Raw genomic sequence first — 54,336 nt, forward strand, 5'->3', positions numbered from 1 at the left:
GCCGTGCTCGAACGCCAGCTCCGCACGGCCATGGCGGTCGCGTTCGCACCGCCGGTCACGCGGCTCGACCTGGAGGCCCGGATCACCTCCGGCCTGTCGGCCCACCTCGCGCAGACGCGCGACGACCCAGCGACCGCACTCGCCGTCGTCGAGCTGGTCACCTACTCGCGACGCGACCCCGACCTGCAGGACCTCGCCGCCTGGGAGCAGCACGCGTACCTCGATGCGGTCCGCGAGCAGGTCGACGAGTGGACCGCGGAGGACGGCATCCGCTGGGCAGTGCCGGTCGAGCACGTCGTCCGGCTGCTCATCGCGACGGCCGACGGCATCAGCTCGACGTGGCTCGCCGACCGGGACGACAGAGCCGCACAGGCCACCGTCCGGGTCGCGGCACGGGCGATCGCGGCCCTGGCGGACGGGACCGGCGCATGAGGTGGCTGTTCCTCGGGACCGCGATCGTCGCCGAGGTCACCGGAGCGCTCTCGATGCAGGCCGCTGTGGACCAGCCCGGGTGGTACGCGCTCGTCGTCGTGGGCTACGTCGCCGCGTTCGCGATGCTGATCCTGGTGCTCCGCGCGGGGATGGCGGTCGGGGTCGCCTACGGCATCTGGGGAGCCTCCGGTGTCGCCCTGACCGCGGTGCTCGCGGCCGTGCTGTTCGGGCAGGCACTCACGCTCACCATGGTCGTCGGCATCGTGCTGATCGCTGCCGGCGTGCTGCTGGTCGAGATCGGCTCGCAGCGAGCCCTCGCCGCACGGAAGCGGGGGGCATTCTGATGGCGTGGGTCCTGCTCGCCGTCGCGATCGTCTCCGAGGTCGGTGCCACGATCAGCCTCAAGCTCGCCACCGACGGCAAGAAGCTGTTCTTCGTGCCCGTCGTCCTGGGGTACCTCGTCGCCTTCAGCCTGCTCGCCGTGGCCCTGACGCTCGGCCTGCCGATCGGTGTCGCCTACGGGATCTGGGCCGCGACCGGTGTCGCACTGACGGCGATCCTGGGCCGGGTGCTCTTCCGCGAACCCTTGACGGCGCTCATGCTCGGCGGGATCGCACTGATCATCGCCGGGGTGTTCCTGGTCGAGCTCGGACACTGACCGGGGGCTGCGTCGAAACCGAACCTGCGCCAGAATCGCACCATGACCGACAACCGTGACGACCAGCCGCGTGTGATCGCCGTGAGCCGGGACGACGTCCATCGGTTCAGCAAGCCCGTGGTCGACGAGGTCACCTTGGTCGAGGGCTGGGGCATCGAGGGCGACGCCCACGCCGGGACGACCGTCCAGCACCGGTCTCGAGTCGCGCGTGACCCGTCCCAGCCGAACCTGCGGCAGGTGCACCTGCTCCACGCCGAGGTGTTCGACGAGGTCGCCGACGCCGGGTACCACCTCGAGCCGGGCCAGATGGGCGAGAACGTCACGACCCGCGGTGTCGACCTGCTCGGCTTGCCGACCGGCACCGTGCTGCACCTCGGCGACGAGGCGTGCGTCCGTGTGACGGGCCTGCGGAACCCGTGCCAGCAGATCAACGGGTTCGAACCGGGTCTGTTGCGCGAGGTGCTCGGGCGGGACGAGGACGGTGTGGTGGTGCGGAAGGGCGGCGTGATGAGCGTCGTCGTGACGGGTGGTGTCGTCCGGACGGGTGACCGCATCCGGGTCGAGCTCCCCGCCGGCGAGCAGCAGGCGCTCCAGCCGGTCTGACGAGCCCCTACTCCCCCGCTGCCGCGGCCTGTTGGTACAGACTCGTCGCCAGGTCGTTGAGCACCTCGTGCAGCTCGCCGCCGTGTGCGCCGTCGACCGCCCGGAGCATGGCGGCGTAGCGCTGCCGGTAGTCCGCGACGACGTCGTCGCCACTCGGCAGCAGCCGCAGCAACGACCCACGACGGTCGTTCGGGTTCGGCGCGCGCTCGAGGAGTCCGGCGGTGCTCATCCGGTCGATCATGTTCGTCACCGCGCCCGAGGTCAGGCCGAGGTACCCGGCGACCTCCGTCGGCGTGGAGTACCCGGTGTCGCTGATGAGCACGAGTGCTCGCAGGGCGTTCTCGTGCACCCCGGCTCGGGAACTGAGCTGGTTCACCAGGCTCGCGTTCGCGCGCACGACAGCGGTGAACGCGGCCATCAGGTCGGCGGCGTCGTCATCGGGTGCGGCGGGGGTCACGGGGGGAATCCTTCCATGTCGGGAACCCGGGGGACGGGAGCGTCCCCCGCACTGGGGTAGGTGTGCGAGTGGCTAACTTGGTCAAGCGATGACTATCTTAATGATTGAAGCAAATCCGCCCGAGTGACTTGCCTCCCCCAACCACTGCGAACCACCGAACCGATGAGGTACACCGTGTCCACCAAGCTCCGCACCTCCGCGCTGAAGCGGATCCGTTTCGCCCCCGTGGCGCTCCTCGCCGGCATCTTCGCCGCCGTGCTCCTCTCCCTCTCGCTCACCGGCACCCTGTCCGGGTTCGCGGCGAGCATCACGAACAGCAGCAACACCGCCGCCAGCGGCACGCTGATCATGCAGGAGCAGAACGCCGGCGCGACCGTCACCTGCCTCAGCACCGACGGCGGCTCGGTCTCGACGAACTCCGCGACCTGCTCGACGATCAACAAGTTCGGCGGCAGCACGACGATGACGCCGGGCAACACGGTCAACACGGCGATCTCGATCAAGAACACCGGCACCGCTGCCGCGAGCACCTTCACCCTGACGCCGGGCAGCACGTGCACCCAGTCGAACAACGGCTCCTCGAACGGAACCGCGACCGACCTCTGCGCCAAGATGAACCTCGTCATCACCTCGGGCTCGACCACGGTCTTCAGCGGCACGCTCGCCAGCTTCAAGGGCGCCGCAGCGTCGGCCTTCACGATGCCCGCTGCTCCGGCCGCCGGCGCCTCGACGCCGTTCAACTTCGCGGTGACCCTCGACTCCTCGGCGGGCAACACCTACCAGGGCCTCGCAGCCTCGGTCCCCATGACCTGGACGTTCACGGCCTGATCCCGCTCCGGGCCGGCTCCCCCCAGCCGTCCCGGGACGTCCCGTGACCCCAGACCGGCGACGCTCGACCGACCCCCCTCCGGCCGAGCGTCGCCACCCCCGTTCCACCACGCGCAGTAGCCGCACCCCACCGAGCCGCAGGAGCACGACATGAGCCAGACCGCAGCGATCCCGCTCAGCGGCACGCTCGACCGTCCGGTCCTCCGCGGTCGCGCGGTCACCCGGTCCGAGACCGTCCTCGCCTGGTTGCTCGCCCTGGTCGCCGCACTGCTGCTCACCGCCGCGGTGCTGTTCCTGTCCGCCGGTGGCCGCTGGTTCGTCGTTGAGACGCCCTCGATGGGTGAAGCAGCCCCGGTGGGGACCCTCGTGCTCGACCTGCCGGTCGACGTCACGACCCTGCGCGTCGGCGACGTCGTCTCGTTCGAGACCTCCGCCAACCCCGACGTCGTCTACACGCACCGCATCATCGCGATCGACGCCGACGGCGGCCTGCACACCCGCGGCGACGTGAACGGCGCGGTCGACCCGTGGACGCTGTCGCAGGCCGACGTGATCGGCACCCCGGCGCTCCTGGTCCCGCACCTCGGCTGGCTGTTCCGCGCCGCCCCGATCCTGCTCATCGGCACGCTCCTGATCCTGACCCTGACCAGTGCCTTCACGGACCGGGTGACCCGCACCTGCCTCCGGATCGCCGGCTCCGCCCTGACGGTCTCGTACGCCGCGTTCGTGCTCAAGCCGTTCGTCAACGTGACGACCATCACGAACACCTCGAGCCCCACGGGCGTCGAGGCCACCGTCATCTCGTCGGGCATCTTCCCGGTGCGCGTCGACGCCCACGGCGGCAACACCGTGCACCTGGTCGACGGTGAGGTCGGCCGCGTGGTCATCCACGAACTCACGAAGAACGGGCACTACCAGCTGACCTCGAACATCGACCTCGACCCGCTCGGGTGGGTGGCGCTGATCGCCATGTGCCTGGTGCCGCTCGTGGCCTGCCTGGCCGTCGGCCGCGTCGAGGCGGTGCGTCCCTCGTGATCCTCCGTCGCCTGCGTGACGGCCGCGTCGTCGCCCTCCTGCTCGTGGTCGCCCTGGCTGTCGTCGTCCTGCTGAACCAGTTCGCGCCGACGCGCTCCGCCTACAGCGCCACCGTCCGGAACGACACGAACACCGCCGCGACCGCCCCGTACTTCACCTGCACGGGCGCCGTCGGAGCCGACACCGCGAACGCCCTGTTCGCGTACCGGCTCACCGAGTCGACGAACGCGAAGACCGCCACGGACTGGTCGGGCCGCGGCGTGAACGGCACCTACCAGGGCGCGATGACGGCGGTCACGCCCGACCCGAACGCCTGCCCGCGCGACACCGGCAGTGCCTACGTGCTGAACGGCTCCACGAGCTACGTCTCCACCTCGCGCTCGTACGCCAACCCGACCACCTTCAGCGAGGAGGTCTGGTTCAAGACGACGGTCGCCGGTGGACAGCTCATCGGCTTCGGCAGCAGCCAGACCGGCGGGTCCGGGCAGCACGACCGGAAGCTCTACCTGAACACGAGCGGACAGCTCGTGTTCGGCGCCTACAGCGGCACGACCCAGGTCGTCACGTCTCCGAAGGCCTACACCGACGGCACGTGGCACCACGCCGTGACGACGATGTCGCCGACGAACGGCATGCGCCTGTACGTCGACGGCACGCTGGTCGCGTCGAACGCGGCGTACAAGAACCCGGAGAGCTACACCGGCTGGTTCCGGATCGGCTACGACACCGTCAGCGGATGGCCGGGCTCCCCGGCCAACCCCTACTTCACCGGTTCGATGCGGTACGCGGCCGTCTACGGGACGGAACTCTCCGCCACCCAGGTCGCCGCCCACGCAGCAGCCGGTCGCTGACGCGCCGCAGACCGGACGGGAGGCCCGTTGCGGGCCTGCCACGGGCCTCCCGTCCGCCCGCGGTCGCGCCCACCCCGCCGCGTGAGGTTCCGAGATCTCGGAACCTCACCGGCGCGCAGCGCCCCGATCGGAACCTCGGCGGCACGCGGGCGGGGTGTCGTGGAACCTCGCGCAGCCCGACACCGCCGCGAGCCTTCCGTCAGGAACCGGGGCGGGTGCACCAACCCCCGGATTCGGCCTGCCGAATCCCTCTGATCAGGCCTTTTCGTCCTCGGAACCGTGCCAGGATCGACAGGTCCTGAGACGTCGGCGTCTCCGTCCGACCGTCTCGAAAGGCGCCGCCCCCATGTCGTTCTGGGCCCTCTTCCTCATCGCGCTCGGCGTCTCCGCAGACGCCTTCGCCGTCGCCCTCGGCAAGGGCCTGCACATGAAGCGCTTCGACGTGCGGCACGCGCTCGTCATCGCGCTGACGTTCGGTGCGTTCCAGGCGCTCATGCCCCTGATCGGCTGGCTGCTCGGTTCGGCGTTCGCGCAGTACATCGCCGCCTTCGACCACTGGATCGCGTTCGGGCTGCTCGCGCTGATCGGCGGCAAGATGCTGTGGGAGGCGTTCTCGAAGCACGAGGACACCGAGCAGGACACCGACCGCCTGCCGATCCGTGAGCTCCTGGTCCTGGCGATCGCGACGAGCATCGACGCCCTGGCCGTCGGCGTCACGTTGGCGTTCCTGCCGGTGTCGATCGGCGGCGCGGTGCTGCTCATCGGTGTGACGACGGCGGTGCTGTCCTTCGCCGGCGTGGTCGTCGGGCGCCGTGTCGGAGCCCGGTTCGGCAAGCCGGCCGAGATCGCCGGCGGCGTGGTGCTCATCCTGATCGGCGTGAACATCGTGCTCGAGCACACGGGCGTCATCGGCTGAGGCTGCGGTGTCGCGCCGCACACGCCCCCGCCACCCGGCGCATCATGAACGCATGTCCCGCATCCTCGTCACCGGCTCGACCGACGGCCTCGGGCGGGCGACCGCCGACACCCTGCTCCGCGACGGGCACGAGGTCGTCGTGCACGCCCGGAGCACGGCACGAGCGGACGCGGTCGCCGACCTGCTCGACCGTGGTGCCACGCTCGTCGTCGCCGACCTGTCCGACCGCGACGCCGTGATCGCCGCCGCGCGCGACCTCGACGCCGGCGACCCGATCGACGCGGTCGTGCACAACGCCGGCGTGATCTCCGGCCGTGCGCTGATCCCGGTCAACGTCGTCGCGCCGTACCTGTTCACCGCACTGCTCCACGCGCCGACCCGGCACGTGTACCTGAGCAGTGGGATGCACCGCGGCGGCCGCCCCCGACTGGACGGCGTCGACTGGGACGGCATCGCGGCGACCAACACGTACTCGGACACCAAGCTCTTCGTGACCGCGCTCGCCGCCGAGGTCGCCGAGCGCCGGCCCGGGGTCCTGAGCAACGCCGTCGACCCGGGTTGGGTCCCGACCAAGATGGGCGGCGCGGGGGCGTCGGACGACCTCGAGCTCGGGCACCGCACCCAAGAGGCCCTCGTGACCGACCCCGACGCAACCCTCAGCGGCGGTTACTGGTTCCACGGACAGCGGCAGGAGCCGCACCAGGCGGTCGTTGACCCGCAGTTCCGCCGCCAACTCATCGACGCCCTCGCGACGGCGACGGGCATCACCCTCTGAAGCAGGACAGGAGCACCATGTCGACGGTCAGGGTCCACAACTTCGCGATCTCGCTCGACGGGTACGGCGCCGGAGCCGACCAGTCGGTCGACCGTCCGTTCGGGCACGCCGACGGTCGACTCATGGGGTGGTTCGCCGCCACGGCCACCTTCCGTGCGATGCAGGGTGCGTCCGGCGGGACCACCGATGTCGACGACGAGTTCGCTCGCGCCTGGGGACCGGAGATCGGTGTCGAGATCATGGGGCGGAACAAGTTCGGACCCCAGCGCGGACCGTGGCCCGACGACGGCTGGACCGGGTGGTGGGGCGACGAACCGCCGTTCCACACGCCCGTGTTCGTGCTCACCCACCACCCGCGCGAGCCCCTCGAGATGGCGGGCGGGACGACCTTCCACTTCGTCGACGCGACCCCGGCGGAAGCGCTCGAGCTCGCCCGCCAGGCCGCACCGGGCCGGGACGTCCGGATCGGCGGCGGGGTCGAGACCGTCCGCGAGTTCCTGCAGGCCGACCTCGTCGACCACCTGCACCTGGTCGAGGTGCCGATCGTGCTCGGCCGCGGCGAGCGGCTCTGGGACGGACTCGAGGGGATCGAGGAGCGCTTCGACGTCGAGACGGTCGCGTCGCCGTCGGGGGTCGTGCACCGCACGTTCACGCGCGTGGCGCACTGATCGCACAGACCGGCGGACGAACCTGAGCCGTTGTGTCGGCCGGGGACTACCGTCGACCGCAGGTGACCCAGGCCCCCGGCTGCCGGCACGATCTCTTCGTCCGATGCCGACCGGAAACGCCATGTCCTCCTCGCAGACCGATCTCCCACACCAGCACGACCCGACGAGCTGGACCGCGCTCGAGGTCGGCCGGTGGGAAGCCCGCTCCGGCCGGTCCCACATCGGAACCGTCGTCTTCACGAACCGGTACGAGGTCCGTGGGTGGTCGGGCGAGGTCTTCGGCGACCACACGAGCCTGGAGAGCGCGAAGGCACAGGTCGAGGCGATGGCGCGGTGGAGCCTCGGTGAGCGACCGTGGTCACCCGACGGAGTCGACTGATCAGTCCATCGCGTCGTCGTAGATCCCGATCAGACGGTCCAGGAACGCCTGCACCGTGGCGCGCTCGCTGACGTCCATGTCGGCGACGACGTCCTCGATCCCCTCGATCAGCGGCAGCACCAGGTCGTACGCACGATCGGACGACCGCTCGGCTGCGGTGACCACGAGCTTCCGGCCGTCGCTGGGGTGCCGCTCCCGCGTGACGTGGCCGGCGGACTCGAGTCGGTTGAGCACGAGGGTCATGGCGGCGGTGGAGATCTCCAGTCGCCGCGCGAGCTCGGTCGGGGTGGACCGTCCGTGGGTGATGAGGTGGTCCATCGCCTCGAGTCCGGCCGCGTCGACGTCGAGCGCCCGGGCGAGGTGTCGCTCGAAGCGCTGCTGGCGGACCCCGACCTGTTGGACCCGGGCGCGGATGTCGTCGTCGGGCAGCGGTCTTCCGTCGCGACGGGCGGCTTCGCGGTCGCGTCGATCTTCGCGGTCGCTCCGGGCGTCGTGGTCTCGTCGTCCGTCGGCGGGCGCTGTCGGTTCGTCGTGCGGCACGAGGTCGATGGTAGTCGTGTAGATTGCCAATCTCATTGGTAATCAAGATTCGAGGCAACATGTCGACCGACCGCAAGCGCGTCCTCATCTCCGGTGCGAGCATCGCCGGGCCTGCCCTGGCCTACTGGCTGCACCGGTACGGCTACGACACGACGATCGTCGAGCGCGCGCCGGAACTCCGGACCGGTGGCCAGAACGTCGACGTGCGGGGCGCCGGGCGCGAGGTCTCGCGGCGGATGGGGATCGAGGACGACATCCGTGCCGCCACCACCGGTGAGGTCGGCACGCGGTTCATCGGCCGCTCCGGTTCGGTCATCGCGGAGTTCCCGGCCGGAACCACGGACTCGGGCGGCGCCACCGCGGAGCTCGAGATCCTGCGCGGTGGCCTCGCGCAGCTGCTGGTCGGCCGGACCACCGACACCACCGAGTACCGGTTCGGCGACCGCATCACCGGCATCGCGGACGACGACGGCGGCGCCGGCGACGGTGTGACCGTGCAGTTCGAGCACGCCGCCGACGAGCGGTTCGACCTGGTGGTGGCGGCGGACGGCATCGGGTCGAGCACCCGGCGACTGGTCTTCGGCGACGAGCCCGAGATCCGGTCCCTCGGCCTCGAGACCTCCTACGCGACGATCCCCCGCACCGATGCCGACGACGACTGGTGGCGCTGGTACAACGCACCGGGTGGTCGGTCGGTCACCCTCCGTCCGGACCCACACGGCACGATCCGGGCGACGTTGTCGTTCGTGACCGATCGGACCCGGGAGCGCGCCGGCTCCGAGCGACGGTCGATCGAGGAACAGCGTCGCCGACTGCACGAGGTCTTCGCCGACGCCGGCTGGGAAGCGCGTCGTGTGCTCGCGGGCATCGACAGCGCCGACGACCTGTACTCCGAGTCGATCGGGCAGGTCCGTGCGCCGCGGTGGTCCGAGGGTCGGGTCGCGCTCGTCGGCGACGCCGCGTACTGCGCCTCGCCGGTCAGCGGCATGGGCACGAGCCTGTCGCTCACCGGGGCGTACGTGCTGGCCGGTGAACTCGCCGCACACGTCGACCACCGCGATGCATTCCGCGGTTACGAGCGCATCATGCGGCCGTACGTCGCCCAGGCGCAGCAGCTGCCGCCGGGCGTGCCGCGGGTCGCGAACCCGAAGAGCCGGCTCGGCATCGCCGCGTTCGGTGCTGCGGTCCGGGTCGCCTCCACCCCGTTCATCGGTCGGCTCGGCGACCGGTTCTTCACGCCACCGGCCGACGCGATCGACCTGCCGGACTACTCGCACCTCGGGTAGGCCGCGTTCATCGGATACGGTCTGGTCATGACGACGACGCGCGTGATGCTCGTGTACCGCCTGGCCTTCGCAGTGCTCGTGCTCGTTGCGCAGATCGCACAGTTCGGGGTGTCGATCCGGCTCGACCTCGGGGTCGTGAACTTCTTCTCGTACTTCACGAACCTCGGCAACCTCATCGCGGTGGTGGTGTTCATCGTCGGCGCCGTCCGACTCGCCCGCGGGGTGCCGGACAGCCGGACGTGGGCGCTGGTGCGGTTCTGCTCCGTGGTGAACATGGTGTTCGTCGGGCTGGTGTTCAACACGCTGCTCGCCGGGTTCGACCTCGGCCCGCTCTACCCGTGGGTGAACGTCGTCCTGCACATGCTGATGCCGGTGGCGGTGCTGGTGGACTGGCTGGTGCTCGCTCCCCGGGTGCGCCTGGGCTGGCGAGACGCGTGGATCGCGCTGGTGTTCCCGGTGGTCTACAGCGTCTACTCGTTGATCCGAGGCGCGATCGTCGACTGGTACCCGTACCCGTTCTACGACGCCGACAAGGTCGGTGGCGTGGGCGGGCTGGTCCTGTACCTGCTCGCCCTGATCGTGGCGCTCGCCGTGCTCGCGCTGGTGCTGCTGGGCATCGGGCGCGCCCTGCGGCGCGGATCGGACCGCCAGCCGGCCTGACCAGGCGGGTCGCGGTGGTGCGACGGTCGGCGTGGCGGACGGGAGGCCCGTGGCCAGGCCGCCACGGGCCTCCCGTCCGGGCCGCACCACGCTGGTGCGGTAGGTTCCTGCCCAACGCATTCCGGACGCGAGAGAGGGGACGCGGATGGCCCAGGGACACCGCTCGCCCCCCACGATGAGCGACGTCGCAGCCGTCGCGGGCGTCTCGAAGAAGACCGTCTCGAACGTCCTGTCGGGCTACGAGCACGTCTCGGCCCGCACCCACGACCGGGTGATGGCCGCGGTGGACGAACTCGGCTACGAGCTCAACGTCTCGGCCCGGAACTTCCGCGCCGGCCGGTCGAAGGTCATCGGCCTGGCGGTACCGGAGCTACGGCAGGCGTACTTCGCCGAGCTCGCCGACGCCGTCATCCGCGCCGCCGGTGCCGTGGGCTACACGGTGCTCATCGAGCAGACCGCGAGCGGCGTGCGCGAGGCGGACGCGATCACCCGGATGCGCGAACACTCGATCGACGGCATCATCTACAGCCCGCTGACGGTGCGGTCGAGCGATGCTCCTGCGCTCGAGGTGAAGTTCCCCCTCGTGGTGCTCGGCGAGCCGATCCCGGACAGCCCGGTCACGTTCATCACGATGTCGAACGCGGACGCGCTGCACGACGCGACGGCGCACCTGCTCGACGCGGGCCGTCGTTCGATCGCCTTCATCGGTTCCGAACCGTCGGGGCCGGTACGGACGGCGCAGGAGCGGCTCCGCGGGTACCGCGAGGCGCTCGCCGAGCAGGGCGTGGCGTTCCGACCCGAACTCGTCGTCCCCACGGCGCTCTGGCACCGGGCCGAGGGGGCAGCGGCGGCGCGGGCGCTGCTCGACTCCGGCGTCGAGGTCGACGGGATCGTGTGCTGCAACGACGCCCTGGCGCTCGGGGCGATGAGCGCGTTGCAGCTCGCCGGTCGGACCGTGCCGGACGACGTCGCGGTCGTCGGCTTCGACGACATCGAGGAGTCGGCGTACGCGACGCCCGCGCTGACCACGGTGTCGGCCGACCTGGACCGGGTCGCGGCGACGGCGGTCGGGGTCCTCGTCGAGCAGCTCGAGGAGGACGCGGCCGTCGGTCCGGGCGTGCTGCGCTCGCCGCATGCCCTGGTCGTGCGGGCGTCGTCGGCGCCCGTCGCCGCGGAACGCACGGTCTCCGCCTGAGGTCTTGACCTGCCCGTCGAGCACGGACTACTGTCCAGATTTACACCGGTGTAAATCCGGCATGGACGAGGTCCCGCACACCGAAGTGCGGGACGGATGGCAGGTTTTCGATGAAGAAGCACATCGCGGTCGTCGCGCTCGCAACAGCGGCGGCGATCTCCCTGGCCGGATGCGCCGGCTCCCCCGGATCGTCCGCGAACGCCCACGTCGACCTGACGTTCTGGCACGGGTACACCGAGGCCGACGGCAAGGTCCTGGACGGCATCGTCAAGGACTTCAACGAGTCGCAGGACAAGGTCACGATCACGACCCAGACGAAGACGTGGGCGGTCATCGACGACACGATGCTCCCCGCGCTGACGGCGAAGAAGGGCCCGGACATCGTCGCGATGACCTCGGACCGACTGCCCGTCTACGCCGAGAAGAAGGCCCTCGTCGACCTGAGCGACTTCTACGACGACGACAGCAGCAACACCGGCGAGCTCAAGGAGCAGGCCGTCGCGATGGAGCAGGTCGACGGCAAGGAGTACGGCGTCCCGAGTGGCTTCGTGCCCCTGTCCGTGATCTACAACAAGAAGCTCTTCGCCGAGGCCGGCATCGACGCGTTCCCGACGACGTGGGACGAGTGGGTCGCCGACGCGAAGAAGCTGACGAAGGACGAGAACGGCGACGGCACCCCGGAGCAGTACGGGCTCGTGCTGCCGGACCACCAGACGGTCGGCAACGGCATCTGGCCGAGCCTGTTCGCCGGCAACGGCGGCTCGATCACGAACGACGCCGGCACGAAGTCGACGATCGACTCCGCTGCGAACGTCGAGACGCTCGAGTACTGGGCGAAGGCGATCCGGCAGGACAAGATCTCGCCGACCGGTGTCGACGGCATCGCGGCCGACAAGCTCTTCACCGCCGGCAAGAGCGCCATGGAGATCGGCGGCCCGTGGATGGCCGGCGTCGCGAAGGCATCCGACATCGACTACGGGATCGCCGCGATCCCGGCCGGGCCGAAGGCGCAGGTGGCCTCCGCCATCGGCATCTCGCTCGGCGTGACCGCACAGACCGACGACCCGAAGCAGGCCGCTGCCGAGGACTTCCTGCGGTACTTCAACGAGAAGAACGTTGCGACCAAGTGGGCGCTCGGGTCGGGTTGGCCGTCCCTGCGCACCGACGTGACCGCCGCCGACGTCGACGCGAACCCCACCGTCGCGGCGCTGACCGGTCTGCCCGGCACGACGATCCCGCTCCTCCCGGGCGTCGTGAACAGCGGTGACGTGCTCACCGCCCTCGACACCGCGACGCAGAAGTCGATCGCGGGCGGCGACCCGGAGTCGCTCCTCGGCATCGCCGACACCGACGTGCAGTCAGCCCTGAAGTAGAGGACCACGATGACCACGCAGCAACTCGGCCGACGCCGTCGGTACCGACCCCCGGGACAGCTCGGCGGCCGGACGCCCCTGAACGGGACCTTCCGCCGCCGTGCGACCGTCGTCGGATTCCTCGCACCCGCGATCGTCATCCTCGGGGCGTTCGTCCTGTGGCCGATGCTCTCGGCACTGCGGCTGTCCTTCACGGACGCCAGCGGCTTCGGTGACCCGAGCTGGGTCGGCTTCGCGAACTACGTCCGGGTCTTCACCGACCCGGACGTGGTCCGCTCGATCGGCAACACGGCGCTGTACTCGGTGCTGTTCACCCCGGTCGCGATCGCCGTGGCGCTGGTGCTGGCCCTGGCGCTCAACCACCCGGCGTTGCCGTTCCGCGGCTTCTTCCGCTCGGCGCTGTTCCTGCCGTTCATCGTGTCCCTGGCGGTCGCCGCGTTCGCGTGGTCGTACCTGCTCGACCCGCAGATCGGCCTGCTGAACCACTGGCTCCAGGTGGGCGGCATCCGGCTCGGCAACCTCCTGCAGGACCCGGCCCTGGCGATGCCGACCGTGGTGCTCGTCGCGGTCTGGAAGAACTTCGGCTTCTACATGGTCATCTTCCTGGCGGGGCTGCAGGAGATCCCGACCAGCCTGTACGAGGCGGCGCAGCTGGACGGCGCGAACGGCCGCCAGCGGTTCGTGAACGTGACGTTCCCGATGCTCAGCAACACCATGGCGTTCGTCGTCATCGTCGCGCTCATCGCCGCACTGCAGGCGTTCGACCAGATCTACGTCCTGACCGGCGGCGGGCCGTACCGGTCCACCGAGACGATCGTCATGCAGATCTACCAGTCCGGGTTCAAGGACCTCGACCTCGGCTTCGCGTCCGCGCTGGCGTACGTGCTGCTCATCGCGACCCTGCTGCTGAGCCTCGTGCAGTTCCTGTTCTTCGGCAAGCGCGGAGAGGACACCGCATCATGACCGCACTCCCCCGTCCGGCCACCGCGGTCCGGCGCAGGACCGTGGCCCGTCGCCCACCCTCGATGCGCTGGCTCGGCTTCGCCGCGGTGCTCATCGTCACCCTCGCGGTGCTGCTCCCCGTGCTCGTCATCGTGTTCACGGCGTTCAAGCCGGCGAGCGAGGTGAACGCCTACCCGCCGACGCTGTTCCCGCACACGTGGACGCTCGACAACTTCCGGGCGATCTTCACGCAGCTGCCGTTCGGCCGGCTCATCCTGAACAGCTTCGCCTTCGCCGGCGGGGTGACGGTGTTCGCGCTGGCGTTCGACGCGCTCGCCGCCTACGCGCTGGCCCGGCTCGACTTCCGGGGCAGCAAGGTCCTGCTCATCGTGATCATCGCCAGCCTGATGATCCCGTTCCAGGCCACCCTGATCCCGATCTACCAGCTCGTGTCCGACCTCGGGTGGGTGAACACCTTCGCCGGCCTCATCGCGCCGCGGGCGGCGGACGCTTTCGGCATCTTCTTCCTCCGGCAGTTCTTCGTGTCGCTCCCCCGCGACCTCGACAACGCGGCGCGCATCGACGGTGCGTCCGAGTGGCGGATCTTCCGGAGCGTCATCCTGCCGAACGCCGTACCGGCACTGCTCACCCTCGGCATCTTCACCTTCGTCAACAACTGGAACGACCTGCTCTGGCCGCTGGTGTTCACCACCGACCAGGACATGGGGACCATCACCTCGGGGCTGACCCTGCTGACCGGACCCGGCGGCATCATCCCGCAGGGCGTGATGATGGCCGGCGCCCTGATCGCCGTGCTGCCCCTCGCCGTCATGTTCCTGCTCGTGCAACGCCGCTTCATCGAGAGCGTCGCCAGCACCGGGCTCAAGTGACGACGACCCCGCGCGGTCCCCTCGGGGACGCGCCCACCACGAAACGAGACACCATGCACTGGTCCGACGACGGACGGCTGCACTTCGCTCTGGGCATCGAGGACACCTTCGTCCCGCAGGCCCGTCCGGGCGAGCGCCCCATCGACGAGTACGAACTCACCGACCACTACCGGCAGTACGCCGCCGATCTCGGCCTGGCGGTCGACGTCGGCGCCGAGCTGCTCCGCTGGGGCGTGCCCTGGTACCGGGTCGCCCCGGAGCCCGGTGTGTGGGACTGGTCGTGGGTCGACGATGTCATGCAGCGCTTCCGTGAGACCGGCCTGCGGCCCGTCATCGACCTGCTGCACTACGGCACACCGCTCTGGCTCGACGGTCAGTTCGCGAACCCCGACTACCCGGCGCACGTCACGGAGTACGCCGCCCGGTTCGCCGCCCGGTACGGCGACGTCGCGACCGACTACACGCCCGTCAACGAGCCCGTCATCCACGCCCTGTTCTCGGGAGAGTACGGGTACTGGCCCCCGTACCTGACCGGTGCCGAGGGCTCTGCCCGGATCGCATCGGCGCTGGCGAAGGGGTTCGTCTCCACCCAGCACGCGATCGCCCGTGAACTCGGTGACGCCGCCACCTTCGTGCACGTCGATGCCGGCATCCGGTACGTCGGCGACGTCGATGCCCCCGAGCACCGCGACACCGTGGCGCGGCTCCGAGCCCAGACGTTCCTGGTCGAGGACCTCGTGACCGGCGGCGTCGACGACCACCATCCGCTCGTCGGACGGCTGCGCTCCGGCGGGGTCACCGACGCTGACCTGGACTGGTTCCGCCAGCACGCGGTCCGGCCGGACGTGATGGGCGTCAACTACTACCCCCTGCACTCCACCGAGGTCTTCGAGGCCGGCGTCCACCACGGCGGCGGCTTCGCCGACCCGCGTCCGTACCGGGACACGGGGGCCGAGGGGCTCCGCGACGTGCTGACGACGTACGCCGAGCGGTACGGCGCCCCGGTCATGCTGACCGAGACGTGCGTCACCGGGTCCGTCGACGAACGCATCGGCTGGCTCGACGCCTCCGTGGCCGCCGTGCACGAGCTCCGTGCCGAGGGCGTCCCAGTGGTCGGGTACACCTGGTGGCCGCTGTTCGACATGTACGAGTGGACCTGGCGGCACACGGACGCACCCCGCCAGGAGCACCTGCTCACGATGGGCCTCTTCAACCTCGTCGAAGACGGCGACGGCGGGCTCGACCGCCGTCGCAACCCGGTCGCCGACGCCTTCGCCGCGCATGCGCGGCAGGAACGAGCCGTGGCAGCGGCCCTTGCGGCGACCACCTGACAGACGGGAGGCGCGGGTCGGGTCGGTCCCGTGCCTCCCGTCCGCCCCGCACCACGTCTCAGGCCGCGAGCGCTCCGTCTGCCGGCTCGCGCAGCGCCGGGCAGCGCTCGGCAGTCGGGTGCTCGCTGATGGCGATGACCTCGTCGAGCCGGCCACGCGCGGCCTCGAGCTCTGCCATCTGCGCCGTGATCCGGTCGCGCTCGGCGACGAGCAGCGCGAACGACTCCGGCGTCGCGTGCCCGCTGTCCACGCACGGCAACAGCTGCACGATGGTGCGGCTCGGCAGACCGGCGGCGAACAGCTGCTGCACGAGCTGGACGCGCTCGACCGCCGGGGTGTCGTAGACGCGCTGCCCGCTGGTGGTCCGCGACGCGGTGAGCAGTCCCTGCTCTTCGTAGTACCGCAGCGAGCGCACGCTGGCACCCGTCTCCGCGGCGAGGTCGCCGATCCGCATGCGGTCTCCGATCCGGGGCTTGCCCCTGACATGGATGTGAGGTCTTAGCGTAACCGAGCCGCTGCGGGAGAGACCCGCGCGGCAGGAGGAGACACCATGGACATCGCTGGATCGGTCGCACTCGTCACCGGCTCGAACCGGGGCATCGGACGCCGCTTCGCCCTGCAGCTGCTGGAGCGCGGCGCCACCAAGGTCTACGCGACCGCACGCCGACCCGAGCTCGTGGACATCGAGGGCGTCGTGGCGCTGCCGCTCGACATCACCGACCCGGCGTCGGTCGAGGCGGCGGCCGCAGCCGCCGGCGACGTCACCCTGCTCGTGAACAACGCGGGCATCTCGACGACGGGCTCGCTGCTCACCGACGACCTGACGGACGCACGCCGCGAGATGGACACGCACTACTGGGGGAACCTCGCGATGATCCGGGCGTTCGCGCCGGTGATCGAGCGGAACGGCGGCGGCGGCATCGTGAACGTCCTGTCCGCACTGTCCTGGTTCGTCTACCCGGGATCCGGCGCGTACGCGGCGGCGAAGGCCGCCGAGTGGAACCTGACGAACGCCGTCCGGTTGGAGCTCGCCGGTAAGGGGATCAGCGTCCAGGGGCTGCACCTCGGGGCGGCGGACACGGACATGATGGACGGCTACGAGGGGCCGAAGGTCGACCCGGCCGACGTGGCGCGGGCCGCGCTGGACGGCGTCGAGCGGGGCGCGGCCGAGGTCGTCGTCGACGAGTGGAGCAGTGCGGTGAAGGCGTCGCTGTCGCAGGACCCGTCGGCGTTCTACGCGCAGTTCGCCTGAGCGGGGTGGCGCCGGGGCGTGGTGGAGCCCCGGCGTCGGGCCGCGGCTGGGAGTGCTCACATCCGCGGGTCCCACACTGACGCCACGGTGTCGCCGTACCGAGTCCGAGATCCTCTCGAGCTCCCGCGGGGATCCGCCAAGGGAGTCATCATGACGGACCAGTCCGAGGCGGCCTCGACGCCGCTCTCGCTCACGAGTGTGGTGGCCTCCGGCCTGCCCACCGAGCTCGGCAAGCCCACGGCGGCGAAGTACTACGACGTCCCGGCGGTGTTCAACCGCCGACCCGACGCAGCCGAGATGGCCGGCCTGCGCGGTGCCGACGGACACGCGCAGCTCGTGACGGCCGGCTACCCCGACGTCACGCTCGACGTGCAGGACCGGCGTCTCGTCATCGGCAACACGAACCTCGGACAGCTCGAACGCGGTCTCGCCACGGTGGTCGCGACGATCGTCGACGTCGTGAGCCGGGCGTCGTTGTTCGACAAGGAGCAGGTCCGTGACGCAGCGCGCACCGAGTTCGACGACCGCACGGCCCGGGCCCGCGAGGTCACGCGGGCGGCGGAGCGGATCCACTTCGTGCCGGAGCCGTCGCGCGTCAGCGCGGGCTGACCGTGTCCGCGCGGGTCGACGTGCCCGGCGGGCGACGCCAGCGGGGCACTGCGCTAGCGTTGCACAACGCGGGGGCCGGATCAGCCCCGCGTTCACGGACCCGGACGGTTTCCTCGCGATGAACGACTTCACGACGGCAGTCTCCGCACTGCAGGCCGCACCCGACGGCGCCGACATGTGCCCGCCGTTCCTGACGACGCTGCCCGTCACCGGGGTCGGCATCTCCACCCTCGGCAACCCGCTCGGGTCGGCGACGGTGTGCGCGAGCGACGCGCGCGCCGCGCGGATCGACGAGATCCAGTTCGACCTCGGCGAGGGCCCGTGCTGGCAGGCGTTGACGACCCGCCGCCCGGTCCTGGAGTCCGACCTGTCCGGCACGACGAACACCGACTGGCCGCTCGCGCTCGAGGAACTCCTGCGCGCCGGGGTCGGGGCGGTGTTCTCGTTCCCGATGCGCATCGGGACGATCCCCGTCGGCGCCGTCGACCTGTCCGTGGACAGCGAGCGCACCCTGACCGTGGGGCAGATCCGCGGCGCCGTGGAGCTCGCCGAGGTCGCAGCCCGTCGGGTGCTCCGTGGTGCGTTGCTCGCCGCGGCCGCCGACGGCCGTGCCGACATGGGCACCAGCCGCTACTCCCGACGAGAGGTGCACCAGGCGACCGGCATGGTCGCAGCACAGCTCGGGGTGGACGTCACCGACGCCCTCCTCGTGCTGCAGGCGCACGCCTTCGCCACCGAACGCACCGTCCGCGACGTCTCGAACGACGTCATCGCTCGCCGCATCGACCTCGCCCGGCCGTACGGTTCCGAGAACTGAGGAGCACGCACCATGGCACCGACCCGCGAGCGCCGGCTCATCGACACCTTCGTCACGCTGACCGACACCCTCGTCGACGAGTACGACGTCGTCGACCTGCTGCAGAACCTGGTCGACAGTGTCGTCGACATCTTCGACGCCTCGGCGGCCGGCATCCTGCTGGCCAACCAGCACCAGGAACTCGAGGTCGTGGCGTCGACCAGTGAGCGGTCCAGCTTCGTCGGACTCCTGCAGCTCGACGCTGGCGAAGGGCCGTGCGTGGAGTGCTTCGCGACCGGTCGTCCGGTGTCGGTGAGCGACCAGGCGGAGATGCAACGCCGGTGGCCGACGTTCGCGGCCGCGTCCGCCGAGTCGGGGTACGCGTCGGTGCACGCGATCCCGATGCGGTTGCGGGACACCACGCTCGGGTCGCTGAACCTGTTCCGCGAGACCGAGGGGGCGCTGAACGGAGATGACGCCCTGGCAGCACAGGCCCTGACCGACGTCGCGACCATCAGCATCCTGCAGCAGCGGACCCTGCAGCACGCGGCGCTGACGCAGGCGCAGTTGCAGCGAGCCCTCGACACCCGGGTCGTGATCGAGCAGGCCAAGGGGTTCGTGGCGTACACGCACTCGGTCGACACCGAGGCGGCGTTCGAACTGCTGCGGCAGTACGCGCGGTCGAACCAGGAGCGCCTCGCCGACGTCGCCCGGGCCATCGTCGAACGCCGCCTGGTCCTCCCCGCCTGATCCCGTGTGTCCCCGGTCCGGGCCGGCGTACGATCACGAGCAAGTCGTAGCCCCGGACCCCGGTTGCAGGCGCAGCACTGGATCCAGGAGGAAAGCATGGGCGACGAACTGGTCGTACCGACGGGCTACCGGAAGACCGAACGGCGGTCGGCTCGTACCGACACCACCTCGACGTACACCGCGCTGCTCGCGCAGGTCCGCACCGCCGGGCTGCTCGGTCGCCGCACGGGCTGGTACTGGGGCCTCATCGCAGTGCTCGCTGCGCTGCTCGGCATCACCGGCGGGGCGTTCGCTGTGCTCGGCGGCTCCTGGTACCAGTTGATCGTCGCCGGGGTGCTGGGCGCACTGTTCACGCAGTTCGCGTTCCTGTCGCACGAGGCCGCCCACCGACAGGTCTTCGCGTCGCACCACTGGAACGACCGAGCAGCCCGGTACGCCGGCACGTTCCTGACCGGCATCAGCTACGCGTGGTGGATGAACAAGCACACCCGGCACCACGCCAACCCGAACACCGTCGGCAAGGACCCCGACATCTCGTTCGACGCGATCTCGTTCCGACCCGAGGACGCTGCCAGCCGGACCGGGTTCCTGCGTGTGCTCGTCCGCGTGCAGGGGTACGCGTTCTTCCCGATGCTCCTGGTCGAGGGCGTGAACCTGCACTGGCAGTCGATCCGCACGTACACGAGCCGTGGCCCGGTGAAGCGGCGGTGGGCCGAGGGATCGGTCTTCGTCGGCCGGTTCGTGCTCTACCTGGGTGTCGTGTTCTGGTTCCTGCCGGTCGGCTTGGCCTTCGCGTTCCTCGGTGTGCAGCTCGCCGTGTTCGGGTTCCTCATGGGGATCGCGTTCGCGCCGAACCACAAGGGCATGCCCGTCATCGAACCCGGCCGCCGCGTGGACTTCTTCTCGCGCCAGGTCCTGACCTCGCGCGACATCGGTGGCGGCGCCTGGGTCGAGTACTTCATGGGCGGCCTGAACCACCAGGTCGAGCACCACCTGTTCCCGAGCATGGCCCGGCCGAACCTGCGGGCCGCCCGGGACATGGTCCGGAAGTACTGCGCGGACCAGGGCGTGCCGTACACCGAGACAACGCTGGTGCACTCCTACGTCATCGTGGTCCGCTACCTCAACGAGGTCGGTCTGGCGGCTCGCGACCCGTTCGCGTGTCCGATGGTCGAGCGGCTGCGCTGACCGACCGCGACGGCTGGGCGCTTCCTGTCCTGTTGGCGCAGCCCTGGACCTGACGGGGCTCATCGGCGAGCATGGACCCGATCAGGGACGGCGGGCACAGGGGCCCACCGCGGGAAGGGCAACCATGCGTCCTGTCAGGAACACGCTCACCACCGGGGCGGTCATCGCACTCGTCGTCGGCCTCACCGCGACGGCGGCACCCGCGCAGGCGGCGACGCCGGGGGCATCGACGCCGGCCGCCGGAACCCGCTGCGCCACGGGGACGCTCTCGGTGCAGACGCTCCGGTCGGGGTGCACGGTCTCGTCGGGCACGGTCGCGCTGCCCGACGGCCGCACCTTCGCCGTGCCGGCGCCCGGTGAGAGCGTGATGGCGAGCAGCTCCGCGGCGCCGGGTGCTCCGGAGCTGGCGGAGGTCGTCATCGCGAACACCGGCACCGGCGGTGTCGCGGTCCGCATCGACGAGACCTGGAGCGGTTCGGCGCCCGCCGTGCGCCGCGAGCAGGCGAGGAGCGCGGCAGCCAGCGGTGCCGCCGGCGCACCCGCAGCGCCGGCCGCCACGACCGCGGCCACCACCAAGTGCACCAGCACGGCCAACGTACGGAACAAGTACCGCTGGTCGAGCACGGTGCAGTGGTACTACAACGAGTCCGGCCAGAAGTCGTCGTACGCCAAGGACGCCCTGCGCAAGGCGGCGAACGCGTGGACCGGCACGATCGCGTCGTGCGACCGCACCGTGACCTCGTCGGCCCGGAACTCCTACGTGCGCCTGGCGACCCAGGTGCCCGGGCTCACCGACAAGGGCGGCTGCTCGAAGAGCAACGGCTACAGCGTCGTCGGATGGGGCAAGCTGCCCTCCGGCACCCTCGGCGTGACGTGCGTCTGGTACGACGGCAACGGCGTCGCGAAGGAGTCCGACCAGCGGTACGCCACCAGCTACAAGTGGAGCTCGACGACCACCTGCTCGGGCGCACGGTTCGACACCCAGGCCGTCGCCACCCACGAGTGGGGACACCTGTACGGACTCGGCCACGTCAAGACCGGAACCGGTCAGGTCATGGAGCCGTCCGGCGGGTACTGCGACACCGGCTCACGCACGCTCGGGCTCGGCGACATGACCGGCATCGCAGCGATCTACTGAAGCGCGGCTGCGGGCCGCGGGCCGTCGTCAGACCCCGTCGGGGTCCTCAGACCGCGTCGGCGCGCAGGAAGTCCGCGATCGGGGTCGATCCCGAGTTGAACCGGATGGTGTTGCCCGCCGTGCCGGGGGTCTCGAGCACGTCGGCGATCACGTGTGCGACGTCGCCGCGCGGCACGTCGCTCGACGAGCCCGCCCAGTCGACCGAACCGGTGGCGTCGTCGTCCGTCAGGGTGCTCGGCGCCACGATGGTCCACTGCAGACCGGAGTCGCGCACCACGGCGTCGGCGATCGCCTTCGACTGCGCGTAGGCGAAGAAGTCGTTGTCCTGCGGTACCCCGTGGTCGAGCTGCGACCCGGACCACGACACCATGACGTAGCGGTCGACGCCAGCCTGCTTCGCGCCCTGCACCGACAGGATCGCGGCGTCGCGGTCGATCGCCCAGGTGCGGTCGACGGACCCGCCGCCGGCACCGGCCGACCACACGACGGCGTCGTGCCCGTGGACGAGCTCCGCGAAGTCGGTCAGGGACTGCTGCTGGATGTCCGCGACACGGGGTTCGCCGCCGTGGGCGCGGATCTCGTCGGACTGGTCCGCGTCGCGGATGACCGAGGTGACCGAGTGGCCGCGGTCGCTGAGGATGCGGGTGGTGAGGAGTGCGACCTTGCCGTGGCCGCCGAAGACGATGACGTTGCTCATGCGGCGGACGCTACTCGGGCCGGCTCAGTACCCGCAGTCCGTGAGGACCCTCGGAGCGCTCGCGGCCCGCGTGCGTACGGTCGGACCTGATCACGACTGGAGACACGATGAGCAAGCAGCACGAGCAGCACACCCTGGTCCGCACCCTGGTGCTCGGCATCCTGAGCGGTGGCCGCAGCGCCACCCCACTCGCGGTGCTGGCGCTGAACCACGACCGGTCCTCGCTGAAGGGGTCGTGGCAGGACTGGAAGGTCTTCAGCACCCCGCTCGGCCGCGGGCTGCTCGTCGCCTCGGCCGTCGGCGAACTCATCGGCGACAAGCTGCCGATGACCCCGAACCGCATCTCCCCCGCCGGCCTGATCGGCCGCATCGGGTCCGGCGCGCTCGTCGGCGCGGCACTCGGCACGACCGGCAAGCGCGACCTGCGCATCGAGGGCGCGATCCTCGGCGGCGTCGGTGCGATCGTCGGGTCGTTCGTCGGGTGGGGTGCCCGCAAGCTCGTCGGTGCCACCACCCGCCTGCCCGACCCGGTCGTGGCGCTCGCCGAGGACGCCGCGACCATCGCCGGCTCCGTGAAGGTCATCACCGCCGACTGATGCGCATCGTCGTCATCGGAGCCACCGGCCACATCGGCACGTTCCTCGTCCCCCGCCTCGTCCGCGCCGGTCACGAGGTCGTCGCCATCAGTCGCGGCACCAGCACCCCCTACGCCGACTCCCCCGAGTGGCAGCGGGTCGAACGCGTCACCGCGGACCGTGAGCAGGAGGACCGCGACGGCACGTTCGGAACGCGGATCGCTGCGCTCGGCGCCGATGCCGTCGTCGACCTGGTCTGCTTCACCGAGCCGTCCGCTGCCGCCCTCGTCGAAGCGCTCCGCGGCACGGGGACGCACCTCGTGCACTGCGGCTCGATCTGGCGCGCGGGTGCATCCCGTGTGCTGCCGATCACCGAGGACGACTTCACACCGCCCTTCGGCGACTACGGCGTGCAGAAGGACGCGATCGCCCGGATGCTCAAGGAAGAAACCGCGTCAGGGGGTTTGGCGACGACGACGCTGCACCCGGGTCACATCAGCGGTCCGGGCTGGATGCCGATCGGACCGCTCGGCAACCTCGACCCGTCGGTGCTGACGAGGTTGTCCGTCGGCGAGGCGATCGAGGTCCCCGGGCTCGGCGCCGAGACCATGGCCCACGTGCACGCGGACGACGTCGCGCAGGCCTTCCAGCTCGCCGTCGAACACCGCGGGGCGGCGGTCGGCGAGGACTTCTTCATCACGGCCCCGACGGCGCTCACCGCGCGTGGGTACGCCCACCTGGCAGCGTCGTGGTTCGGCCAGGAGGCCCGGCTCGAGTCCGTCAACTGGGACCGGTTCCGCGAGACCACCGCTCCAGAACACGCTGGCGCCAGCTGGGAGCACCTGTCACGCAGCCAGGTGTTCAGCGTCGAGAAGGCCCGCCGTCTGCTCGGCTACACGCCGGGCTTCACCGCCGAACAGACGGTGCTCGACGCCGTCCGTTGGCAGGTCGACCACGACCAGCTCGAGGTCGCCGGTCCCCTCGTCGTCTGAGGACCGCACCCCTCCACGACGTTGCCCTTGCGCTCGATATTAGTTGCAGCTATTATCAGTCGCAGGTAATGTCGCCGCATGCAGATCGACTGGCCGCGAGAGTTCAACGACCAGCTCGATCGTCTTGAGACCGACACGACCGAGCGTGGGCGAAAACGTCTGCAGTTGCTGACGTTCATGCTCAAGCGGTTGCGTGACCTGGACTCCGCTCCGGTTCAGGACACCGCGATGATCAAGCGTGTCCGGCAGTCCAAGCAGCATCCGGTCTGGCGGGTGTCACACCCCTACGTCGCGGGAGTGGCGCTCCGCTTGATCTGTTGGTTCCCGCCGGACGAGGACCGAGTCGTGGTGGCACTGTTCTCCGGCGACAAAGCGTCGATGGGTGACGTGTTCTACGACACGGTCGGCGTCCGAGCTGATCGCCTGATCAACCGATGGCGGAACGAGACCGAGGAAGCATGATGGGCAAGGAAGACTTCGTACGCGGGAACGACCGCCTCGAACAGATGATGCAGCGGCCGGGCGTCGCAGACGCGGTGGCCGCACTCGAAGTCGAAGCGGACGAACTCGACCGCATCCACGCGATGAGCCTCGCGATGGTCCGCGAAGCCGGCAAGCGCACCCAAGCCGATATCGCGCACGAGCTCGGCATCAGCCAGGGCGCGGTGTCCCAGATGGAGCGGCGAGAGGACATGCTGCTCTCCACGCTCCGCAGCTACATCACCGCGACCGGCGCCGAGAACCCACGCATCATCGTGACCGTCAACGGTCACGACGTCGAGCTCGCGATCTGAGCGTCAGTCGGCGGGCGCACCCTCGTTCACGGCGGCGAGCCCGTTGAGCGTCCGCGGGTAGCCGATCACCGGCACCAGGACGGTGAGCACGTCGAGCAGCTGTTGCCGGGTGTTCCCGACGTGCAGGTTGCCCGCGACGTGTCCCGTGACCTGCGCGTCCGCGCCGCCGAGCGCGACGAGGACCGCGAACGTCAGCAGCTCACGCGTCGGCAGGTCGAGCCCGTCCCGTCCGACGGTGTCGCCGAAGCAGTTGCCGGACAGGAACCGCTGGAAGTGCACGGTGTCGTCGGCCGCGTTCTCGTACATCGCGTCGACACGTCCGGCGCCGACGACGGCGCTCTGGACCGCACGGCCCCGTTCGAGTCGGTCGTCGGGGGTGGTCGTCGACTGGCCCGGGAGCGGCAACTCGACACCGCGCGCGATCAGCACGTCGTTGGTGATCGTGAGGAAGTCCGAGGCGCGTGCGGACCCGACGTAGGCGACGGCCTGGTACCCGATCTCCTTCGCCTCGACCGGGGTCAGTGACTCGTCGAGCGCGGTGTCGAGCAGCTGTCGGAAGGCGGACTGCGCGCCGGCGGCGATCATCGCGCCGAGCTGCACGACCGCGCGGTCGTGGCTGTTGAGGGACGCGTGCTGCAGCGTCTCGTCCACGAAGTCGGCGTGGTACTGGGCGAACTCGGGGTCGGTCTCGGCGAACGTCATGTTCCCGACGCTACGACCGCCCCGCCGACCGAGGGAGGTAAGGGCCTCCCCCCTTTCGCCGTGGGTGACCGGCCTAGCGTGGCAGCCGTGCCCGGCGAGACCCGCGGGCACGGAGAGGAAACCATGGAGTACCGCCAGCTCGGACGCACCGGCGTCGAGGTGAGCCCGCTCGCTCTGGGCACCATGATGTTCGGCCCGTGGGCGAACGCCGACGTCGACGACTCGATCCGGATCATCCACCGCGCCCTCGACGCGGGCATCAACTTCGTCGACACCGCCGACGCCTACTCGGACGGCGTCTCCGAGGAGATCGTCGGCAAGGCCATCAAGGACCGCCGTGACGACGTCGTGCTCGCCACCAAGTTCTTCATGCCGATGGGTGAGGGCCCGAACCGCTCCGGGGGCTCGCGCCGCTGGATCATGCAGGAGGTCGAGAACTCCCTGCGCCGCCTCGGCACGGACCACATCGACCTGTACCAGGTGCACCGTCCGTCCCCGACGACGGACGTCGAGGAGACCCTGGGCGCCCTGACCGACCTGGTCCGCCAGGGCAAGGTCCGGAACATCGGATCGTCGTCGTACTCGGGCGCCGAGATCGTCGAGGCCCAGTGGACCTCGGAGCGCCGTGGCCTGGAGCGCTTCCGCACCGAGCAGCCGCCGTACTCGATCCTGGTGCGCGGCATCGAAGAGGACGTCCTGCCGACCACGCAGCGCTACGGCATGGGCACCCTCGTCTACAGCCCGCTCGGCGGCGGCTGGCTCAGTGGCCGCTGGCGCAAGGACGCTCCCGGCACCCCGACGGCGAAGCACCGCCCCGCGGCCCGGTTCGACATGTCGACGCCCGCGAACCAGCGGAAGCTCGACATCGTCGAGGAACTCGCACTCCTGGCCGAGTCGCAGGACATGTCCCTCATCGAGATGTCGCTGGCGTGGGTGATCCGGCACCCCGGCGTCACGAGCGCGATCATCGGCCCGCGCACCATGGAGCAGCTCGAGTCGCAGCTCCCTGCCGCCGACCGCGTGCTCAGCGACGAGGTCCTGGACCGCATCGACGAGCTCGTCGCACCGGGCGTCACGATCAACCCCGACGACAACAGCTACGGGCAGCACACCCTGGTGCCCGCCGCACGTCGCCGGTGAACGCGACCGAGTGACGGACGGGAGGCCCGTGGCCAGCTGGCCACGCGCCTCCCGTCCGCCATCTGGGCACGCGCACAACGCAAGTCACCCCGAACCACGCGATCACGTGGTTCGGGGTGACTTTGGTTGTGCGGCGCTGCGCCGCAGCGCGTCAGCGGCGTCGGAACAGCTCGCCGAGGTGCCACGGGCCGGGCGCGAGCCGCACAGCGGCCTCGGCACGCACGCGCTCCTCGAGCGCACGGTCGCGGGTCAGATCGTGGATCTCCTGCTCAGCGCGCCAGCGGAACCGCAAGCGGCCCAGGAGCCCGAGCGGCGCGGCGGCTGCGGTCGTCGGGACGGACTCGGTCTCGCTCATGCGTCCTCCGGTTCCGGGACGGCTGCGGCCGTCGTGGCGACGAGGTTCGCGAGCAGCTGCAGGCGTTCCTCGGACGGTGAGCCCGGCTCGGTGCCGTAGGCGATGAGCGTCAGACCGGTGTCGGTCGCGAGCTCCATCGTCTCGTACGTCAGGTCGAGGTCGCCGACCTCGGGGTGGTGCACGCGCTTCGAGCCGTTCAGGTGCCGCATGACCCCGTGCGCGGCCCAGCGCTGCCGGAACTCCTCGCTGCGGGTGGAGAGCTCGCCGATCAGGTCGGTCAGTCCCTTGTCGTACGGCGACCGAGCAGCCTCGGCACGGAGCACGGCCACCATGTCGCTCGCGACGACGTCCCAGTCGCGCCAGAACTCCTGCCCGCGTGGATCGAGGAACGCGAAGCGGGCGGTGTTCGGGGTGCCGGCGGGGTCGAGGAACAGCGGCGAGTACAGCGCACGTGCCAGGGCGTTGCCGGCCAGGAAGTCGGAGCGGCCGTTGCGCACCCACGCGGGCATGGTCATGCCGTCGAGCATGCGCTGCACGTTCGGTCGGACCTTCGACGTCGGGGGCTTCCGCCGCGTGGTCGCCGAGGCGTTCTGCACGCGGGCCAGGTCGAACAGGTGCGCGTGCTCGGCGTCGTCGAGGCGCAACGCGCGCGACAGCGACTCGAGCACGCTCTCCGAGACGCCGGTGAGGTTCCCGCGCTCGAGGCGGATGTAGTAGTCGACGCTCATGCCGGCGACGAGCGCGAGCTCCTCGCGGCGGAGACCCTTGACCCGTCGGGCGCCACCGAAGTCGGGCAGGCCGACCTGCTGCGGCGTGACGCGCTCGCGGCGGGTGCGGAGGAAGTCGCGCACTTCGCTTCTGGTGTCCATGCGTCCACGGTAGGACGGTGCCGGGCGGGGAAGAAGGGGTTGCTGGTACCCGTCAGGCGGATTCGCGCGCACGTTCCGCGATCTGCTCCGTCGCCGCCCACGAGGCGAGCAGGCGGAGTGCGTCGGCGGTCGGGCTACCCGGGGTCGCCGGGTAGATCGTGAGCGCGAGCCCGGGGTCCTCGGCGAGTTCGAGCGTCTGGAAGTGCAGCTCGAGCGGACCGACGACGGCGTGCCGGAAGGACTTCACGCCGGCGTAGTGGCGACGGACGTCGTGCGCTGCCCAGAGCGCGCGGAAGTCGTCGCTCCGCATCGACAGCTCGCCGATGAGGGCTGCGAGGTCGCGGTCGTTCGGTGTACGCCCGGCCTCGCGCCGCAGGATCGCGACGTTCGTGTGCGCCGCCCGCTGCCAGTCCTGGTAGAAGTTCCGGGCCTGCGGGTCGAGGAAGATGAAGCGCGAGAAGTTCATCGGCCGGGCCGGTGCCGCCACCAGGTCGGAGTGCATCGCGTAGCCGAGCGCGTTGGCGGCGACGATGTCCTGCCGGTTGTTGATGATCATCGCCGGCGCATCGGTGATGACGTCGAGCAGGTACTGCAGCTCCGGGCGGACAGCCGCCACGGGCACGACCTTGCCCGCGCGCCGCGGTGTCGCGTTCTGGTGCCGGGACAGGTCGCGCAGGTGCTCGAACTCGGCGGCGTCGAGCTGCAGTGCGCCGGCGACGGCCTCGAGCACGCTGTCCGAGACGCCCTGCAGGTTCCCCCGCTCCAGCCGCGTGTAGTAGTCGATGCTGACGCCTGCCAGCCGTGCGACCTCTTCGCGCCGGAGCCCGGTGACCCGACGGCGGGTGCCGAACGTCTCCACCCCGGCTTGCTCGGGGGTGATGCGGGCGCGACGGCTGGACAGGAAGTCGCGGGCTTCGTCGCGGTGGTTCATGCCGTCACGGTAACCGGCCGGACAGCGTGCGAGCGAGGGGCTGCCGGAACCCCTGTGGGGTCGTCACGACCGCGTGAGCGGGACCGAGACGATGCGATCGTCCCCCGCTGCGGGGTCACCACGGCCGTCGGTGTTGTTCGTGACGAACCAGAGGGTGTCCGCCGGCCCCTCGAGCACGGTTCGGATTCGGCCGAAGTCGCCCGGGAAGTACTCGGTCGACGTCCCCGGGTCGTCCGCCGGGATCGCCCGGAGCACCTCGCCGCGCAGGTTGGCCACGAACACGGTGTCGTCGACGACCGTCAGGCCGCTCGGGGACGCCTCGTCCGTCGACCACTGCTGCACCGGGTCGACGAAGCCCTGGTCCTCGCCGCCCTCGCCCTCGACCTCGGGCCAGCCGTAGTCCTCGCCCGCCTCGATCACGTTCAGCTCGTCGAGGGTGTTCTCGCCGAACTCCGACGCGAACATCGTGCCGTCGGACGACCACCCCAGGCCCTGCACGTTGCGGTGCCCGAGACTCCAGACGGGTGACCCGTCGAACGGGTTGTCGTCCGGTACGTCGCCGTCCGGGGTGAGCCGCAGGATCTTGCCCGCGAGCGAGTCCTCGTCCTGCGCGTCACTGCTCGTGCCGGCGTCCCCGACGCTGGCGTAGAGCATGTCGTCGGGGCCGAACGCGATGCGGCCGCCGTCGTGGAACGTGTTCGACGGCAGCCCGTCGATGATCGTCGTGGCGTCGCCGAGCGCCCACGACCCGGCGCTGCCCGTCAGTTCGAACCGCTGGATCCGGTTGCCGTCGTCGGCCGTCGAGTACACGAACAGGTCGTCGTCGTGCAGGGCCAGCCCGAGCAGCCCGCCCTCGCCGCCGTGGCTGACGCCGTCGACGGTGCCCACCTCGCGCGTCGTGCCGTCGTCCTGCAGCTCGAGGACCTTCGCGGAGTCGCGTTCGCTGACCAGGGCGTCGCCGTCGTCGCCGGTGCGGACGACCGACCACGGTGCCTCGAGCCCGGTGACCACGTCGCTGGTGTCGCCGTCGAGCGCGACCTGCCCGGTGGGGAGGTCGGCGGGGGCGGTGGCGCGGGCGCTCGCCGACGAGCCGCGGTCGTCGTCCGGCGCGGCATCGGCACAGCCGCCCAGGGCGAGTGCGGCCACCGCGGCGATGCCCGCAGCGGACCAGGCGCGTCGGGCGCGGGTGGGGCTCGGGTTCGGGTGTTCGCTGCTGTCCACGGTGGTCCTCCCGGATCGTGCGTCGATCACACACGTCGTGTTCGGGAAACGGCTGAGGGGTACGGCCGGCACCTCCCTCCGGTGCGCACATCGGCCTACCGTCGGGGCCATGGAGATCCAACCGAAGCAGCCGACCGTCAAGAACCCGGCCGCGCAGTTCACCGGCGACGTGTACCTCGACGCCATCGCCAGCCCGAAGGAAGCCGGCCAGTCGATGACCGTCGCGAAGGTGCGGTTCCTGCCCGGCGCCCGCACCGCCTGGCACTCGCACGCCAACGGCCAGACCCTGCACGTCACCGAGGGCGTCGCGCGTATGGGCACCCGTGACGGCGGCGTGATCGAGGTCCAGCCGGGCCAGACCGTCTACACGCCTGCGGGTGAGGAGCACTGGCACGGTGCGACCCCGACGGACTACATGGAGCACCTCGCGATGCTCGACCTCGCCGACGACCCGGCGACCACCACCACCTGGCTCGAGCACGTCACCGACGAGGAGTACTCCGCATGACCACCATCGCCATCATCGGGGCCGGCAAGGGCCTCGGTCTCGCCGTCGCCGAACGCTTCGGCCGCGAGGGCTTCTCGATCGCCCTCGTCTCCCGCAACCAGGACCGCCTGGACGGCCTCGCCGCGTCGCTGCGCGAGCAGGGCATCACGGCCGCCGGGTTCGCCGCGAACGTCCGTGACGGCGATTCGCTCCGCAGCGCCCTCGAGCGTGCGACCGAGCAGCTCGGTCCCATCGAGGTGCTGCAGTACAGCCCGCTCCCCGCCAAGGAGTACATGCGCCCGGTGCTCGAGACCACCGCGGAGGACCTCATCGGCCCGATCGAGTTCTCGGTCTACGGCTCGGTCAACGCGGTCCGCCAGGTGCTGCCCGGCATGCGCGCGATCGGCCACGGCACGATCCTGTTCGTGAACGGCGGCAGTGCGGTGCGTCCCGGCGCCCGGGTCACCGGCACCTCGGTCGCCTTCGCGGCCGAGAGCGCCTACGCCCAGCTCCTGCACGACGCCGTGCGCGACGAGCAGGTCCACGTCGGTCAGCTCATCATCCCGTTCGGCATCGACGACGGGCAGCCGGAGCACTCCGGCGAGTCCATCGCGGATCGTCTGTGGGCGATCCACTCGGAGCGCGGCGAGTTCCGCACGTACGCGGAGGCGCTGCCCGACCCCGCCTGAGCGCGGCTCGAGCCGCATCGAGTGAGCAGAAGGCGACGAGTCCGAGCGCGTGACCCGTCGCCTTCTGCTCACTCCGTGGCGGACGGGAGGCCCGGTGCCAGCTGGCCACGGGCCTCCCGTCCGCCCTGGGGTCACGTCGAGAGCAGCGCGACGGCACGCGCGGCGCGTGCGGCGACCGCGGCCGCCGTCGGGGCCGGAGCCAGGCCGAGCAGGCGCTGGCGGTGGAGCTCCCCGAGCAGCAGGGTGAAGAGCTCGGCGGCGGTCTCCGGAGTGGCTCCGGCGCGGACCAGGGTCTGCTGCGCGGCGAGCGGTCCGGCCTCGTGGAACTCGCGCGCGAGCTCGGGTGACCGCGTCGACTCCGCGATGACGAGCCGGTGCAGGGCGACCGCACGGTCCGAGAGCAACGCGCTGCCGATCGCTGTGGCCGTGGACACGAGGTCCCCGGTGGGCTGGGCGGCGTACGGGTGCTGCCGCCGGACGACCGCTCGGAGGATCGCGGGCTTGTCGCCGAACGCCGTGTAGAGCGTGCGCTTCGTGACCCCGGCCTCGGCGGCGACGCGGTCGAGTGCGACGCCCGCGAACCCGTGCTCCAGGAACAGGTCCGTCGCGACGTCGAGGATCCGCTCGTCACGGGCGATCCGCTCGTCGGCGGTCGGACGTCCACGCTTGCTCACGGACCCATCCTAGCGGTAATGATACGCTCCCGTTTCATTATCGAGGAGGGTCCATGACCGATGTGGTCTGTCACGTGGCGATCGCCGACGACTGGGAGATGAGCCGCGGGTTCGGCGAGTACGAGGTGTCCACTCGCGGGGTGCCGCTCGAGCCGGGCGGGTACGTCCGCGCCACGACGCCCGACCGGGTGGCCGAGGTCGTCGCCGAGCGGTACGGCGACCTGGCACTGCCGTTGCTCCGGATCGACCTGAGCGTCGAGGGGCTCGCAGCTGCGGGAGTGCCGGTCGAGTGGGTCGACGGACTCCCCCGGGTGCGCGGTCCGATCCCGATGGACGACGAGGTCGTGCTGGCCGAGGTGCCCATCCCGAACGTGTGACCGCTTCGTGAGCAGAAATGGTCGAGTCCGCCAACGGCCACCCGACCATTTCTGCTCACGAAGTACCGCGCCCTAGGCTGGAAGCGATGTCCAGCGTCCTCCTCACCGTGCACGTCGTGGCGGCGCTGCTCACCCTCGGACCCGTCGCGGTCGCCGGGAGCATGTTCCCGAAGCCGGCCCGCGCGCTCGTCGCCGATCCGGGCGACCAGGGGGCCCGAGCGGTCGCCAGGGTCCTGCACCGGATCTGCCACGTGTACTCGATCATCTCGCTCGCGGTTCCGACCTTCGGCACGGCCCTGGCGTTCGAGGTCGGGGCGCTCGACGAGGCGTGGCTGCTCGTCTCGATCGGTCTGACCGCGGTGGCTGCGGGGATCCTCGCGCTCGGGGTCCTACCGGAACAGCGCGAGGTCCTGCGCGGGAACGGGACCGAGCGCTCGCCGCGGAAGCTCGCGGCCCTGGTCGGCCTGTTCAACCTGGTGTGGGTCGTCGTCGCCGTGCTGATGGTGGTGCAGCCCGGCGCCTGACCGGGCTGCACCGGGACGGCGCCACGTGCAGCGCCGCCCCACACCTCAGTGCCCCACACCTCAGTGCGCCCGCCGCACCGCCACCCGGCGTCGGCCGTGCGCGGTGAGCCATGCCCCGGCCGTCACCAGGAGCGGCAACCCGATCCCGAGCACGGCCAGCATCGACCAGTCCGGCACGAACGGCATGTGGTTCGACCCGACCGCTGGCTCCGTGAACCGCAGGGTGAGTGCCCGCATCGGCAGCAGCCCCAGCAGGGTGCCGATCACCGCGCCCACCGAGGCCAGGATCGCCGCCTGCCAGGTCGACACCCGACGCCGCAGTCGTGGTGCGGCACCGATCGCGTCGAGCACCTCGTCGTCTCGGCGCCCGTCGGACCGCGCGAGCCCGATGGCCACCGCCGTCGCACCGATCGTCACCGCCGCAGCGAGCGCGAGCACGATCGCCCGGATGAGCGCGCCGTTGTCGACCGGCCCGGCCTCGTAGGCGAACTGCGGGCCGTCCCACCGAGCGCGGTCCGCGCCGCCGAAGCTCTGCCAGGCGGAACTCAGCTCGTCCCACTCCTCGGGCGCGATGTCCCCGGGCAGCGTCGTGACGAGCATGCCGTCGACGGCGCGCACCCCGTAGTGCGCCGCGGTCGCCTTCGTCATGAAGACGCCGACCTGGATCCGCGGCGACTGCACGTCGAGCACGGCCGGGATCGACACGCTGGCGTCCGGTTTCGTCGTCGTCGTGATCGTCGGGCTCTCCCACGTGCGGTCGTGGAACGTGTCGATGCGGACGGCACCGTCGTGGGCGTACTCCGGCCACAGTGACACCGCCTTGCCGCCCTCGAGTGCATCTCGCACGGCAGCAGACGGTCGGTGTCCGGTGAGCACCGCGTAGTCGTCGACGGTGCCCGTCCAGATGTGCGGGACGGTCGCGTCAGCGGTGTCGAGGTAGTACGAGCACGACGTGGAGTCGTAGCCGTCGCAGTCGAAGTCCGTCCACCGGTGCGGCATCGTCACGGACGACGGGGTGTCGCCCGCCCAGCCCTCGGCCACGCCGAGCACCCGGATCCGGTCGTGGTCGAGCACCCTCGCGACGACCTTCGCCGCGTGGGCGGTCAACGCCGCGTCGTGCCCGCTGGCGGCACCGTCCTCGCTGGACAGCTGCACCTCGGACGTCGCGACCCCGACCGCCGTCGTGTACTCGTACCCGCGGACGTACTGCGCGTGGCTCGACGCACTCCACGTGATCACGACCGACGCGACGAACACGACGCTCATCACACTGGCGAGCACCGGCACCGTCCGGACGGGGTTGCGCCGGGCATCGCGGGCGGCCAACCGAGCCGACAGGCCCAGGCGTGCGGACATCCGGGACACCAGGGCCAGGAGCCACGGCGAGCAGATCGCGATGCCGAGCTGCATCAGGCACGGCCCGAGCGCGACCCCGGCACCGACCACCCAGGCCCAGTGGTCGTCCTGCACCCGGCGGTCGTTGAGCAGAAGCACCCCGGCGCCGCAGGCCAGCGTCATCACGGCGCCGGCGATGATGAGCACCGGCCCCCAGATGCGTCGCCGACGACGAGCAGGACGGTCGACGGGCGCGGGTCGGAGTGAACCCCGCAGCGCCGCGAGCACGTTGATGCGGGTGGCGGCCCGGGCGGCGGCGAGTGCGGAGACCAGCCCGGCCAGGACGCCGGCGGCTGCGACCACCAGCAGCAGGAGCGGGGGCACGTGCAGGCCGGGGAACGACACGACGTCGCCGTTGTCGATCAGGCGGAACACCGCGACGCCGATCCCGGTGCCCACCGCGACGCCGAGGACGGCGCCGATGGACCCGAGCACGAGGCCGGACCCGGCGACGATCGTCCGGACGAACCGCTTGTCCCCGCCGACGCTCGTGACGATCGCGTACGAACGGGTGTCCGCCCGGGTGCCGACCAGGAACGCGGCCCCGGCGAGCAGCGCGACCTCGAACATCGCGAAGACCCCGAGCAGCGCCATCGCACCGAGGTACCAGCCGAGCGACGAGCTCACCTGGCCGCCGGGCAGGCGGGCGTCCGGCGGGTCGAGCACGACCGGGCGGGACTGCACGACGATGCCGTGCGCGTTGAGCTGGCGGATCTCCGACCAGGTCGGGGCGTCCGACGGCAGGTAGACGGTGACGTCGGTGAGACCCGCGTCGTCCGTGGTGTCGGTCGTCGACAGGGTCGTCCCCCATGGCAGGAACACGCCCTGCTCGGTGGGCGCCGAACCGAGGTCGCGCATCGTCCCGGTGATCGTGAACCGCTTCGTGACGGGATCGGTGATGTCGATGGTGTCACCGATGTGCGCGTCGAGGCGGTCGAGGGTCGCCGGCGTGACCATGAGTTGGTTGCGCGCGGTCGGCGCCGACCCGTCGAGGACACGCCAGTGGCCCTCGAGCGACGGGTCCCAGACGCTGCCCTCCACCGCGGCCAGGCCGACAGGTCCCTTGGGCCCCTGCACCACGACGGGCGTGCCGCCGACCGGGATCGACAGCGCACCGTCCGGCACGTGGGCGAGCACGTTCGCGAACGGCGGGTCCTCGTCGGCCTTCGTGACCGGGCTGTTCCGCTTCGCGTCGGTGAACTGCCACTGCACCGGGTCCTGCCGCATGCCGGGCAGGTCCGGGCCGGAGACCCGCATCTGCGCGGCTGCCTTGCCGAGGTCGTAGTCCAGCGACTCCGCGGTCGTGGGCTGCGTCGACTGCACGACGACCGCCACCGCGGCGAACCCGGCGGTGGGGATGCCGATGAGCGCGATGATGAGCGCCGCGCGTCCGGCCTTCGCGAACGCCAGTCGACGCCCCAGACGGAGCGCCGGTCGGAGGGCGAACGGCGTCCGGCCGGTACCGGGACGCCGACGCCGGCTCACGACGCGGTCCGGTCCGACAGGGCGAGCTCCACGCCCGAGTACACGGTCTCGTCGACCACGCGACCGTCGCGCAGGAAGACGATCCGGTCCGCCCAGGCAGCGTGCCGGGCGTCGTGGGTGACGAGCAGTGCGCCGGCTCCGGCGTCCACGTGTCGTCGGAGCATGCGGAGCACGACCTCGCCGGTCTGCGAGTCGAGGGCACCGGTCGGTTCGTCCGCCAGCACGAGCCGACGTTCGCCGACCACGCCCCGGGCGATCGCGACGCGCTGCTGCTGCCCGCCGGACAGGTCGTCCGGGTAGGCGTCGCCGCGGTGTGCGAGTTCGACGTTGTCGAGTGCCAGTTCCGCGGCGCGGCGGGCCTGCGAGGCCTTCCAGCCGTCGAGCTCGAGCGGCAGCGCCACGTTCTCGACCGCGGTGAGCGACGGGATCAGGTTGAAGTCCTGGAACACGAACCCGATGAGGCGACGGCGGAGGGCAGCGAGTTCCTTGGCGGGCCGGTCGGACACGAACTCGCCGTCGATCAGCACTTCGCCGCTCGTCGGCGGCAGCAGGGTGCCGGCGCAGGCGAGCAGCGTCGACTTGCCGGAGCCCGAGGTCCCCATCACGGCGACCATCTCGCCGCGCTGGACGGCCAGGTCGATGCCGGCCAGCGCCGTGACGGCCTTGGCGCCGGAGCCGTAGTGCACGCTGACGGCGTCGAGCTGCAGGAGCGGTGCGGCGCTCACCGTGCACTCCGCGCGACGTCGGCAGCGGTCGGGGACGAGGAGTCGGCGTCAGCCGCCGGGTGCTCGTCCGGCCGGTACCGCGCCACGGTCGACTCCACGTGGTCGAGCCAGCGCACCTCGGCCTCGGCCTGGAACACCATCGACTCGAGCACGAGCGACCACGCCAGGTCCGTCGCGGGATCGGTCGTGCGCTTGAGCCGGGTCAGGTCCTGCAGGTTCCGGATCGCGGCACCGCGCTGCACCTGCACCAGACGCGCGACGTCGACGCCGGGCACCGTCACGGCGAGCGCGAACTTGATCGCGAGTTCGTCACGACCACGCTTGGCGGGTACCGGCTCGCTGAACCAACGCGCCACTTCCCCGCGACCCGCGTCGGTCACCGTGTAGACGACGTGGCCGTCGTCATCGGTGTCGCCGCGGGCCACGAGGCCGTCGCGTTCCAGGCGGTCGAGTGTCGTGTAGACCTGGCCGATGTTCAGCGGCCAGCTCCCGCCGGTGCGGTGCTCGAACTCCCCCCGGAGCTGGTACCCGTACCCGGGTCCCCCCACCAGCAGCGCGAGTACGCCCATCCGTACGCTCATGACACTTCCCCCGTCTCTCGTCCACCATGGACATACCGAGTATGCCCATACCGCGTATGTATGCGCAACCAGAAGACGGACTGGAGGCCCGTGGCGGTGTCGCCACGGGCCTCCAGTCCGCCGTTCGGTCGCGTCCGCGACCCCGGGTCAGGAACCCAGCTTCGACAGCTCCTCGAACTCGTCGTCGGTGAGCTCGATGGTCGCGCCCTGCAGGTTGTCCTCCAGGTGCGAGACGCTCGAGGTGCCCGGGATCGGGAGCACGACGGGCGAGCGCTTGAGCAGCCACGCGAGGGCGAGCTGCGCCGGGGACGCACCCTTCCGCGACGCGATCTCGGTGAGCGGAGAGTCCTCGCCGGTCAGCCCGCCGGTCGCGAGCGGGAACCACGGGATGAACGCGATGCCCTGCTCGGTCGACCAGTCGAGGAGCTCCTCGGCGTCGCGCTTCTGCAGGTTGTACAGGTTCTGGACGGAGACGATCGTCGCGATCTCCTGGGCCGCCTTGACGTCGTCGACCGACACCTCGGACAGGCCGATGTGCCGGATCTTGCCCTCGTCCTGCAGCTTCTTCAGCTCGCCGACCTGGTCCTCGAGCGGGACCTTCGGGTCGATGCGGTGCAGCTGGAACAGGTCGATGCGCTCGAGGCCCAGACGGCGGAGGCTCATCTCGGCCTCCTGCCGCAGGTACTCCGGACGGCCGACCGGCGGCCACTCGTTCGGGCCGGTCCGGGTGAGTCCGGCCTTCGTCGCGATGACGACGTCGTCGCCGTAGGGGTGGAGCGCCTCGTGCAGGAGCTCCTCGGCGACGTAGGGGCCGTACGAGTCGGCGGTGTCGAAGAAGTCCACGCCGAGCTCGACGGCGCGCCGCAGCACGCGGACGGCCTCGTCGTGGTCCTTCGGGGGTCCCCAGACGCCGGGGCCGGTGAGCTGCATGGTGCCGTAGCCGAGGCGGTGGACCTCGAGGTCGCCACCGATGCGGAAGGTGCCGGAGGCCGCGGCCGGGCGGTTCGTGGTGTCGGTGTCAGTGGTCATGTCCCCGGTCTACGCCGGAGGCGTTGCCGGTCCCTGAGTCGGTGTCCCCCGGCGCTCCGACCGGTCCGGACGCGGGTACGGCGTCTCGCCACGCGCCAACCCGGAGACGAGCTTCGTCAGCCGGTTGGTCCGCGAGGTCGTACTCGGCGCGGTCGTGATCCGGTGCAGCACGGCGTACCGGTTCGTGCCGTCGAGCTCGGCGAACAGGGCGGCGGCCGCGGGCGAGGCGTCGAGTGCCGCCTGCAGGTCGTCGGGGACGGTGGCGGTCGCGGCGCCGGCGTACGCGCGGTCCCACCGGCCGTCGCCCTTGGCCCGGTCGATCTCGGCCTGACCGCGGTCGCGCATCCGGCCGTCGGCGATGAGCGTCGCGACGAGTCCGATGTTCCGCTGCGACCAGAGCGACGCCTTCCGCCGCGGGGTGAAGCGCTGGCGGAAGGTCGCCTCGTCGCGGCCGCGCTTCTGCCCGTCGATCCACCCGGAGCACAGTGCCTCGTCGAGGGCGGTGTCGTAGGTCAGGGTCGTCGGCTCGGTGACGCCCTTCTTCGCGAGCACGAGCCACACCCCGTCGGCGTCGCCCTCGTGCGCGTCGAGCCAGGCGCGCCACGCGGCGACGTCCGGCAGCACCAGGTCGACGATGTCCATGCGGTCATCGTAGGACGGCCCGGCCCGGCCCGGCCGGCCCGGCTCCTGCCCGAGACCCGGCGTGGGCGACAGTTCTCGCGGTGCGCGCCACGAGAGCTGTCGCCCACACCGAGAATCGCGCGCGTCGGGCCGAGACTCTTGCGGCGTCAGACCCAGTTCGGCTGGTCGAGCACGCCCGTCGGGTCCGCCTGTTCCGCGATGCGGTGCAGCCGCGAGGTGTTGTCCCCGAAGTACGCCGACGGGTCCGTGATGGCCGCGTCGCAGTAGTTCGCGTACGCCGCCTCGCCCCACGCCGGCCGCATGGCCCGTCGGAAGCCCCGCACGTACGCGTCGAACGGTGCAGGGTCCGCGCCGTCAGCGAAGACCGCCGTGTACTGCACGGTCATGAGCGCGGACCGCCACGGGAACGCCGAGTCGGTCCGGCCGACGTCCGCCACGACGCCGCCGAGGGCGTCGAGCGCGACTCCGCCCTCGAGGTTGCCGACAACGTCGCCCGCCGCGGCCGCCTGGGCGACGAGCACGTCGATCTGCGCATCGGTGAGCTTCGCCGATCCGATCGACGACGTCGCTGCCTCGGACACCCGCTGCGGCTTCCCCGCCAGCGCGGACATCGCGGCGCCGTAGGTGAGCACCTGCCCGGTGTGGGCGAGGGGCTTCGCACCAGTGGCGGCGATGAAACCGTCGACGGAGGTGTCGGCGCCGGTCTTCGAACCGGTCCACACGCCGGTCACGGTGACCGTCGGGGCGGTGTGCTGGCTGCCGTTCAGCAGCTTGAGCGTCGACCACAGCTTCGGGTCGGCGGTGGGCGCCCAGTCCTGCCAGGCGCGCACCACGGCAGCGGCGGCCGACCACGCGAACGTGATGGTGAAGAGCAGGACGGGAGGCGCGGCCTGCGTCCGGTACGTCAGTGCGGTCACGACGCCGACGGTTCCACCGCCCCCACCGCGGCAGGCCCAGAACAGGTCCGGTTCGCTGGACGTCGAGACCTCGTGCACGGCGCCGTCCGGCGTGACGAGCGTCACGCCGGTGAGCTGGTCGCAGGTCAGCCCGAACGAGCGGACGAGCACGCCGACCCCGCCGCCGAGGGTGAGCCCACCGATGCCGACGGTCGGACAGGAGCCGGCGCCGATTGCCCGTCCGGCCTTCGCCAGCGCGGCGTAGACGTCCCCGAGCTGCGCGCCCGGGCCGATCGTGACGGTGTCGTCGTCGTGCAGTTCGATGCCGTCGAGGTCCTGCGTGCTGATCACGAGCGACCGCGGGACGTCGGTCCCGGGTGCGCCGCCGGCCGACCAGCCCGTGTACGAGTGCCCGCCCGCTCGCAGTGCGAGGGGGGTGCGGGTGTTCCGCGCGAACGCGAGACCGGCCTGCACGTCGGCCACGCCGGCGGCGCGCAGGATGCCCTGCGGGTCGGCGTCGTCGTAGCGCGGGTTCTCGAGCACGCGCGCGCTGTCCCACCCGTTCGACCCGGACCGGAGCACCGTGCCGGAGACCGCGGCGGCGAGGGCGTCCCACGAGTCGGGGCCGCCGGGCGTCGGCGTGCCCGAAGGCGTGCTCGTCGGCTGTGCGGAGCCGCTGGCGGTCGGTCGCGGCGAGCCCGACGGAGCGGGGCTCGGCCGGGTGCACGCTGCCAGGACCCCGGCGAGCCCGAGTCCGACGCCCCCGGCGAGCAGGGCGCGCCGGGTCGACGTGCGGCTCACGAGCCGGCGAGTCCCCCGCTGGCACCGGTGATGCCTGGGTGTGCGGACTTCGCGAGGCCCTCGGTCATCGAGTGCGCTGCCTCGGCGTCGGCGAGGGAGCGGGCGCCGAGGGTCGGGTCGACCGGTTCGAGGTGGGCGAGGCGCTTCGCACGACGGCGGTTCTGCACCTCGAGCACGGTGAGCAGCGCGGCGATGGCCACGACCACTCCGATGACGATCCACATGACGACCATGACGTTCCCCTTCCGTCCCGGGGCGTCCACCCCGTCCTCCGAGCGTACCGCCGCCGTGTCTACGCCGCGCTGCTGATCCGGACGGCACCCGCCCACCCGTGCACCCACGCGGGCAGTTCGCGGTCATCCGGTGCTCCGCCCACGGCGTCGAGCAGGTCCGTCATCGGGACGGTCCCGCCGGAGCGTCGCAGGAACCGCGCCTGCACGACGGCACGGGCGACGACGGCTCCGCGACGGACGAAGGTCTGCTCCAGGTACACGGCCCGGTCGTCGACGCCGAGCACCCGGGTCACGAGCTCGAACCGCTGCCCGAGCGTCAGGGACCGCTTGTACGTGATGGTCTGCGCCGAGACGACCGGGTACCAGCCGCGCTCCGCGATCGCGCCCCAGAACCCCGACCGCAGCATCAGGTCGAGCCGCCCGAGGTCGAGCATCGACAGGTACTTCCCGTTGTTGACGTGCCGCAGCGGGTCCAGGTCGGTCAGGGTCACGCGGAACGGTGTGCGTGCCTCGTCCCAGAGCGATGGCCGCCGTCCGCCGGTCGTCGGGCGGAGCCGGACACGCAGGCGCAACAGGAACAGCCGGAAGTACAGGTTCACGCCCCGATCACACCAGAAGGCCGCGCTGCCCCGCGTGGACCTTGGAGGATCCACACGAACGGTGCCCGTGTCTGACCGGCACAGGCAGTGCCTTCCTCCGAGCGGTGCTCCCGGAGTAGACCTGCACCATGCAGACACGCAAGCTCGCACACCTCGAGGTCGGACCCGTCGGCCTCGGCACCATGGGCATGAGCGCCTTCTACACGGGCGCCGGCACCGACGACGCGGAGTCGATCCGCACCATCCACCGCGCGATCGACCTCGGCGTCACCCTGTTCGACACGGCCGAGGCGTACGGCCCCTACACGAACGAGGACCTGCTCCGCCGGGCCCTCGCCGACCGCCGCGACGACGTCGTGATCGCGACGAAGTTCGGCCTCATCACCCACACCGCCGGTGAGGAGACGCCCGCCACCGGCCGCGGCATCAGCTCCGCACCGGAGTCCGTGCGCGAGGCCCTCGAGGGGTCCCTGCGGCGCCTCGGCACCGACCACATCGACCTGTACTACCAGCACCGCGTCGACCCGGCCGTCCCGATCGAGGACGTCATCGGGCAGCTCGCCGGCTTCGTGCAGGAGGGCAAGATCCGGCACATCGGCCTGTCCGAGGCCGGACCCGAGACGATCCGGAAGGCCCACGCGGTCCACCCGATCACCGCCCTGCAGAGCGAGTACTCGCTGTGGACGCGCGACCCCGAGGGTGCGGTGCTCGACACCCTGCGCGAGCTCGGCATCGGGCTGGTGCCGTACTCGCCGCTCGGCCGCGGGTTCCTGACCGGTGCGATCACGAAGCCGTCCGACCTGGACTCCGACGACTTCCGCCTGGCGAACCCGCGCTTCCAGGAAGAGGCGTTCGCGCAGAACATGCGCATCGTCGACGCCGTCAAGGCGATCGCCGCCGAAGCCGACGCGACCCCGGCCCAGGTCTCCCTCGCCTGGCTGCTCGCCCAGGGCGACGACGTCGTGCCGATCCCGGGCACGAAGCGCGTGTCGCGCCTCGAGGAGAACGTCGGTGCCGCCGACCTGACCCTCACCGCGGACCAGGTCGCGCGCCTGTCGGCGCTCCCGGTCCCGACCGGCGACCGCTACCCCGACATGTCGACCATCGGTCGCTGACGCAACCGGATGACGGCCGGGAGGCCCGTGACGGATCCGCCACGGGCCTCCCGTCCGTCTCGGCGTGCGTTTCGGGCGCTGGTCCGGTGACCGACGCGACCCACGCCCGTCATCGCGGGGAAACACGGGGTGCATAGCGTCCGGAGCACAGGGAAACCACCGCTCGAAGGGGACGCCATGACGACCACGAAGACACCGCGCGCGACACCGACCGAGGACGGCGTCGACTCCGTCCCACCGCTCGCCAGGCTCCTGCCGCTCGGCCTGCAGCACGTGCTCGCGATGTACGCGGGCGCGATCGCCGTCCCGCTCATCGTCGGTGGGGCCCTCGGCTTCGACAGCGCCGACCTGGCCTTCCTCATCAGTGCCGACCTGTTCGTCGCGGGCCTCGCCACGATCGTGCAGTCCGTCGGCTTCTGGCGGTTCGGAGTCCGGCTGCCGCTCGTGCAGGGTGTCACCTTCGCCGCCGTCGGCCCGATGATCGCGATCGGCACCGAGCACGGCATCACCGCCGTCTACGGGGCGACGATCGCCTGCGGTGTCTTCATGGTGGTCGTCGCACCGTGGTTCGCGCAGCTCGTCCGGCTGTTCCCACCGATCGTCACCGGCACGGTCATCCTGATCATCGGTCTGTCGCTCATGAGCGTCGCCGCCGGTTGGGTCACCGACGGCGGGAAGGACGGTGCTGCCGACCCGCTCGACGTCGCGTTCGCAGCCGGGGTCCTGCTCGCGATCGTCCTGGTCGAACGGTTCGCCCCGCGCGGTCTCGCCCGGGTCTCGGTGCTGTTCGGACTGCTGCTCGGCACGGTCGTGGCGCTGTTCATCCCCGGCATGGTCGACGGGTCGGGCATCGGCGACGCGGGCTGGTTCGCCTTCGTCACGCCGTTCCACTTCGGGCTGCCGACGTTCGACCTCGCCTCGATCGTGTCGATGCTCGTCGTCGGGCTCGTGATCATGACCGAGACCACCGGCGACATGATCGCGGTCGGCGAGGTCACCGGCCGCCCGGTGTCGAAGCGCACGCTCGCCGACGGTCTGCGCGCGGACGGACTCGGCACCGTCGTCGGCGGGGTGTTCAACACGTTCCCGTACACGGCGTTCGCGCAGAACGTCGGGCTCGTCGCACTGACCGGCGTGCGCTCCCGGTACGTGGCGACGGCGGCTGGCGGCATCCTCGTCGTGCTCGGCCTGGTGCCGAAGGTGGCCGCGGTGGTCGAGGCGATCCCGCACGCGGTGCTCGGCGGTGCCGGTGTCGCGCTGTTCGGCATGGTCGCGGCGTCGGGCATCAGGACGCTGTCGAAGGTGCGGTTCGACAACCGGAACGTGCTCGTGGTGGCGCTGCCGCTCGGCATCGCGCTGCTGCCGACCGTCGCCCCGGAGATCTACGGGCAGTTCCCGACCTGGTTCACGCTGGTGTTCGACTCGGGGATCTCGGCCGGCGCCGTCGCGGCGATCCTGCTCAACCTGCTGCTCGGGTCGCGTTCCGTGGCCGAGCGGTACGGCGAGGACCCGGCGGTCGGTTCGTACGACGGGGTGCGGTCGACAGCGCCGATCGCGCTGCCGCGCGAGGAGCCCTCGGCCTAGACGAAGGCGGGCAGGTGCTCCCACGCGCGGGGCGCCTCGGCCACGCCGTCGCGGACGACCGTCCCCTCGATCAGCCCGTAGGGACGGTCGGCCGCGATGAACACCTCGTTCTCGTTCGTCAGGTCGAACGGCGAGAGGTCCACGACGAAGTGGTGCTTGTTCGGCATCGCGAACCGCACCTCGGCGAGTTCGGGCCGCAGTTCGATCGCCGCCCGCCCCATCTCCCACAGCGTCTGCTGCAGGGCGAGCGAGTGCACCGTGGCGAACTGCTCGAGCATCACGGCGACGACTTCCTCGTACAGGTGGTCGTAGTCGATCCCCGCTGCGACGGCGGACGGCAGGTACCGCCACCGCGCCGTGACCTCGGTCGCCATGATCCGGTCCGTCGTCTCCGGCAGGGTCGTGAACCGCGACCGCGGGAACCCGTGGAACTCGGAGCCGGTCGACTTCAGGACGACCAGGTCCTTGACCCCGCCGGTGACGTGGCGCTCGCCGCCCTCGACGTGCACCGTCGCCAGGCGGGTGCCCGTGCCGGTGCGTCGGAACGAGTGGTCGTGCGGCTGTCCGTCGACCGTGATGCGTTCCCACGGGTGCACCTCCGCCTGCCAAAGCCCGCCCTCGACCCAGTCGAACTCGCTCGTGAACTGGTCGGCGAGCAGTGCGAGGAAGTCCTCCGGGGCTCCGACGCCGTGTTCCTTCGCCAGGGCGAACACCGTGTTCTTCTGGGTGTCCGTCGCGACGATCCGGGAGTTGTCGCCGCTGGTGAACGACCCGGCGAACGCCTCGCCGATGAGCTGCGACGTCACGGTCAGGTCGGCGATCTCGTGCCGGTCCCCGTGCCGGGTCACCCGCACCAGGCGGTTCTCGGCCTTGCCGTACTTGTTCGGTCCCAGGTGGACGGTGGTCTCCGACATGGCGGTCAACTCCCTCGGTAGGTGCTGTAGGCGAAGGGGCTCAGCAGCAGCGGGACGTGCAGGTGCTCGGTTCCCGTGACGCGGAACGCCACGGTCACGAACGGGTGGAAGGTCGGCACCCCGGCAGCGGCGAAGTGCGGGCCGGTGTCGAAGCGCAGCACGTGGTCGGTGCGCGCGAGCACGTCGGGGCCGAGTGCCGCACGGCCGTCGGCATCGGTCGAGCCGGTCGCGACGACGTCACCGTCCACGGTGCTGAGCGTCAGGCCGACGCCGACCGCCGGGGTGCCGGTGGTGGCGTCGAGCACGTGCGTGGTCAGGTGCGGCACGGCGAAGGTCGCACGGATGCGGTGCAGGGCGATGTCGGACAGGGCAGCGGCGGCCTCACGCGTCTCGACCGCCGGGTCGCCCGCGAGGCGCCGGTCGAGCTCGGCCAGCAGCTCCTCGGGCGTCCGTCCGGCGGCCCGCACCAGGAACACGCGGCCGAACCGCTGTTCGTACGCGACGTTGCCGTCGGCGATCCGGCCGGCCACCTCGTCGCCGGCGGTGCGCATCGACGACTGTTCACGAGCCGATGAGGCATCGGTCGTCCGCTCCCCGATCCGCGGGTGCTGCGCGAGGGCGTGGTCGAGCTCCGGCCCACCCCACGACGCCGACTCGGCACGTGCCCGGTCGAGCAGCGCCGGCACCGAGCCGAAGGGGCGCGCGGCCACCAGGGCGTCGACCCAGGCGGGCACGTCGGCCCAGCTCCGGATCACCGCCGCGGCGTCGGGGGCGGTCGCGTCGTCGAGGTCGCCGAGGTCCATGTGGCGAGGCTACGGAACGACCGTTTCACCCGCGTTACCGGGCGGTTTCCCCCGCAACGCGACCCGCGGCCCTGAAACGGTCGCGTCTGCCGGACGGGAGGCCCGTGGCGGCCCCGCCCCGCGCCTCCCGTCCGCCGTCCGTCGCGTTGCGGACGCGAGACGCCGGCGGCTCAGACCTCGGCGGCTCAGACCTCCGTGGCGAAGGACGCTGCGCGCAGCTGCAGGTCCTCGATGCGCCGTAGGCGAGCGGCCTCGACGTCGTAGCCCTCGTAGGCGGGCGGCGGCAGCTTCCGGACGTTCCGCGAGCACTGGAAGTCCTGGCAGACGAGCGTGCCGACGGTGTCGCCGTTCCGCCCCGCCTTGCCGGACCGCTTCGCGCTGTAGAACACGACGTCGTTCGGCAGCTTGACGTCCTGGCACCACGAGCACTGGGCGCGCGAGCGCGACGAGGCCTCGGCCTGCCGGAACACGATGCCGACGAGCGTTCCCTCGAGCGTCGGCACGACGGCGTACGCACGCCGACCGATCTTCGGGTCGCGCCAGCCCAGGAAGTCGAGCGCGTCCCAGTCGATCGTCTCGAAGTCGGCGGGCAGCGTGATGTCGGTCGTCTCCTTGCGGGAGGCGTTGACGAAGGACGTGCGGAGGGTCTTCTCCGTGATGGGGAGCATGGTGCATCGCTTTCGAGCGGGCCCGGGGCGTGCGGACGCACACCGCACCGGGCGAAGGGAGGTCAGGGTTCGACGAGGGCGGCCGTGCCTGCGGGCACGACCGGGGGCCTCACGCCCTGATGCCGGCGAAACGGGCGCCGACCACCTCCTGGAAGCTCACGCGACCAGCCTACGTCGACGTGTCAAGCGCGGGGACGGCCGTCACCAGGACGAGGGCGCCCTCGTAGGTCGGCTGGATCCGCAGCGCCCCGTGCCGCCGGTCCCACTCGCCGGAGTCGAGCGCGGTACGGAGGGCGGCCACCGATCGCCGAGCGGTGAGCTCGTCGACGAAGCTCCACGCCGAGTTCGCCTTCCGGGCGCCCGGGTCGAGCAGGCGCTCCGGCCGGGCGTAGTACGCCTCGGAGAAGCCGTCGACGCACGTGAACGGGATCGGCAGCGGGGTGTTCGTGACGGTGTCATCGCCCAGTGCGGCGGCGATGCGGTCGAGCGCCGGGTAGCGCCGGGCCTCGGTCGCCATCACCTCGGGTGCGTACTCGGCGAGCCAGAAGTCCTCGACGCGGGCCGGGTCGCACGTCAGGATCACGATCGGACCCCGGGTCACCCGGCGCAGCTCGGCCAGCCCACGCTCGAGGTCGCCCCACTGGTGCACCGAGAACGTCGTCATCGCGGCGTCGAACGTGTCGTCGTCGAAGGGCAGGTCCTCGGCGGTGGCGTCGATCGCCGTCGACAGGGTGTCCGGTCGTTGGGCGCGCATCGACGCCGAGGGTTCGACGGCCGTGACGTCGCGATCGGTCGGCTCGTAGGATCCGGCACCGGCACCCACGTTGAGGACGGTGCGGGCGTCGCCGAGGGCCTTCGCGATCGCCCGGGCGAACGTCGGTTCGGGGCGCCGGTACTGCCGGTAGTCCTGGCCGATGCGGGCGTAGTCGGCGTCCCCCGCTGATCCGTCCGTCGTCCTCGTCACGGCCCCAGCCTACGAACCGTGCGCCGGGCCGACCAGCGGTTCAGTCGACCGACTCGGACTCGGACTCCGCCGCGCGCAGGGCCGCGTACTGCTCGGCCCGTTCCGTCGCGGCCCAGGTGCCGAGCAGGGCCAGCGACCGCTCGGACTCGCTGCCCGGCTCGGCCGAGTACGTGAACAGGGTCAGGCCGGGGTCGGCGACCAGGTCGAGCGCCTCGTACGACAACCGGAGCTCGCCGACGATCGGGTGGTCGATGCGCTTCCCGCCGGCGCGCTGCAGCCGGACGTCGTGCGCGGCCCACCAGCCGCGGAACTCCTCGCTGCGCGTGGAGAGCTCCCCGACCAGGGTGATGAGTCCGGGCTCGCACGGGTTCGACACCGCGGCTGCCCGGAGCACGGCGACGGCGTCCTTCGCGGTCTGCGCCCAGTCCGGGAAGAAGTCACGGGCCGCGGGGTCGAGGAACGTGAAGCGTGCGGTGTTCACGGGGCGCCCCGGGCCGGCGAACATCGGCGAGTACAGCGCGCGACCGAGCTCGTTCGTCGCGACGACGTCACCGCGTTCGTTCCGCACCCAGGCAGGCGCGCCGGTTATGGCGTCGAGCAGGCGCTGGACGCCGGGGCGGACCCGGGTGGGGACGGTGCGGTGCATCGTCTTGACGCCGGAGTTCGCCAGTCGGGTGAGGTCCCACAGGTGGACGCGCTCGTCCTCGTCGAGCTGCAGGGCGCTCGCGAGGCCCTCGAGCACGCTGTCCGAGACCCCCTTGAGCGATCCGCGCTCGAGCCGCGTGTAGTAGTCGACGCTCACGCCGGCGAGCATCGCGACCTCGTGCCGCCGCAGCCCGGGGACGCGTCGGACCCCGCCGCCGAACGACGGCATGCCGACCTGCTCGGGGGTGAGCCGCGCTCGCCGGGAGGACAGGAAGTCGCGGATCTCGTTGCGCACGTCGATACCCATGGGGAGAGCGTACGTGGCGGCGCTGTCCGTCCGGCAGGCACTGGCCGTACCCGCCGGGCGGACGGGAGGCCCGTGGCGGCGCCGCCACGGGCCTCCAGGTCAGCTGCGTGGAGTTCAGAGCGTGACGTCGGCCGTGATCCGGACGCGCGCCACGCGGTGACCGTCCATGGCGGTCACCTCGAGGCGGTGTCCGCCGGCGGCGACGACGTCGCCGACTTCCGGCACGCGGTCCAGGTGGACCTGGACGAGGCCGCCGACGGTCTCGTAGTCACCGTCGGGCAGCGCCGGACCGCCGTCGGCGACGAGGTCCTCGAGCACCGTGGACCCGTCCACGCCGTCGTGCTCGGCCGTGGGTTCGTCGTACTCGTCGCGGATACGGCCGACGAGGTCCTCGAGCAGCGCCTCGAGCGTGACCATGCCCGCACTGCCGCCGTACTCGTCCACCACCAGGGCGATCTGGTGCCCGTCGATCCGCATGTCCGCGATCGCGCTCGACAGCGACTTCGTCTCCGGCAGTGCGAGCACCGGGCGTACCAGGGTCGACACCGGTGCGGACGGGTCGCTCGGACGGAGCAGGTCGCGGAGGTGCACGAAGCCGTCGACCTCGTCGCGTCCGCCGGAGGTCACGAGGTACCGGGTGTGTCCGACCTCGATCGCGTGGTCGGTGGCCTCGGCGATGGTCAGCGCGGCGTCGATCGTGGACACGTCGTACCAAGGGCGCATCGACTCGCGCAGGATCCGGTCACCGGCGTCCAGCGCACTCCGGGCGATCCGGCGGCCCTGCTCGTCGACGCCGGTGTGCTCGTCGACGAGGCCGCGGAGCTCCTCGGTGCTCATCGACTCACTGCGGGCGTTCGGGTCGCCACCGAGTGCGCGGACGACCAGGTTCGTCGAGGCCGACAGCACCCAGATCACCGGGCGCATCAGGGTCGCGAAGCGGTCGAGGGTCGGTGCGACGAGCATCGAGAAGCCCTCGGCGCGCTGCAGGGCGAGTCGCTTCGGCACCAGTTCACCGAACACGAGCGACAGGTAGGCGATGACGAGGGTCATCAACACGAGGGCGACCGTCTCGGCGGCTCCCTGGCCGAGTCCGAGCCCGGTGAACACGGGTGCGACGTCGGGCGCGATCGACGAGGCGCCGTACGCGGCGGAGAAGAACCCGGCGACGGTCACACCGATCTGTACGGCCGCGAGGAACCGGTTCGGGTCACGCCCGAGTTCAGCGACCCGCAGGCCACGGGAGCCCCGGCGTTCGAGTTGCTGCAGCTGCGACTCACGGAGCGAGACGAGTGCGATCTCGGCGGCGGCGAACACTCCGCCGACGAGCACGAAGAGGATGACGAGCCCGAAGGCGATCCAGGTGTCGGCGCCCATCAGCGGGCAGCTTCCTCGGATCGACGACGGGCGGGCGGTCTGTGGTGATCGTCCATGCCTGTGAGTCTGCACAGGGTAGCTGGGACGTCACCCCACCAGCGCTCGACGTCTGCTGTGCGTCCGGGGTGGGTGGTGTCGAGGGCTACGTCGTCAGCGAGCGGCCGATGCGGGCTTCGAGCCACGCCTCGGGGTCGATCGGGGTCACGCCGTCCATCAGGACCTCGAGGTGCAGGTGCGCGCCGGTCGAGACGCCGGAGGAACCCACGAGCCCGATGAACTCGCCGGCCTCGACCTGGTCGCCGACCTTGAGCGGCGACGACCCCGGGATCATGTGCCCGTAGAGCGTCGACACCTGGCGGCCGTCGATCTCGTGGTCGATGATCACGGCGTTGCCGTACGAGAAGTACGTGCCCGAGATCCGGACGGTGCCCGCGGCGACGGCACCGATGGCCGTGCCCATGCCGGGTGTGAAGTCGAGGCCCTGGTGGAGCGAGGAGCACGCGCCGCACGGTGCCGAGCGGTAGCCGAAGCCCGAGCTCATCTGCACCGGGCCGGGGAACGGGGAGCGGACCGCGCCACCGTACGAGACGGCCTCGCCCGCGATGCCACTCGTGTCGGCCGTGCCGCCGGTGGTGATGATCCGGCGCGTCGTGCCGCCGCCGACGGTGAACCCGTCGCGGTCGAGCCCGGTCGCGGTGACCGCCTGGGTGACCGCGTAGTCCTGGGTGCGCACGATCGGCGCGATGGTCGAGGTCGCCATCGAGGTGCCGGCGCTGGCGTGGGCGGGCATCGCCGAGGCGGCGAACATCGCGATCGCCGCAGCCGCGCTGGTCAGGGTGATCCGTCCGGCACGACCGGACCGGGAGGCCCGTGGGGCCTTCGCGACGCTCGTCACGGTGGCAGCGGGGCGGCGGACCACGCGCGTGATGCGGGTGTCGACGTGCTCGGTCGTCGCGCGGGCTGCGGTGGCGCGGCGGCCGACGGGCTTCGCGACCTTGGCGGGCTTCGCGACCTTCACTGCCTTGGCGGGCTTCTCCGCTCGGCGCTGGGGCTTCCGGGCTGCGGCACGCTCGGCCTCGAGGGCAGCGCGACGGGACAGGTGCACCACCGGGGTCTCCGGGTGCTGGTCGAGTTCGGGTGCAGTCGTCATGGCCGCCCACCATTCTGCACGACTCTGTCGCTTTGTACAGGCCCCACCGTGATCTTTTCGTTACCGCGGGGCTGGGAGGCACCTGATCACCGCTGGCCCCGACGTCCCCCGACCGTCCGACATCGGTAGCGTCGTGGGAAAGCGACGGAAGGACCCGCACCATGGCCCGATCGCCGCGAGAGCGGCCCGCGCAGGTCGACCTCGGCACCGCCGACGTCGTGCTCGCCGGCACCCAGGAACTCCTGCCCGTGCTCCGCGCTGCCGCGGTGCGCGCGGGCATCGACGCCGCACGCATGCGGGTCATCGGTGTCGACGACCTGCCGGACCCCGAGGAGACCTGGGACGCCGAACTCGCGGTCATCGCGATCCGGCGCCCCGGTGACGACCCCGCGTTCCACCGTGCGCAGGCGGCCGCTGAGCTCATCGATCCGCTGCTCGTGCCGCACGCCGTCCGGATCGTGGTGACGGTCTCGGGACTGACACGGCTGGCGCCGAAGGTCGAGCGCACCCTGACGTCCGAGGTGCTCCACCAGATCGATGCCGCATCGGCGCCGTCGGGGTTCGAGCGGCCGTTCCGCAGCATGCGGATGCGGCTCGGGCTCGCAGCACTCCGGGCGGCCGGCGTCCGGGTGTTCCGCGTCTCGATCGGCACCTGACCGGCGGGACTGCCGTCAGCGGGCACGGGACTGCCGTCAGCGGGCACGGGACTGCCGTCAGCGGGCAGGTGCTCCACGGAGCTCGAGGGCGATCTGCTCGGCGTCGAGGTTCTGCAGCATCGACTCGAGCACCTCGGCGTCGAAGGAACCGTCGTCGCGGGCGTCGAGGATCGCCGCACGCTGCGCCTCGAGCACCGCGAGTCGTCGGGCCTTCTCGCGTCCCATCCACGCCCGGAGCTCGGCCGGGTCGGCTGCCTCGAGCTCTTCGCGCGCACGAGGGCCGGCCTCGCGAGTGCCGGGGACGTCCTCGGCCGCCGTCCGCATGAGCTCGAGCAGCCGCTTGCGCTCCTCGGTGTCCCGCGTCGACGTGTCGGTTGCGGGAGCGGCGATCCGTCGCAGCAGCGGGCCGATCGTGCCGCCCTGGACCACGAGCGAGAGCAGGGCCACCGCGAACGCGATGAACACCAGGAGCGATCGTTGTGGCGTTCCCTCGGGCAGGGTCTGCGCGGCGGCGACGGTCACCGCCCCACGCATGCCGGCCCAGACCACGGCGGTGCCCTCGCGCCAGCCCAGCGGTGCCTTCGTGTAGTACGCGATGTCCGCCAGGGTGCGGCGGACGCGTGTCGTGAACCGGTCGAGCTCCCGCTCCGAGGGCGCTCGGTTGCCCGGCCGGTGCTCGCGGATCACGTCGCTCATCGCGTCGCGGTCGCCGGCGTGCATCTCGGCGAAGCGTTCCTGCATCCGCTCGCCGCGCTTGGCCGCCGCCGACAGTGCGAACAGCAGTGGGACGACGTACGCGGCCCGTACCAGCACGGTGAGCACGAGGGCCCCGACGGCGATGAGCAGCGCCGGGCCGATGCCGGAGTGGTCCTCCTGCACGTCGCGGAGGATCGTCGCGAGTTCGAGCCCCATCGTCAGGAACACCGCGCCCTCGAGCACGAGCTCGATGGTCTGCCAGTTCTGCGCGTCGGACAGTCGGTGCCCCGGCGGGAGCTTGCGCGGTCCGACGATGCCGGTGAACAGCCCCGCGACGACAGCGGCGACGAGTCCTGACCCGCCGAAGTGCTCGGTCGGTACCGCGGCGACGAACGGCACCGCGAAGGACAGCGCCGTGTTCACCGCTGCGCTCGGCACCCGGGAGCGCACGAACACGTTCAGCCAGCCGACGAACCAGCCGATGACCACCGCGATGGCCACGGCGCCCGCGAAGTCGCCGAGCGCTCCCCAGAACGAGAACGACGCGGCAGCGGCCACGATGGCCGTCCGCAGGAGCACCAGTGCGGTGGCGTCGTTGAGGAGCGATTCACCGTCGAGGATCGAGATCGCCCGGCGCGACACCGAGGTCTGCTTGACGATCGAGGTGGCGACGGCGTCGGTGGGACTGACGATCGCCCCGAGGGCGATCCCCCACCAGAAGCCGAGGTCCGGCACCACCCAGGCGAAGAACAGGCCGAGCACCAGGCTCGACGCGATGACGAGCAGCACCGACAGGCCACTGATGGCGCCGAACTCGCGCCGGAAGTTCATCGACGGCATCGAGACCGCCGACGAGTACAACAGCGGCGGTAGGACCCCGGCGAGGATCCACTCCGGCTCGATCTCCGCGTCCGGGATGAACGGCAGCAGGCTCGCGATGATCCCGACGACGACGAGCACGAGCGGTGCCGCGACCCCGATGCGGGGCCCGAGCACGGCGGCACCGGCGATGGCGATCAGGGCGATGACGCCCACGACGAGGAGTTCGGTCACCGGTCCAGCGTGGCACCGTCCGCGCGATCAGGTCCTGTCGGGCTCACCGCTGTGGAGAGACCCCGCCTGGACCGAAGGGTGTGGAGGGGCGGCGTGGGCGACGACCGCGACGCTGCCGACGGCGAGCACGAGCGCCAGCGCCCCGGCGCTCACCGCTGTGCCGATGCGGCGGAGTCGGGAGCGTCCACCGCGGTCGCGCGGGGCGAACCGGGCCAGTCCGCGGCGGGGCTCCGGCCCGACGAGCCACGGTCCGGAACCGTCGACGTCGTACGAGAACGGCCCCGAGCCATCCGGCGCGTACCGGTACGGGCCGCTGCCGTCCGAGGCGTAGGCCGAGCGGAGGTCCTCCGCGGACCACCCGAAGTCCTCCGGTGTCGCACGTGTCGTCGCCATGATCGCCCTCCTGCGGCTCTGGAACTGCGGAAGACCAGTCCACCGAGCGTTCCTATGAGCCGACAGTGCGCCTCCAGGACGTCTGCCGAGTACCCGCCGGACGCAGGCCGGACCATGTATCTTGATGTCGAGACATCCCGCACCACGAGTAGCGTGGACGTACCGACGGTCGAACAAGGGAGTACCCGCCAGCATGGCCAAGATCATCTACACCCTCACGGACGAGGCGCCGTTCCTCGCCACCCACTCCTTCCTCCCGGTCATCCAGGCCTTCGCCGGCACCGCTGGTGTCGACGTCGAGACCCGCGACATCTCGCTCGCCGGCCGGATCATCGCCCAGTTCCCGGAGCGGCTCACCGACGAGCAGCGCGTGGACGATGCCCTGGCCGAGCTCGGCGAGCTCGCGAAGACCCCCGAGGCGAACATCATCAAGCTGCCGAACATCTCGGCGTCGATCCCGCAGCTCAAGGTCGCGATCAAGGAACTGAAGTCACAGGGCTACGACCTGCCCGACTATCCGGACGAGCCCACGACGGACGAGCAGCGCGACGCCCGCGCCCGCTACGGCCGCGTCCAGGGCAGCGCCGTCAACCCCGTGCTGCGCGAGGGCAACTCCGACCGCCGCGCTCCCCTGTCCGTCAAGAACTACGCCCGGAAGCACCCGCACCGCATGGGTGCGTGGAGCAGCGACTCGAAGACGAACGTCGTCACGATGGGCGTCGACGACTTCCGCTCGAACGAGAAGTCCTGGATCGCCCCTGCCGACGACGTCCTGACGATCACGTTCGTCGCCGAGGGCGGCGAGACCCAGGTCCTCAAGCAGTCGATCCCCGTCGTGCAGGGCGAGGTCGTCGACGGCACCGTGCTGCACGTCGCCGCGCTCGAGGCGTTCCTGCAGGACCAGATCCAGCGCGCCGCGGCCGAGGACATCCTGTTCTCCGTGCACCTCAAGGCGACGATGATGAAGGTCTCCGACCCGATCATCTTCGGCCACGTCATCAAGGCGTTCTTCCCGTCGGTGTTCGAGCGCTTCGGTGCCGACCTGGCCG

General features: G+C 71.2%; 64 protein-coding genes (2 of these 64 running past the window's edge). 37 read left to right on the forward strand and 27 right to left on the reverse strand.

Annotation, left to right across the window (positions count from 1 at the left end; genetic code table 11):
• The 4 genes in view from EDF53_RS07360 to EDF53_RS07375 are tightly spaced (at most 42 nt apart) and all read left to right on the forward strand, a layout consistent with a single transcriptional unit that may run on beyond the window.
• Positions 1-432, forward strand: partial view of a TetR/AcrR family transcriptional regulator gene (locus tag EDF53_RS07360; protein ID WP_123292952.1) — the 3' portion only. It extends 183 nt beyond the left edge of the window; only the last 432 of its 615 coding nucleotides appear in the window; the start codon falls outside the window, past its left edge; its stop codon occupies positions 430-432.
• Positions 429-776: a multidrug efflux SMR transporter gene (locus EDF53_RS07365; RefSeq protein WP_123292953.1), complete on the forward strand. Its 348-nt coding sequence runs from the start codon at positions 429-431 to the stop codon at positions 774-776. Before EDF53_RS07360 ends, EDF53_RS07365 begins: the two co-directional genes overlap by 4 nt.
• The gene (locus tag EDF53_RS07370) at positions 776-1,090 is read left to right on the forward strand and encodes a multidrug efflux SMR transporter (protein ID WP_123292954.1); all 315 of its coding nucleotides are present in this window, start codon (positions 776-778) and stop codon (positions 1,088-1,090) included. The genes EDF53_RS07365 and EDF53_RS07370 overlap by 1 nt, the downstream gene beginning before the upstream one ends.
• 42 nt (positions 1,091-1,132) lie before the next feature.
• Positions 1,133-1,693 carry an MOSC domain-containing protein gene (locus EDF53_RS07375; protein WP_123292955.1) on the forward strand — a complete coding sequence of 187 codons (561 nt, stop codon included), beginning with the start codon at positions 1,133-1,135 and terminating at the stop codon, positions 1,691-1,693.
• Positions 1,694-1,700: 7 nt separating this feature from the next.
• Here EDF53_RS07375 and EDF53_RS07380 read toward each other — a convergent pair whose 3' ends face one another.
• Complete coding sequence (locus EDF53_RS07380; protein WP_185020980.1) at positions 1,701-2,150, reverse strand: MarR family winged helix-turn-helix transcriptional regulator; 450 nt, start codon at positions 2,148-2,150, stop codon at positions 1,701-1,703.
• 174 nt (positions 2,151-2,324) lie between these two features.
• On the opposite strand from EDF53_RS07380, the gene EDF53_RS07385 reads away from it, so the two are divergent.
• From EDF53_RS07385 to EDF53_RS07415, 7 genes are all read left to right on the forward strand, one after another.
• Positions 2,325-2,978 carry a hypothetical protein gene (locus EDF53_RS07385; protein ID WP_123293393.1) on the forward strand — a complete coding sequence of 218 codons (654 nt, stop codon included), beginning with the start codon at positions 2,325-2,327 and terminating at the stop codon, positions 2,976-2,978.
• Between the two features lie 150 nt (positions 2,979-3,128).
• Positions 3,129-4,013, forward strand: coding sequence for a S26 family signal peptidase (locus tag EDF53_RS07390; RefSeq protein WP_123292956.1), 885 nt, complete (start codon positions 3,129-3,131; stop codon positions 4,011-4,013).
• Positions 4,010-4,864: a LamG domain-containing protein gene (locus tag EDF53_RS07395; protein WP_123292957.1), complete on the forward strand. Its 855-nt coding sequence runs from the start codon at positions 4,010-4,012 to the stop codon at positions 4,862-4,864. Before EDF53_RS07390 ends, EDF53_RS07395 begins: the two co-directional genes overlap by 4 nt.
• Positions 4,865-5,210: 346 nt before the next feature.
• Positions 5,211-5,780: a manganese efflux pump MntP family protein gene (locus tag EDF53_RS07400; RefSeq protein WP_123292958.1), complete on the forward strand. Its 570-nt coding sequence runs from the start codon at positions 5,211-5,213 to the stop codon at positions 5,778-5,780.
• Between the two features lie 52 nt (positions 5,781-5,832).
• Positions 5,833-6,555: an SDR family NAD(P)-dependent oxidoreductase gene (locus EDF53_RS07405; RefSeq protein WP_123292959.1), complete on the forward strand. Its 723-nt coding sequence runs from the start codon at positions 5,833-5,835 to the stop codon at positions 6,553-6,555.
• Positions 6,556-6,572: 17 nt separating this feature from the next.
• Positions 6,573-7,223 carry a dihydrofolate reductase family protein gene (locus EDF53_RS07410; RefSeq protein WP_123292960.1) on the forward strand — a complete coding sequence of 217 codons (651 nt, stop codon included), beginning with the start codon at positions 6,573-6,575 and terminating at the stop codon, positions 7,221-7,223.
• 121 nt (positions 7,224-7,344) lie between these two features.
• Positions 7,345-7,602, forward strand: a complete 258-nt coding sequence (locus EDF53_RS07415; RefSeq protein ID WP_131920855.1) for a hypothetical protein — start codon at positions 7,345-7,347, stop codon at positions 7,600-7,602.
• Here EDF53_RS07415 and EDF53_RS07420 read toward each other — a convergent pair whose 3' ends face one another.
• Positions 7,603-8,142, reverse strand: coding sequence for a MarR family winged helix-turn-helix transcriptional regulator (locus EDF53_RS07420; protein ID WP_260215237.1), 540 nt, complete (start codon positions 8,140-8,142; stop codon positions 7,603-7,605). It abuts the gene before it with no gap.
• A 59-nt stretch (positions 8,143-8,201) separates the two neighbouring features.
• Between EDF53_RS07420 and EDF53_RS07425 the strand changes: the two genes are divergently transcribed.
• The 7 genes from EDF53_RS07425 (at position 8,202) to EDF53_RS07455 (ending at position 15,819) form a co-directional block, all read left to right on the forward strand.
• The gene (locus tag EDF53_RS07425; RefSeq protein WP_123292963.1) at positions 8,202-9,428 is read left to right on the forward strand and encodes an FAD-dependent monooxygenase; all 1,227 of its coding nucleotides are present in this window, start codon (positions 8,202-8,204) and stop codon (positions 9,426-9,428) included.
• Between the two features lie 27 nt (positions 9,429-9,455).
• Positions 9,456-10,088: a Pr6Pr family membrane protein gene (locus tag EDF53_RS07430; RefSeq protein WP_123292964.1), complete on the forward strand. Its 633-nt coding sequence runs from the start codon at positions 9,456-9,458 to the stop codon at positions 10,086-10,088.
• A 175-nt stretch (positions 10,089-10,263) separates the two neighbouring features.
• Positions 10,264-11,283: a LacI family DNA-binding transcriptional regulator gene (locus tag EDF53_RS07435; RefSeq protein ID WP_165918695.1), complete on the forward strand. Its 1,020-nt coding sequence runs from the start codon at positions 10,264-10,266 to the stop codon at positions 11,281-11,283.
• A 110-nt stretch (positions 11,284-11,393) separates the two neighbouring features.
• Entirely contained in the window at positions 11,394-12,656 is a 1,263-nt protein-coding gene (locus EDF53_RS07440) for an ABC transporter substrate-binding protein (RefSeq protein WP_123292966.1), read from the forward strand.
• 9 nt (positions 12,657-12,665) lie between these two features.
• Complete coding sequence (locus EDF53_RS07445; RefSeq protein WP_123292967.1) at positions 12,666-13,619, forward strand: carbohydrate ABC transporter permease; 954 nt, start codon at positions 12,666-12,668, stop codon at positions 13,617-13,619.
• Positions 13,616-14,488 carry a carbohydrate ABC transporter permease gene (locus tag EDF53_RS07450; protein WP_123292968.1) on the forward strand — a complete coding sequence of 291 codons (873 nt, stop codon included), beginning with the start codon at positions 13,616-13,618 and terminating at the stop codon, positions 14,486-14,488. The genes EDF53_RS07445 and EDF53_RS07450 overlap by 4 nt, the downstream gene beginning before the upstream one ends.
• Positions 14,489-14,541: 53 nt before the next feature.
• On the forward strand, positions 14,542-15,819 hold the full coding sequence (locus tag EDF53_RS07455; protein WP_123292969.1) for a family 1 glycosylhydrolase: 1,278 nt from the start codon (positions 14,542-14,544) through the stop codon (positions 15,817-15,819).
• 58 nt (positions 15,820-15,877) lie between these two features.
• Here the strand turns inward: EDF53_RS07455 and EDF53_RS07460 are convergent, their stop codons facing one another.
• On the reverse strand, positions 15,878-16,273 hold the full coding sequence (locus EDF53_RS07460) for a MerR family transcriptional regulator (protein ID WP_123292970.1): 396 nt from the start codon (positions 16,271-16,273) through the stop codon (positions 15,878-15,880).
• Between the two features lie 96 nt (positions 16,274-16,369).
• Here EDF53_RS07460 and EDF53_RS07465 point away from each other — a divergent pair, with 96 nt between their 5' ends.
• The 6 genes from EDF53_RS07465 (at position 16,370) to EDF53_RS07490 (ending at position 21,552) form a co-directional block, all read left to right on the forward strand.
• A complete protein-coding gene (locus EDF53_RS07465; RefSeq protein WP_123292971.1) occupies positions 16,370-17,071 on the forward strand; it encodes an SDR family oxidoreductase in 702 nt (233 codons plus the stop codon).
• Between the two features lie 150 nt (positions 17,072-17,221).
• Entirely contained in the window at positions 17,222-17,680 is a 459-nt protein-coding gene (locus EDF53_RS07470; protein WP_123292972.1) for a hypothetical protein, read from the forward strand.
• A gap of 118 nt (positions 17,681-17,798) precedes the next feature.
• Positions 17,799-18,497: a GAF and ANTAR domain-containing protein gene (locus tag EDF53_RS07475; RefSeq protein ID WP_123292973.1), complete on the forward strand. Its 699-nt coding sequence runs from the start codon at positions 17,799-17,801 to the stop codon at positions 18,495-18,497.
• Between the two features lie 12 nt (positions 18,498-18,509).
• A complete protein-coding gene (locus tag EDF53_RS07480) occupies positions 18,510-19,226 on the forward strand; it encodes a GAF and ANTAR domain-containing protein (RefSeq protein WP_123292974.1) in 717 nt (238 codons plus the stop codon).
• A gap of 96 nt (positions 19,227-19,322) precedes the next feature.
• On the forward strand, positions 19,323-20,414 hold the full coding sequence (locus EDF53_RS07485; RefSeq protein WP_123292975.1) for an acyl-CoA desaturase: 1,092 nt from the start codon (positions 19,323-19,325) through the stop codon (positions 20,412-20,414).
• A gap of 124 nt (positions 20,415-20,538) precedes the next feature.
• A complete protein-coding gene (locus EDF53_RS07490) occupies positions 20,539-21,552 on the forward strand; it encodes a matrixin family metalloprotease (protein ID WP_123292976.1) in 1,014 nt (337 codons plus the stop codon).
• Between the two features lie 46 nt (positions 21,553-21,598).
• On the opposite strand, the gene EDF53_RS07495 is transcribed toward EDF53_RS07490, so the two are convergent.
• The gene (locus EDF53_RS07495; protein ID WP_123292977.1) at positions 21,599-22,249 is read right to left on the reverse strand and encodes an SDR family oxidoreductase; all 651 of its coding nucleotides are present in this window, start codon (positions 22,247-22,249) and stop codon (positions 21,599-21,601) included.
• A gap of 107 nt (positions 22,250-22,356) precedes the next feature.
• Here EDF53_RS07495 and EDF53_RS07500 point away from each other — a divergent pair, with 107 nt between their 5' ends.
• The 4 genes from EDF53_RS07500 (at position 22,357) to EDF53_RS07515 (ending at position 24,610) form a co-directional block, all read left to right on the forward strand.
• Complete coding sequence (locus tag EDF53_RS07500) at positions 22,357-22,845, forward strand: DUF4126 family protein (RefSeq protein WP_111083622.1); 489 nt, start codon at positions 22,357-22,359, stop codon at positions 22,843-22,845.
• Complete coding sequence (locus EDF53_RS07505) at positions 22,845-23,816, forward strand: NAD(P)-dependent oxidoreductase (RefSeq protein WP_123292978.1); 972 nt, start codon at positions 22,845-22,847, stop codon at positions 23,814-23,816. Before EDF53_RS07500 ends, EDF53_RS07505 begins: the two co-directional genes overlap by 1 nt.
• 78 nt (positions 23,817-23,894) lie before the next feature.
• Positions 23,895-24,278 (forward strand): hypothetical protein, encoded by a 384-nt coding sequence (locus tag EDF53_RS07510; protein WP_123292979.1) that lies wholly within the window; start codon positions 23,895-23,897, stop codon positions 24,276-24,278.
• The gene (locus tag EDF53_RS07515) at positions 24,278-24,610 is read left to right on the forward strand and encodes a sigma factor-like helix-turn-helix DNA-binding protein (RefSeq protein ID WP_260215238.1); all 333 of its coding nucleotides are present in this window, start codon (positions 24,278-24,280) and stop codon (positions 24,608-24,610) included. The genes EDF53_RS07510 and EDF53_RS07515 overlap by 1 nt, the downstream gene beginning before the upstream one ends.
• A 3-nt stretch (positions 24,611-24,613) precedes the next feature.
• On the opposite strand, the gene EDF53_RS07520 is transcribed toward EDF53_RS07515, so the two are convergent.
• Complete coding sequence (locus EDF53_RS07520) at positions 24,614-25,312, reverse strand: carboxymuconolactone decarboxylase family protein (RefSeq protein WP_123292980.1); 699 nt, start codon at positions 25,310-25,312, stop codon at positions 24,614-24,616.
• Positions 25,313-25,435: 123 nt separating this feature from the next.
• Here EDF53_RS07520 and EDF53_RS07525 point away from each other — a divergent pair, with 123 nt between their 5' ends.
• Positions 25,436-26,452 (forward strand): aldo/keto reductase, encoded by a 1,017-nt coding sequence (locus EDF53_RS07525; protein WP_123292981.1) that lies wholly within the window; start codon positions 25,436-25,438, stop codon positions 26,450-26,452.
• Positions 26,453-26,603: 151 nt separating this feature from the next.
• Here the strand turns inward: EDF53_RS07525 and EDF53_RS07530 are convergent, their stop codons facing one another.
• From EDF53_RS07530 to EDF53_RS07545, 4 genes are all read right to left on the reverse strand, one after another.
• Positions 26,604-26,807 carry a hypothetical protein gene (locus EDF53_RS07530; protein ID WP_123292982.1) on the reverse strand — a complete coding sequence of 68 codons (204 nt, stop codon included), beginning with the start codon at positions 26,805-26,807 and terminating at the stop codon, positions 26,604-26,606.
• Positions 26,804-27,676: a helix-turn-helix transcriptional regulator gene (locus tag EDF53_RS07535; RefSeq protein ID WP_185020981.1), complete on the reverse strand. Its 873-nt coding sequence runs from the start codon at positions 27,674-27,676 to the stop codon at positions 26,804-26,806. Before EDF53_RS07535 ends, EDF53_RS07530 begins: the two co-directional genes overlap by 4 nt.
• 52 nt (positions 27,677-27,728) lie before the next feature.
• Positions 27,729-28,607, reverse strand: coding sequence for a helix-turn-helix transcriptional regulator (locus EDF53_RS07540; protein ID WP_123292984.1), 879 nt, complete (start codon positions 28,605-28,607; stop codon positions 27,729-27,731).
• Between the two features lie 63 nt (positions 28,608-28,670).
• Positions 28,671-29,828 (reverse strand): sorbosone dehydrogenase family protein, encoded by a 1,158-nt coding sequence (locus tag EDF53_RS07545; protein ID WP_260215239.1) that lies wholly within the window; start codon positions 29,826-29,828, stop codon positions 28,671-28,673.
• Positions 29,829-29,937: 109 nt separating this feature from the next.
• Here EDF53_RS07545 and EDF53_RS07550 point away from each other — a divergent pair, with 109 nt between their 5' ends.
• Positions 29,938-30,336: a cupin domain-containing protein gene (locus EDF53_RS07550; RefSeq protein WP_123292986.1), complete on the forward strand. Its 399-nt coding sequence runs from the start codon at positions 29,938-29,940 to the stop codon at positions 30,334-30,336.
• Positions 30,333-31,004: an SDR family oxidoreductase gene (locus EDF53_RS07555; RefSeq protein ID WP_123292987.1), complete on the forward strand. Its 672-nt coding sequence runs from the start codon at positions 30,333-30,335 to the stop codon at positions 31,002-31,004. The genes EDF53_RS07550 and EDF53_RS07555 overlap by 4 nt, the downstream gene beginning before the upstream one ends.
• A 131-nt stretch (positions 31,005-31,135) precedes the next feature.
• On the opposite strand, the gene EDF53_RS07560 is transcribed toward EDF53_RS07555, so the two are convergent.
• The gene (locus EDF53_RS07560; RefSeq protein ID WP_123292988.1) at positions 31,136-31,678 is read right to left on the reverse strand and encodes a TetR/AcrR family transcriptional regulator; all 543 of its coding nucleotides are present in this window, start codon (positions 31,676-31,678) and stop codon (positions 31,136-31,138) included.
• 53 nt (positions 31,679-31,731) lie between these two features.
• On the opposite strand from EDF53_RS07560, the gene EDF53_RS07565 reads away from it, so the two are divergent.
• Positions 31,732-32,055, forward strand: coding sequence for a DUF952 domain-containing protein (locus tag EDF53_RS07565; protein WP_148058300.1), 324 nt, complete (start codon positions 31,732-31,734; stop codon positions 32,053-32,055).
• 86 nt (positions 32,056-32,141) lie between these two features.
• The gene (locus EDF53_RS07570; protein WP_123292990.1) at positions 32,142-32,579 is read left to right on the forward strand and encodes a hypothetical protein; all 438 of its coding nucleotides are present in this window, start codon (positions 32,142-32,144) and stop codon (positions 32,577-32,579) included.
• A gap of 60 nt (positions 32,580-32,639) precedes the next feature.
• Here the strand turns inward: EDF53_RS07570 and EDF53_RS07575 are convergent, their stop codons facing one another.
• The 8 genes from EDF53_RS07575 to EDF53_RS07605 form a co-directional block, all read right to left on the reverse strand.
• Positions 32,640-35,459, reverse strand: coding sequence for an FtsX-like permease family protein (locus tag EDF53_RS07575; RefSeq protein WP_123292991.1), 2,820 nt, complete (start codon positions 35,457-35,459; stop codon positions 32,640-32,642).
• On the reverse strand, positions 35,456-36,184 hold the full coding sequence (locus tag EDF53_RS07580) for an ABC transporter ATP-binding protein (RefSeq protein WP_123292992.1): 729 nt from the start codon (positions 36,182-36,184) through the stop codon (positions 35,456-35,458). The genes EDF53_RS07575 and EDF53_RS07580 overlap by 4 nt, the downstream gene beginning before the upstream one ends.
• Positions 36,181-36,765 (reverse strand): PadR family transcriptional regulator, encoded by a 585-nt coding sequence (locus EDF53_RS07585; RefSeq protein ID WP_260215240.1) that lies wholly within the window; start codon positions 36,763-36,765, stop codon positions 36,181-36,183. The genes EDF53_RS07580 and EDF53_RS07585 overlap by 4 nt, the downstream gene beginning before the upstream one ends.
• Before the next feature lie 147 nt (positions 36,766-36,912).
• The gene (locus tag EDF53_RS07590; protein WP_123292994.1) at positions 36,913-37,794 is read right to left on the reverse strand and encodes an aldo/keto reductase; all 882 of its coding nucleotides are present in this window, start codon (positions 37,792-37,794) and stop codon (positions 36,913-36,915) included.
• Positions 37,795-37,803: 9 nt separating this feature from the next.
• A complete protein-coding gene (locus tag EDF53_RS07595; protein WP_123292995.1) occupies positions 37,804-38,436 on the reverse strand; it encodes a YdeI family protein in 633 nt (210 codons plus the stop codon).
• A gap of 146 nt (positions 38,437-38,582) precedes the next feature.
• Complete coding sequence (locus tag EDF53_RS07600; protein WP_185020982.1) at positions 38,583-40,133, reverse strand: FAD-binding oxidoreductase; 1,551 nt, start codon at positions 40,131-40,133, stop codon at positions 38,583-38,585.
• Positions 40,130-40,366, reverse strand: coding sequence for a hypothetical protein (locus EDF53_RS19285; protein WP_159572479.1), 237 nt, complete (start codon positions 40,364-40,366; stop codon positions 40,130-40,132). The genes EDF53_RS07600 and EDF53_RS19285 overlap by 4 nt, the downstream gene beginning before the upstream one ends.
• A gap of 59 nt (positions 40,367-40,425) precedes the next feature.
• Positions 40,426-40,965 (reverse strand): acyl-CoA thioesterase, encoded by a 540-nt coding sequence (locus EDF53_RS07605; RefSeq protein WP_123292997.1) that lies wholly within the window; start codon positions 40,963-40,965, stop codon positions 40,426-40,428.
• A 128-nt stretch (positions 40,966-41,093) separates the two neighbouring features.
• On the opposite strand from EDF53_RS07605, the gene EDF53_RS07610 reads away from it, so the two are divergent.
• A complete protein-coding gene (locus EDF53_RS07610; protein WP_123292998.1) occupies positions 41,094-42,080 on the forward strand; it encodes an aldo/keto reductase in 987 nt (328 codons plus the stop codon).
• A 177-nt stretch (positions 42,081-42,257) separates the two neighbouring features.
• On the forward strand, positions 42,258-43,664 hold the full coding sequence (locus EDF53_RS07615; protein ID WP_260215241.1) for a nucleobase:cation symporter-2 family protein: 1,407 nt from the start codon (positions 42,258-42,260) through the stop codon (positions 43,662-43,664).
• Here the strand turns inward: EDF53_RS07615 and pucL are convergent.
• From pucL to EDF53_RS07650, 7 genes are all read right to left on the reverse strand, one after another.
• Positions 43,661-44,578, reverse strand: coding sequence for a factor-independent urate hydroxylase (gene pucL, locus EDF53_RS07620; protein ID WP_123292999.1), 918 nt, complete (start codon positions 44,576-44,578; stop codon positions 43,661-43,663). The two genes, EDF53_RS07615 and pucL, sit on opposite strands and share 4 nt — an antisense overlap.
• A 5-nt stretch (positions 44,579-44,583) precedes the next feature.
• Positions 44,584-45,381, reverse strand: a complete 798-nt coding sequence (uraH, locus tag EDF53_RS19760; protein ID WP_123293000.1) for a hydroxyisourate hydrolase — start codon at positions 45,379-45,381, stop codon at positions 44,584-44,586.
• A gap of 185 nt (positions 45,382-45,566) precedes the next feature.
• The gene (locus tag EDF53_RS07630) at positions 45,567-46,049 is read right to left on the reverse strand and encodes an FBP domain-containing protein (RefSeq protein WP_123293001.1); all 483 of its coding nucleotides are present in this window, start codon (positions 46,047-46,049) and stop codon (positions 45,567-45,569) included.
• Between the two features lie 169 nt (positions 46,050-46,218).
• Positions 46,219-47,013, reverse strand: a complete 795-nt coding sequence (locus EDF53_RS07635) for a class I SAM-dependent methyltransferase (protein WP_123293002.1) — start codon at positions 47,011-47,013, stop codon at positions 46,219-46,221.
• A gap of 40 nt (positions 47,014-47,053) precedes the next feature.
• Complete coding sequence (locus tag EDF53_RS07640; RefSeq protein WP_123293003.1) at positions 47,054-47,965, reverse strand: helix-turn-helix transcriptional regulator; 912 nt, start codon at positions 47,963-47,965, stop codon at positions 47,054-47,056.
• A gap of 114 nt (positions 47,966-48,079) precedes the next feature.
• Positions 48,080-49,339 carry a hemolysin family protein gene (locus EDF53_RS07645; RefSeq protein WP_123293004.1) on the reverse strand — a complete coding sequence of 420 codons (1,260 nt, stop codon included), beginning with the start codon at positions 49,337-49,339 and terminating at the stop codon, positions 48,080-48,082.
• A gap of 142 nt (positions 49,340-49,481) precedes the next feature.
• Positions 49,482-50,489, reverse strand: coding sequence for a M23 family metallopeptidase (locus EDF53_RS07650; RefSeq protein WP_123293005.1), 1,008 nt, complete (start codon positions 50,487-50,489; stop codon positions 49,482-49,484).
• 161 nt (positions 50,490-50,650) lie between these two features.
• Between EDF53_RS07650 and EDF53_RS07655 the strand changes: the two genes are divergently transcribed.
• Positions 50,651-51,145, forward strand: a complete 495-nt coding sequence (locus tag EDF53_RS07655; protein ID WP_111083592.1) for a hypothetical protein — start codon at positions 50,651-50,653, stop codon at positions 51,143-51,145.
• A gap of 57 nt (positions 51,146-51,202) precedes the next feature.
• On the opposite strand, the gene EDF53_RS07660 is transcribed toward EDF53_RS07655, so the two are convergent.
• Positions 51,203-52,894 carry a sodium:proton antiporter gene (locus EDF53_RS07660; protein ID WP_123293006.1) on the reverse strand — a complete coding sequence of 564 codons (1,692 nt, stop codon included), beginning with the start codon at positions 52,892-52,894 and terminating at the stop codon, positions 51,203-51,205.
• A 27-nt stretch (positions 52,895-52,921) separates the two neighbouring features.
• Entirely contained in the window at positions 52,922-53,287 is a 366-nt protein-coding gene (locus EDF53_RS07665) for a hypothetical protein (protein ID WP_123293007.1), read from the reverse strand.
• Between the two features lie 193 nt (positions 53,288-53,480).
• Here EDF53_RS07665 and EDF53_RS07670 point away from each other — a divergent pair, with 193 nt between their 5' ends.
• Positions 53,481-54,336, forward strand: partial view of an NADP-dependent isocitrate dehydrogenase gene (locus EDF53_RS07670; RefSeq protein WP_123293008.1) — the start only. It continues 1,355 nt past the right edge of the window; the window shows 856 of its 2,211 coding nt (coding positions 1-856); its start codon is at positions 53,481-53,483; its stop codon lies beyond the right edge, outside the window.

Source organism: Curtobacterium sp. PhB78, from assembly GCF_003751685.1.
Classification (GTDB): Bacteria; Actinomycetota; Actinomycetes; order Actinomycetales; family Microbacteriaceae; genus Curtobacterium.

Coding starts and splice junctions, on each gene's coding strand:
- EDF53_RS07365 (WP_123292953.1), top strand. CDS start 429: ATGAGGTGGCTGTTCCTCGGGACCGCGATCGTCGCCGAGGTCACCGGA.
- EDF53_RS07370 (WP_123292954.1), top strand. CDS start 776: ATGGCGTGGGTCCTGCTCGCCGTCGCGATCGTCTCCGAGGTCGGTGCC.
- EDF53_RS07375 (WP_123292955.1), top strand. CDS start 1,133: ATGACCGACAACCGTGACGACCAGCCGCGTGTGATCGCCGTGAGCCGG.
- EDF53_RS07390 (WP_123292956.1), top strand. CDS start 3,129: ATGAGCCAGACCGCAGCGATCCCGCTCAGCGGCACGCTCGACCGTCCG.
- EDF53_RS07400 (WP_123292958.1), top strand. CDS start 5,211: ATGTCGTTCTGGGCCCTCTTCCTCATCGCGCTCGGCGTCTCCGCAGAC.
- EDF53_RS07405 (WP_123292959.1), top strand. CDS start 5,833: ATGTCCCGCATCCTCGTCACCGGCTCGACCGACGGCCTCGGGCGGGCG.
- EDF53_RS07410 (WP_123292960.1), top strand. CDS start 6,573: ATGTCGACGGTCAGGGTCCACAACTTCGCGATCTCGCTCGACGGGTAC.
- EDF53_RS07415 (WP_131920855.1), top strand. CDS start 7,345: ATGTCCTCCTCGCAGACCGATCTCCCACACCAGCACGACCCGACGAGC.
- EDF53_RS07425 (WP_123292963.1), top strand. CDS start 8,202: ATGTCGACCGACCGCAAGCGCGTCCTCATCTCCGGTGCGAGCATCGCC.
- EDF53_RS07430 (WP_123292964.1), top strand. CDS start 9,456: ATGACGACGACGCGCGTGATGCTCGTGTACCGCCTGGCCTTCGCAGTG.
- EDF53_RS07435 (WP_165918695.1), top strand. CDS start 10,264: ATGAGCGACGTCGCAGCCGTCGCGGGCGTCTCGAAGAAGACCGTCTCG.
- EDF53_RS07440 (WP_123292966.1), top strand. CDS start 11,394: ATGAAGAAGCACATCGCGGTCGTCGCGCTCGCAACAGCGGCGGCGATC.
- EDF53_RS07445 (WP_123292967.1), top strand. CDS start 12,666: ATGACCACGCAGCAACTCGGCCGACGCCGTCGGTACCGACCCCCGGGA.
- EDF53_RS07450 (WP_123292968.1), top strand. CDS start 13,616: ATGACCGCACTCCCCCGTCCGGCCACCGCGGTCCGGCGCAGGACCGTG.
- EDF53_RS07455 (WP_123292969.1), top strand. CDS start 14,542: ATGCACTGGTCCGACGACGGACGGCTGCACTTCGCTCTGGGCATCGAG.
- EDF53_RS07460 (WP_123292970.1), bottom strand. CDS start 16,273: ATGCGGATCGGCGACCTCGCCGCGGAGACGGGTGCCAGCGTGCGCTCG.
- EDF53_RS07465 (WP_123292971.1), top strand. CDS start 16,370: ATGGACATCGCTGGATCGGTCGCACTCGTCACCGGCTCGAACCGGGGC.
- EDF53_RS07470 (WP_123292972.1), top strand. CDS start 17,222: ATGACGGACCAGTCCGAGGCGGCCTCGACGCCGCTCTCGCTCACGAGT.
- EDF53_RS07475 (WP_123292973.1), top strand. CDS start 17,799: ATGAACGACTTCACGACGGCAGTCTCCGCACTGCAGGCCGCACCCGAC.
- EDF53_RS07480 (WP_123292974.1), top strand. CDS start 18,510: ATGGCACCGACCCGCGAGCGCCGGCTCATCGACACCTTCGTCACGCTG.
- EDF53_RS07485 (WP_123292975.1), top strand. CDS start 19,323: ATGGGCGACGAACTGGTCGTACCGACGGGCTACCGGAAGACCGAACGG.
- EDF53_RS07490 (WP_123292976.1), top strand. CDS start 20,539: ATGCGTCCTGTCAGGAACACGCTCACCACCGGGGCGGTCATCGCACTC.
- EDF53_RS07495 (WP_123292977.1), bottom strand. CDS start 22,249: ATGAGCAACGTCATCGTCTTCGGCGGCCACGGCAAGGTCGCACTCCTC.
- EDF53_RS07500 (WP_111083622.1), top strand. CDS start 22,357: ATGAGCAAGCAGCACGAGCAGCACACCCTGGTCCGCACCCTGGTGCTC.
- EDF53_RS07505 (WP_123292978.1), top strand. CDS start 22,845: ATGCGCATCGTCGTCATCGGAGCCACCGGCCACATCGGCACGTTCCTC.
- EDF53_RS07510 (WP_123292979.1), top strand. CDS start 23,895: ATGCAGATCGACTGGCCGCGAGAGTTCAACGACCAGCTCGATCGTCTT.
- EDF53_RS07515 (WP_260215238.1), top strand. CDS start 24,278: ATGGGCAAGGAAGACTTCGTACGCGGGAACGACCGCCTCGAACAGATG.
- EDF53_RS07520 (WP_123292980.1), bottom strand. CDS start 25,312: ATGACGTTCGCCGAGACCGACCCCGAGTTCGCCCAGTACCACGCCGAC.
- EDF53_RS07525 (WP_123292981.1), top strand. CDS start 25,436: ATGGAGTACCGCCAGCTCGGACGCACCGGCGTCGAGGTGAGCCCGCTC.
- EDF53_RS07530 (WP_123292982.1), bottom strand. CDS start 26,807: ATGAGCGAGACCGAGTCCGTCCCGACGACCGCAGCCGCCGCGCCGCTC.
- EDF53_RS07535 (WP_185020981.1), bottom strand. CDS start 27,676: ATGGACACCAGAAGCGAAGTGCGCGACTTCCTCCGCACCCGCCGCGAG.
- EDF53_RS07540 (WP_123292984.1), bottom strand. CDS start 28,607: ATGAACCACCGCGACGAAGCCCGCGACTTCCTGTCCAGCCGTCGCGCC.
- EDF53_RS07550 (WP_123292986.1), top strand. CDS start 29,938: ATGGAGATCCAACCGAAGCAGCCGACCGTCAAGAACCCGGCCGCGCAG.
- EDF53_RS07555 (WP_123292987.1), top strand. CDS start 30,333: ATGACCACCATCGCCATCATCGGGGCCGGCAAGGGCCTCGGTCTCGCC.
- EDF53_RS07565 (WP_148058300.1), top strand. CDS start 31,732: ATGACCGATGTGGTCTGTCACGTGGCGATCGCCGACGACTGGGAGATG.
- EDF53_RS07570 (WP_123292990.1), top strand. CDS start 32,142: ATGTCCAGCGTCCTCCTCACCGTGCACGTCGTGGCGGCGCTGCTCACC.
- EDF53_RS07585 (WP_260215240.1), bottom strand. CDS start 36,765: ATGAGCGTACGGATGGGCGTACTCGCGCTGCTGGTGGGGGGACCCGGG.
- EDF53_RS07590 (WP_123292994.1), bottom strand. CDS start 37,794: ATGACCACTGACACCGACACCACGAACCGCCCGGCCGCGGCCTCCGGC.
- EDF53_RS07595 (WP_123292995.1), bottom strand. CDS start 38,436: ATGGACATCGTCGACCTGGTGCTGCCGGACGTCGCCGCGTGGCGCGCC.
- EDF53_RS19285 (WP_159572479.1), bottom strand. CDS start 40,366: ATGGTCGTCATGTGGATCGTCATCGGAGTGGTCGTGGCCATCGCCGCG.
- EDF53_RS07610 (WP_123292998.1), top strand. CDS start 41,094: ATGCAGACACGCAAGCTCGCACACCTCGAGGTCGGACCCGTCGGCCTC.
- EDF53_RS07615 (WP_260215241.1), top strand. CDS start 42,258: ATGACGACCACGAAGACACCGCGCGCGACACCGACCGAGGACGGCGTC.
- pucL (WP_123292999.1), bottom strand. CDS start 44,578: ATGTCGGAGACCACCGTCCACCTGGGACCGAACAAGTACGGCAAGGCC.
- uraH (WP_123293000.1), bottom strand. CDS start 45,381: ATGGACCTCGGCGACCTCGACGACGCGACCGCCCCCGACGCCGCGGCG.
- EDF53_RS07630 (WP_123293001.1), bottom strand. CDS start 46,049: ATGCTCCCCATCACGGAGAAGACCCTCCGCACGTCCTTCGTCAACGCC.
- EDF53_RS07640 (WP_123293003.1), bottom strand. CDS start 47,965: ATGGGTATCGACGTGCGCAACGAGATCCGCGACTTCCTGTCCTCCCGG.
- EDF53_RS07645 (WP_123293004.1), bottom strand. CDS start 49,339: ATGGGCGCCGACACCTGGATCGCCTTCGGGCTCGTCATCCTCTTCGTG.
- EDF53_RS07650 (WP_123293005.1), bottom strand. CDS start 50,489: ATGACGACTGCACCCGAACTCGACCAGCACCCGGAGACCCCGGTGGTG.
- EDF53_RS07655 (WP_111083592.1), top strand. CDS start 50,651: ATGGCCCGATCGCCGCGAGAGCGGCCCGCGCAGGTCGACCTCGGCACC.
- EDF53_RS07665 (WP_123293007.1), bottom strand. CDS start 53,287: ATGGCGACGACACGTGCGACACCGGAGGACTTCGGGTGGTCCGCGGAG.